Origin of the sequence: Rhodoferax sp. BLA1 (assembly GCF_013416775.1) — a bacterium.
Taxonomy (GTDB): Bacteria; Pseudomonadota; Gammaproteobacteria; order Burkholderiales; family Burkholderiaceae_C; genus Rhodoferax.
In genome coordinates this window covers 56,930-112,885 of the sequence record NZ_SZVI01000003.1, presented here as the reverse complement: position 1 = coordinate 112,885, position 55,956 = coordinate 56,930, and the positions used below count along the sequence as shown (strand labels likewise).

Here is a 55,956-nt window from a genome sequence, read left to right as displayed (position 1 = left end):
CGATGAACTGGCCGCGGTCAACGCGGTTTTAAAAGAGAAGTTGTCGAGCCGCAGCCGTGCGCCTGGTGTGAACAAGGCCCTTGAAAAAAGTGAAGCGGTCGAGAGCAAAGTGCAAGAGGCCTCAGTCAAATTGTCTCGGGTGAACCAAAGCCTGGAAAAAGAGGTTCGGCAACGACAGCTCATGGAGCAGGAACTGGCCAAGGTCACGGACCAGCAAAAGCAGAGCCTGCATGCCTCTTTGCACGACGCTTTGACCGGTTTGCCCAACCGTGTGCTTTTTAATGACCGGCTGGAACATGGCATGGAGCAGGCCGTACGCCACGGCTGGACGCTGGCCGTGATGTTTCTGGACCTGGACAAATTCAAAATCATCAATGACATGTATGGCCACGCCGCAGGTGACACCGTTTTGCTGACCATTGCCAATCGGCTGACCGAGACCACCCGCACCGACGACACCATCAGCCGCCATGGGGGTGACGAGTTTTTGTACCTGTTGATGGAGATCAGCGAAGAGCGTGATGCCGCCATCGTCGCCAAAAAAATCATCCAAGCCGTTCAACTGCCGTGTGAGATCAACGGCCAAATACTGAAAGTCGACACCAGCATTGGCATCTCCATCTTTCCAAAAGACGGCACCACCGTCGAGGCCCTGATCACGAGTGCCGACACCGCGATGTACCGGGCCAAACAAAACAAGTCCGGCTACGCATTTGCGAGTGACAACCCCAAGTCGTAGTTCGGCACAGCTGGCTGGGGTTGGGCCGATTCAAACCCTTCCCAGCACCAGGGCGTCAGCCGAAACTGGCCCGATAGGTGACCGGGTCCAGCAGACAGTGCTGATCCAGCGCACCCGGCAGGTCAAAAAGTCGGGGTGCTTTTCTGAACTCAAACAGGCGGTAGAGGTGAAATTGGTCCTTGGCGTCCTGAGACAGCGCCAGCTCTCCGCGTGACACAAAAAACGGTGTGTCACGCCCAAAAGTGGTTGTTTTCACTTCAATCAGACGCTCTTTGCCATCCGACTCAAACGACAACACGTCGTAGCCCAGACCGTCACCTTTGGATTGGGAAACGTGTTCCACCTTGTCGGCTAACCGTGGTTGGCCCAGCGCGTTGAGCCGCCAATGTTCAAACAAGACGACAAATTCTTCACCCGCCAGCCCGAGCGAGCGGTTTTGCGCTTCGCGCTCAAGGTAGTCCCGCTTGACCGCTTTGAATGACATGGGGTGCTGTGGCTCACGCAAAGCCCGCGTGTCATCGCGGGATGGCGCTGTGGTTTTGACCTTTTGGAAGTCGGCTTGAACCGGTGTGATGGCCGGCTGTTGCACCGCCGCGAGTGCGGCATCATCCAAAGATCTGGCGCCACGGACTTGTTCCTCGGCCACGATGCCCAGCAGTGTCTGGTAGTTGGATCGGGGTTGGTAACCCCGGATATACGGAAACCCAAGCGCAATCATCGCTGCACTGATGTTGCAATGTTTGAACTCGATGGATGCATCAGACCGGCTATTGAGCTTGGCCTGCAACATTTTTCGGTGTTGGGTTTTGTTGTAACTCTGGCCCGCCAGCTCTAAAGTAAGCATTTGCAGGTAGTCTGCAACGATGGCTTCAACTTCTTCGCGTGACCAATCCATGCATGCCCCAAACAACAACTGATGATGGGCGTTGAGGATAGCTCAAACCTAGGGTTTGATGCACTTGTGCAACGGCTTCGCCTCAGTCAAGTTCTGCCGTTGTGCGACTTGGGATCGTTGGTCAAGGCTTCCTCGGAAAATATAGCGGTCTGCCCTTTATTGATAAGGGCTAGAGCCATATTTGGCGATGAAAAAGGGGGGTGATGCACGGCCCAGTCTGTCTGGACCACATCAGCGGGTGTTTAGACCCGGCGTGCCCAAGGGCCGAGGGTCAGGCGTTCGGCTGCGCCGAGCTGTTGCTCAAAGCGGGCGGAATTGAGCAAAGAGTTCTTGATCAGACCCAGACGCACGGCGGCGGCATAGTTGGCACGGGCCAGGTCAAAAGGCAAGCCCAGCAGTTGGCTGGTGGTTTTGGCAAAAGTGTCAAAAGGGGACATGGTGTGTCCTCCAGAAAAGTAGGTCGGCAACATGGCTATGTTGTCGGCTGTTGTCAGGGTCAAGCCCTGTGGCAGGAAGCAACCACAGGGCCTTGGCTCGGTTATTGGGCCAGCGGCGCCATGGCAGACACCACGGCCATTTCGTGGCGGTTGGCGGCAGCGTACAGGTCGTCTGCATAACGCGGGTCGGTGCGGTACAGGCTGTCAGCGTAGGCGCGCAGCTTGTCGGCTTCTTGTTGCGCGGTGGTCATTTGGCTGGCCGGGCGAGCCCTCAGGACGGATGTGAACACGGCAGCCAGCAACCGGCGGGCAGCGGTGCCGAGCTCGCGCAGGGCATCACTCACGGTGTTGGCGTCGTGGGCCAAGCGGGACGGGTACAGAACGGTGTCGGTCATGATGATTTCCTCCTAAAAAAGCTTTGTTGCGGTGCAGTATAGGGTTTACCCTAATACCCATGGGGCTGGCTTGGGTACGTACTGGTTACGTACCGTTCAAAACCCATTCCGCCAAGGCCATTTGTAGGCTTGGTTGTGCTGGTTTGACCGATTGGCACAGAGGTGCTGTGCCGGGTGTCACAGGCGATTCATCTGGCGGCGTTAGGGTTGGCCCTTGTTTTTTTGTTGCGAAAGCTAGGGGCATGACACTGATCAAGACCGACAAGGGCAGGGAGGCGCTGCGCAGCCGCGATCCCCATTTGGCGCCGCGCGAGCGCCAGATCGTGATCCTGGCCAATGGCACCCATTCACGCGTGTCGCTGCAGCAGCTGTTGGCGCGTGACATCGGGCCGCAGTTACATCGCCTGCTGGCGTCCGGTTATCTGGAAGAGCGGGGGCCGACCCCGCCCAGCCAACCCTACCTGTCGGCCCCGGCGCCTGCCACCGCCGCTGTGGGTGTTGAGCGCTCGTCAGCTTTGCCCAAGACCGAGGATCAGTCTCAGCCACCACGTACCCGCCGTTCCTTGGCTGGTACCAAGATGTACATCGTTGACATGTTGCAGCTGTTGCGCGACATGGATGCGTCGTCAATGGCCGTCTGTGTCCACAGCAGCCAGGGCGAAGCCGAGTTCATCGAGAACGTGGTGCTGGCCGTGCGCCTGATTGTGGCCAAGTGTGGCCCGTCTTACGGCCTGCGGGTGGTCAACACACTGCTTGACACTGTGCCTGAGCTGCATGTGGCGGTGTTCCAGACCCTGGCGCGTGAGATCGAGGCCGGTGGTGCCCAGCCCTGATGGTGCAGGCAACTGGCCTGAACCGGCTTGTCACAAAACCTAAATATGACTGTCATAGCATCCATGCACACCTCACCTCACGCTTCCCCCATGTCAGACAACAACGAGTACCTGCGCGACTGTCGCCCGCGATTTCGCCAGCCCGCCGCAGGGGACCTGTGTACCCAAGTGCCGTCCATGACCACGGACGAGACCAACGAAAAGGTGCTGGACGTCTTCAGTCGGCATCGCGACCTGACCAGTCTGCCGGTGTTGGAGGGCAGTCGGCCGATTGGGCTGATTAACCGCGACATCTTCTTGTCGCAGATGAGCAAACCTTACCGCATGGAGATTTATGGCCGTAAGAGCTGTATTGCCTTCATGGACAAGGAACCCCTGGTGGTGGATGCCGCCATGGACATCGAAACCCTCACGCTGAAAGCGATTTCGTACGGCGAAAAAGCCTTGTCCGACGGCTTCATCATCACCCGGGGTGAGAAGTTCGCCGGTGTGGGGGGGGGCTTGCAGTTGATGCGTGCGGTGGCCGACATGCAAGAGGCGCGCAACCGCCAGATCATGCACAGCATTGAATACGCCAGTGTGATCCAGCAAGCCACGCTGCGCAGCTCGCGTGAGGCCTTGGCCCGCGCCTGCCCGGATGCCGATCTGGTGTGGGAGCCCCGCGATGTGGTGGGCGGCGATTTTTACCAATTCAGCACCGGCAGCCAGGGTTGGTTTGCCACCGTGGCCGACTGCACCGGCCATGGCGTTCCCGGTGCGTTCATGACCTTGATTGCGTCGACCAGCCTGAACCAGGCGATAGAACGCCACGGTGCCCACGACCCGGCCCTGTTGTTGGGCAGTGTCAATCGCAGCATCAAACAGATGCTGGGGCAGATCGACAAGCAGGGCGACAGCCTCAGCTCGGATGACGGCATGGACGCCGCCTGCTTCTGGTTTGAGCCCGAGCGTGGTCGTCTGTTGTTTGCCGGTGCCCGCCTGGCCTTGTTTGTGTTGCGCCCCGGTGCCGATGAGGTTGAGCTGATCGAGGGCCAGCGCAAAGGTGTGGGTTATGTTGACACCGAAATTGACTTCATTTGGCACAACCAGGAATTGGTGCTGCCACCGGGCAGCCTGGTGTTTGTCACCACCGATGGCCTCATCGACCAGGTGGGTAGCCCACGCGCCATTGCTTTTGGCAAACGCCGTGTGCGCGAGTTGCTGCTGGCTCAGCGTGGGTCCAGCTCGGCGCAGGTGAACGGTGCGGTGCTGGACGCCTTGCGCCTCTGGCAGGGTGAACACCACCGCCGCGATGACCTGACTTTATTTTGTTTCAGAACCTAGACCATCACCCGACATGCCCATGCCTTTGATCGCCGAAAAATACGGCAGCTTTTTCAACCTGGCGCGCCAGCACCAGGTGATTTTTTACTACGTGGGTTATTTCTCCCAGAACATCGTGGCCGCCATGGCCGAGGCGGTCAAGTTGCAGCTGGAGGTCAGTGGTGTGGCCGGCCCCACACGCCGCAAGCTGTTTTCGTCCTTTGTGGAAATGGCGCAAAACATCATCCACTACTCGGCCGTCTCTCTGACCCCGCCAAAGCAGGACGACGGCGAACTGCGCCACGGTTCGGTCTGTATCCGCCGGGAGTGCGACGGCAGTTTTCTGCTGTTGTGCGCCAACCCGGTGGAGCAGGCGGTGGCCGACGATTTGCGCGGCAAACTGGAGGCCTTGCGCGAGATGACACTCGACGAGATCAAGCTGGCTTACCGTCAGACCCTGCGTGAGGAGACCCCTTTGGGCAGCAAAGGTGCGGGCATTGGCCTGCTCACCGTGGCCCGGGACGCACGTGAGCCGCTGGAGTTTGATTTTGACGTGACGGACAGCGCCGGACAAACCCCTGTCTTTTATTTGAAGGCGGCGATCTGAGCCGCCCAACCCAGTCAAGGAACCGAGACCCAGGATGGACAACCTCTACATTGCACCCACACCCAGTACGCCGGAAGTGGACTTCCAATTCGACACCCACGTGCTGAGCTTGCGTGGTGAGTCTTACCCCGAAAACGCCGCCGCTTTTTATGGCGGGATCATCGGGCAGCTCAAGGCCTACCTGGCCCGGCTCCATGGCGGAAAAATTGAAGTCAACATTGCCCTGGCCTACTTCAACAGCTCCAGCACCAAAATGTTGTTCAACCTGATCGAGGCGTTACATGCGGCGGTAGAGGCCGGCAACCAGGTCAGCCTGCATTGGTTCCACGACGAAGAGGATGACACCATCCTGGAGTTCGGGCAGGAGCTCAGCGAAGACTTTCCTGCCATTGCGTTCTCGAGTCATGCGGTGAGGTCGGCCTGAATGGACACCTGTACCGCGCCGCCTGATCTGTTTGAAGCCGAGCACCGCGCGCTGCTGGCCGCCCAAGCCGTCTACGACAGCTGCTCTGCGGCGGCGCCGGAGTCCTGCCACCAGGCATTCGGACAACTGCTCACGGCCTATGAGCGGTTGCTGCGCGAAACCCGCCGCCTGGTGCGCCGCAGTGACCGGGCCGAGCTGGAGATGACGCAGCTCAACCACCAGTTGCAGGAGTTGACCAACCAGCTTGAATACCGCGCTACCCACGACTCACTCACCGGCATCTTCAACCGCTCGGCCATCATCGACCTGGTCAACCGGCACTTTGTGAGGCAGGACCTGGCGCTCATTGTGTTGGACATCGACCATTTCAAACGTGTCAACGACAGCTTTGGCCATCCGGTGGGGGATCGGGTGATTGTGGGGGTGGTCGACTGCCTGCAACGTGTGGTGCCAGCCACCGCCTCGATTGGCCGGGTGGGGGGAGAGGAGTTCACCGTGTTGCTGCCCGGGCTCAGCGCTGAGGCGGCTGAACAAGTGGCGCAAGCCGTGCGCCAGGCGATTGAGGTGCATGCCTTTGGCCTGCCCGATGGCAGTCGCATCACCGCCAGTTTTGGTGTGAGCTGGGCCCCTGCGGGCGGCCAGTTTGACGATGCCTATAACCTGGCCGACGAAGCGTTGTACCAGGCCAAGCGCGGTGGGCGCAACCAAGTGGCGCGTGCCGCTGAGCCAACCGCCGCCTCCGCTACCGCTTGACACGGTACTGGTACTAACTCCAGGCGTCCATCAAGGCGCCGCCTTGTTCGATCAGAAACTCCTTGAAGGAGCGGGCTGCCGGGGACAGTTTTTTGTGGCGCAGATGCGTCACATACCAGTGGTTGATCTGCGGCAGGCCCTGCACATCAAGCAGGGCGATGTGGCCGCTGGCCAGTTCGTGGCGAATCGTGCGCATCGACAAAAAGCTCAGGCCCATGCCGGCCATCACCGCCTGTTTGATGGTTTCGTTACTGGGCAGGCCCATGAAGATGTTGAGTGGTGTGTTGTGCTCTTCAAACAGCCGCTCCATCGCGGCACGCGTGCCTGAACCGTCTTCGCGCACCACAAAGCTGTACTCGGCCAGGTCGCCGAAGCTCAGGTTTTTGCGGCGTGACAGCGGGTGGTCCGGCGCCGCCACCACCCCCAGTGGGTTGGTGGCAAACGGGATCGCCTCGCAGTCGATGTGGCTGGGTGCACGGCCCATCACCACCAGGTCGGCCTCGCTGCGCGACAACATGCCCAGGATGTTTTCGCGGTTGTCGATGTTGAGCTGCACGTCAATGCCAGGGTGCAAGCGGTTAAAACGTACCAGCAGCATCGGGATGAAATATTTGGAGGTGGTCACCACCGCCAGGTCGAGTCGGCCTTTTTTCAGGCCCACATGCTCGGCCATCAGCGCCTCCAGGTCCTTGAACTGGCTCATGGCGTTGGTGGCATAGGTCAGAAACGCTTCGCCTGCTGCGGTGAGCTGGATGTTGCGGCCCTGAGGCTCGACCAGCGCCAGGCCAAACGCGTCTTCGAGTTGGCGGATTTGCATCGACACCGCAGGCTGGGTCACAAACAGGCGTTCGGCCGCCTTGGATACCGAACGCTGGCGCGCCACCTCCATGAACGTCTGGATTTGTTTGAAGGTGTAGGGGCGCATGACTTGCTTCGGCGTTCTCATCAGTTGTTACTGATGATTTTTCAATAAAACGTGATTAGAGTTTATGAGTCAAGGCGATTAAAGTAAATGCTCACGGCGCGGTATTCGGCTGTAACACCCTTGGAAAAAGGACATTCCCATGGTCACTGGCTCACTCAAGGCACTGATTTTTGATGTGGACGGCACGCTGGCTGACACCGAGAGTGTGCACATGGCCGCGTTCAACCATGCTTTTGCCGAGATGGGCATGGACTGGGTCTGGACCGAAGCCATGTACATCGAGCTGCTGGAGATTTCGGGTGGCAAGGAGCGCATCCTGCACTACTGGCGCCAGGTCAACCCCGACATCAAAGAGATGGATGCCCACGCGCTGCAAGACCGCATCAGCCACATCCACGATATCAAGACCGCCGCCTACGAACATGCCATCAACACGGGGGTGGTGAAGTTGCGCCCCGGCGTGCTGGAGCTGATGGACCAGGCGCTGGCTGCCGGTCTGCAGCTCGCGATTGCCACCACCACCTCGCCGGTCAACATCGCAGCCCTGTTGCGCCGTGCCGTGGGTGACAACTGGCGCAAACATTTCAGCGCCATTGGCGACGCCTCCACCGCACCCCTCAAAAAGCCGCACCCGCAGGTGTATCTGCAGATGCTCGACGCCCTGCAGCTGCCCGCCAGCCAGTGCCTGGCGTTTGAGGACTCTGCCAACGGCCTGCGTGCCGCCACGGCTGCCGGTCTGGCCACCGTGATCACCCCCAACCCGTTCACCGCGCACCACAATTTTGAGGGGGCGCTGCGGGTGGTGCCGGACTTGAGCCAGGTCACGCTGGCGCAGTTGGTCGGCTGGCAGAATGACCAGCCGGTCTGACAACAGCCCGCATCCTCTTTTTTAACTTCCCGAAAGCCTGTTCATGAGCTCCAGCCCCATCCTGCGTTTGGCACCGTCCATCCTGTCCGCCGATTTTTCCCGCTTGGGGGAAGAGGTTCGTGCCATCGAGGCCGCAGGCTGTGACCTGGTGCACTTTGACGTGATGGACAACCACTATGTGCCCAACCTGACGATTGGCCCGCTGGTGTGTGAAGCGATCCGCCCGCATGTGAGCATCCCGATCGACGTGCACCTGATGGTTGAGCCGGTCGACGCGATCATCCCGCTGTTTGCCAAGGCCGGTGCCAACATCATCACCTTCCATCCCGAAGCGTCCAAACATGTGGACCGCAGTCTGTCAATGATCCGCGAGCTGGGCTGCAAGGCCGGTCTGGTGCTCAACCCGGCCACACCGCTGAGTGTGCTCGACCACGTCATGGACAAGCTCGACATGGTGCTGCTCATGAGTGTCAACCCAGGTTTTGGCGGCCAGAAATTCATTCCCAGTACGCTGGACAAACTGCGCCTGGTGCGCGCGCGCATCGATGCCCATGTGGCCGCCGGTGGCCAGCCGATCTGGCTCGAGGTGGATGGCGGCGTCAAGACCGACAACATCCGCGAGATTGCACAAGCCGGGGCCGACACCTTTGTCGCGGGCAGCGCTGTGTTTGGCGCCCCCGATGCCGACGGCGGCTACAAAACGGTCATGCAGGCCTTGCGCACTGCAGCCCTTGCCGCATAAGCCTCTGGCACTACAAAATTTAAACAATCGGGAGTTTCGCCATGCCTATGACCCTTCGTTCCAACCGTTCGACCTTGACGCAATTCCTGATCGAGGAGCGCCGTCGTTTTCCCAGTGCCAGCGGGGACTTCAATTCGCTGATTCTGGATGTGTCTCTGGCCTGCAAAGGCATCGCCAAGGCTGTCGCTTTTGGCGAACTGGCCGGTGTCATGGGCAACCATGCCGCCGACGAGGGTGGTTCTGTCAATGTGCAGGGTGAAACCCAGAAAAAGCTCGATGTCTTGTCCAACGAGGTCTTCATGCAGCGCACCGAATGGTCGGGCAGCCTGGCGGGCATGGCCTCAGAGGAGATGGACGCACCCTACCAGATCCCCAAGCAGTACCCGCGTGGCAATTACCTGATTGTGTTTGACCCGCTGGACGGCTCCAGCAACATCGACGTGAACGTGTCCGTGGGCAGCATTTTCAGCATCCTGCGCGCGCCGCAAGAGGTCATCGACTCGGGCCGCGACGTGCTGGAGGCCGATTTCCTGCAGCCTGGTTGCAAACAGGTGGCCGCAGGTTACGCGCTGTATGGGCCCACCACCATGCTGGTGCTGACCGTGGGTGACGGTGTCAACGGCTTCACGCTGGATCCCAACATTGGTGAGTTCATGCTGACCCACCCCAAGCTGCGTATCCCTGAGGACACCCAGGAATTTGCCATCAACGCCTCCAACGCCCGCTTCTGGGAGGTGCCTGTCAAACGTTATGTGGACGAGTGTCTGGCAGGTAAGACGGGTGTGCGTGGCAAGGACTTCAACATGCGCTGGATCGCCTCGATGGTGGCCGAGGCGCATCGCATCCTGATGCGTGGGGGGGTGTTCATGTACCCGCGTGACACCAAGGACCTCAGCAAACCCGGGCGCCTGCGCCTGCTGTACGAGGCCAACCCGATGGGCATGATCATGGAGCAGGCCGGTGGCCGCGCCTCCACCGGCGAGATGCCAATGTTGCAGGTGAAGCCCACCAGCCTGCACCAGCGCATCGGATTTGTGTTTGGCTCCAAGAACGAGGTCGAGCGCATCGAGCGTTACCACCACGAACCCACGGCTAAGGCCGAGCTGACCAACCCCCTGTTTGCCGAACGTAGCCTGTTCCGTGACTGATTGGGTCGGTTTACTGCAAATTAAATAGCTGCTGGCCCAGCATTGATGAGGGCTAGAGGGCTAAATCACCGAATTTATTATCCTCAGGAGACGTTTGCCATGTCCATTTGTCACCCCATCATTGCCATCACCGGCTCCAGCGGTGCGGGCACCACCTCGGTGACCCGCACCTTCGACAACATCTTCCGCCGCGAAAAGGTCAAGGCCGCCGTGATTGAAGGCGACAGCTTTCACCGTTACGACCGCAAGGAGATGAAGCAAAAAGCCGCCGAGGCCGAGGCCGCTGGCAACAAACACTTCAGCCATTTCGGCCCTGAAAACAACCTGTTCGCCGAACTCGAATCGCTGTTTGCCAACTACGCCGCCAGCGGCACCGGCAAGCGCCGCAAGTACCTGCACGACGCCGAAGAAGCCGCGCCTTACCAGCAAGAGCCAGGCACCTTCACACCCTGGGAAGACGTGCCACCCGACACCGACCTGCTGTTCTACGAAGGCCTGCACGGCGCCGTGGTCACCGACACAGTGGACATCGCCAAACACCCCGACCTGCTGGTGGGTGTGGTGCCCGTCATCAACCTGGAATGGATCCAGAAGCTCTACCGTGACAAGAAGATGCGCGGCTACAGCACCGAGGCCGTCACCGACACCATCCTGCGCCGCATGCCCGACTACGTGCACTACATCTGCCCGCAGTTTGAACACACCCATGTCAACTTCCAGCGGGTGCCGATGGTCGATACCAGCAACCCGTTCATCGCGCGCGACATCCCCAGCCCCGACGAGAGCATGGTGGTGATCCGTTTTGCCAACCCCAAGGGCATCGACTTTCCCTACCTGCGCAGCATGATCGACGGCAGTTTCATGAGCCGCGCCAACACCATCGTGGTGCCCGGCGGCAAGATGGAGCTGGCCATGCAGATGATCTTCACACCCTTTGTCTGGCGCATGCTCGAGCGCAAAAAGAAAGCCGCGTAAACCCCGAAACCTGGCCGCGTGCCGACGCTGACCTGCCGCCAACAGCCCGCCTGAAAGGGGCCGCGTTGGCGCGCCGGGCCGTGGCCACCCGCGTTGCCAGACTTTTTGAACATTTGAGTGGCCGTCCACAACAATGTCAAAATCTACTCCTCAGTTTTTTGGAAACACCATGACTACACCCACTCCCGAATTCGCGAAGCAGATGGCCAACGCCATCCGTATGTTGGCAGTTGACGCCGTCGAAAAAGCCAAATCCGGCCACCCCGGTGCCCCCATGGGCATGGCTGACATTGCTGAAGTGTTGTGGAATCGCCACCTCAAACACAGCCCGGCCAACCCCCATTGGCCTGATCGCGACCGGTTTGTGTTGTCCAACGGCCATGGGTCGATGCTGATTTATGCCTTGTTGCACCTCACCGGCTACGACCTGCCGATGAGTGAGCTCAAAAACTTCCGCCAACTGCACAGCAAAACTGCGGGTCACCCCGAAGTCGGTGTGACCCCCGGTGTCGAAACCACCACCGGCCCGCTCGGCCAGGGCCTGTCCAACGCGGTGGGCATGGCGTTGACTGAAAAGCTGCTGGCTGCCGAGTTCAACAAAGACAGCCATGCCATCGTGGACCATTTCACCTATGTGTTCATGGGTGACGGTTGCCTGATGGAAGGCATCAGCCACGAAGTCTGTTCGCTGGCAGGCACGCTGCGTCTGTCCAAGCTGATTGGGTTTTATGACGACAACGGCATCTCGATCGACGGCCATGTGGAAGGCTGGTTCACCGACGACACCCCCAAACGCTTCGATGCCTACGGCTGGAACGTGATTGCCGGTGTGGACGGCCACAACCCGGCTGCGGTGGACGCCGCCGTCAAAGCCGCCAAGGCCCAGGCCGTGTTGGCCGATGGCAAACCGACCCTGATCTGCTGCAAGACCGTGATTGGCCTGGGTTCCCCCAACAAGGCTGGCACCCACGATGTGCACGGTGCCGCTCTGGGCGCCGCCGAAGTGGCCGCCACTCGCGAAGCACTGGGCTGGCCTTATGCACCGTTTGAAATCCCCGCCGACATTGCGACCGCCTGGAACGCCGTGGCGCGTGGTGTTGCCGCTGAACATGCCTGGGACGCCAAGTTTGCCGCCTACAGCGCCGCTTTCCCGGCAGAGGCCGCCGAGTTCAAACGCCGCATGGCCGGTGATTTGTCGACGGACTACGCCGACAAGTTGCCCGGTCTGTTGGAGGCCATTGCCGCCAACCCGGCTTCGATTGCCACCCGCAAATCCAGCCAAAACGCGCTCGACGCGATTGCACCGCTGTTGCCCGAATTTTTTGGCGGCAGTGCCGACCTGACCGGCTCCAACCTGACCAACTTCAAGGGTTGTGTCAAGGCCGGGCGCGACAAGTGGGGCAACCACATGAGCTACGGCGTGCGTGAGTTCGGCATGGCCGGGATCATGAATGGCATCTGCCTGCACGGCGGCTACATCCCCTACGGTGGCACTTTCCTGACCTTCAGCGACTACAGCCGCAACGCCATCCGTATGGCCGCGTTGATGAAGATCCGCGTCATCCATGTGTTCACCCACGACAGCATTGGCCTGGGTGAAGACGGCCCGACGCACCAGAGTGTTGAGCACATCCCCAGCATGCGCATCATCCCCGGTCTGGACGTGTGGCGCCCGGCCGATGGCCTGGAAACCGCCGTGGCCTGGGCTTGTGCGGTGGAGCGCAAGGACGGCCCCAGCGCCCTGTGCCTGTCGCGCCAGAATCTGCCGCGCCTGACCGATGTCAGCATGGTGGACAACATCCGCAAGGGTGGCTACATCCTGTCAGACATGGAAGGTGCGCAGGCGGTGATCGTCTCCACCGGCTCTGAGCTGGAGATCGCCATGAAGGCGCAGGCCGAGCTGGCCGCCCTGGGTATTGCCACCCGTGTGGTGTCCATGCCTTGCACCAACGTGTTTGACCGCCAAACCGATGCTTACCAAGAGATGGTGATCCCGTTCAACACCCCGTCGCTGGCGATTGAAGCGGCGCACCCGGACTTCTGGCGCAAATACGTCGGCCGCCACGGTGTGGTGATTGGCATGCCCACCTTTGGTGAGTCGGCCCCGGCGCCGCAGCTGTACCAGCACTTTGGCATCACCGTGGAGCGTGTCGTGACCACCGTGCGCACCATCGTGCACCGGGCCGCCAACAAACACGCCGAGGCTTTGCCCGACACGGTGGTTCCGTCCTACAACTGAAGGCTGGGCCATGGCTGGTTTTGATCTGGTCATGTTTGACCTGGATGGCACCTTGGTGGAGACCGCGCCCGAGATCCTGGACGCGGTCAACGACGCCTTGCGGCGTTTTGGTTTGCCCGAGGTCAGCCAGCAGCAGGTGGACGACTGGATCGGCCACGGCACGCTGGCGCTGCTGGTGAAAGCGCTGGCGCAGGTCACAGGTGTTGAGGCCGCCGTGGTGCGCAGCAGTGCGCTGCTGGCTCAGATCCTGCCGGTCTACAACCTGGCCTACAACGCGCGCTGCGGCACCCGCAGCCACCTGTACCCGAAGGTGCTGGAGACCCTGGTGGCCCTGCGTGAGCGGGGTGTCAAGCTGGCCGTGGTCACAAACAAGGAGGGGCGCTACACCCAGGTGGTGCTGGACGTGCATGGCCTGACCAGCCTGTTTGACCTGGTCATCAGCGGTGACACCTTCTCCACCAAAAAGCCCGACCCGGCCGGGGTGGCCCATGCCTTGGCCCAGTTTGGCGTGGCACCCGGGCGCGCCCTGTTTGTGGGCGACTCCAGCATCGACGCCGCCACCGCACGGGCCGCTGGTGTGCCGGTGTGGCTGTTGCCCTATGGTTACAACATGGGGCAAAACGTGCAAAGTTGTGCGCCAGACCGTGTGATTGCCGATATTTCTGTGCTATTGGATGCATAGCTGCTAGTCCTTTTGGATAAAGGGTTGTAGGCTAATTTGACCCTGCATCCAGAGGGTGTTGCCACGCCCCCCTGGATGGTAGGGGGGTGCATGTTATGGCCTTGTTATTTTGTTGGGCGAGTCGCGCGACAATCAGCAAGATGACGCGAGCACATCACGCCGTAGACAGGGCGTATGTCATCCCATTTTTTCAAGGAGCCTAGAGTATGAAAGTTGTACGTTTTGCCGATGTGATTTCCAGTGGCGCAGCCAAGGGTAAACGTGTGTTTATCCGTGCCGATTTGAACGTGCCGCAAGACGATGCCGGCAACATCACCGAAGACACCCGCATCCGCGCCAGCGTGCCGTGTATCCAGATGGCGCTTGACGCCGGTGCTGCCGTGATGGTCACCAGCCACCTGGGCCGCCCGACCGAAGGTGAATTCAAGCCCGAAGACTCCCTCGCACCTGTGGCCAAGCGCCTCGGTGAATTGATGGGCCGCGAGATTCCCGTGGTTGCCAACTGGGTTGATGGCGTGGACGTCAAACCCGGTCAACTGGTGATGCTGGAAAACTGCCGCGTCAACAAGGGTGAGAAGAAAAACAACGAAGAGCTGGCCAAAAAAATGGCCGCCCTGTGCGACGTGTTTGTGCATGACGCGTTTGGCACCGCGCACCGCGCCGAAGGCACCACCTACGGTATCGCCCAGTTTGCCCCGATCGCCTGCGCCGGCCCCTTGTTGTCGGCTGAAATCGACGCCATCAACCTGGCCTTGGCCAACCCGAAACGCCCACTGGTGGCGATTGTGGCGGGCTCCAAGGTGTCGACCAAACTCAGCATCTTGCAAGCGCTGGCCAAGAATGTGGACAACCTGATCGTCGGCGGTGGCATTGCCAACACCTTCATGCTGGCCGCTGGCATGAAGATCGGCAAGAGCCTGGCCGAACCCAGCCTGGTGGGTGAAGCCACCGCCGTGATCGCCGCCATGAAGGCGCGCGGTGCTGACGTGCCGATCCCGACCGACGTGGTCTGCGCCAAGAGTTTTGCCGCCGACGCCGTGGCCACCGTCAAGGCCGCTACCGATGTGGCCGACGACGACATGATCCTGGACATCGGCCCGGTCACCGCTGCCAAGCTGGCTGCGCAACTCAAGGCCGCTGGCACCATCGTCTGGAACGGCCCGGTGGGTGTGTTCGAGTTTCCCGCGTTTGAAAACGGCACCAAAACCATCGCCATGGCGATTGCGGAATCGTCGGCTTTCTCGCTGGCTGGTGGTGGCGACACCCTGGCGGCCATTGCCAAATACGGCATTGAAAAAGACATGGGCTACATCTCTACCGGCGGCGGCGCTTTCCTCGAAGTGCTGGAAGGCAAAACCCTGCCCGCGTTCGAGATCCTGCAAAAACGCGCTGAGGGTTAAGACCCCACACCCAGCCTGGCTGGGTGGCGTCAACCAAAAAGGGCCGGGAGGCCCTTTTTTAGTTTTAAGCATGAAAGTTGGCTCTAGCCCTTATGTCATAAGGGCAGGTAGCTCTCTTTTTGATACCTGTGGCAGGCCCATGCCGTTGGCAAGTGTCGGCCCCAAAAGCGGGCATGCCAAATGTATCGGACCAAAACCAGGTGGGTGGCCTCAACCACAAGCTGGGGCCTGCTCTGAGACGTGGCTGTGGGCTCGGCTGTCTCTATGGCGTCTGTCATTTGTCAATCTCGCTCAGTCGTTGCACCCCTACACTTCAACGCGTTTGAGGCCCTGTCGTTGGGGACTCTGGCCCCAGTACCCACACCAAAAGGCGGATAGCGGATCATGAACCTGAATGGCATTACTCTGAGCGAGTCCGATGGGCGGGTGTTTCTGCACCACGAGCCTGCAGCCGACCGCCCACCCGTGGATGCGGCCATGCTCCACAGCTTGTTGCAAGATGGCGGGTTTAGCCAATGCCAGCTCTACAAAGAAGTTATTGCATCCAGCGCCGCCGATTGCAACACCCTGAAAACACCGTTTGTGGTGCAGGTGGCCGAGCGGCGTGATGCCTGTCTGGAATTGGAGATTGCGCCCGACGAGATGGTGGTGCAGGTCAGCCTGAGCCCAGCCCAGGGTGGCAAACCCATCACCCTGGAAGACATTCAAGAGGCGCTGAAAGCGGCCGGTGTGGTGTTTGGCATCAACGAGGCGGCGCTGATCCACGCCTGTCGGGTGGGGCAGATTGCGCACTGGCCGGTGGCCAGTGGCGAGCCCGCCCAAGACGGCCAGGATGCCGCGTTTGATGCGCTGCTTGACCTGACGGCAGACCGCGCCCCCAAGCTCAACGACAGCGGGCTGATCGACTACCGCGAACACAGCGGCATTGTGGTGGTGCGCCCCGGTGAGGCGCTGATGCGGCGCACACCCGCCACCGACGGTGTGCCCGGCCACACCGTCAAGGGCCGGGAGTTGTCCCCGCGTCCGGGTCTGGATCTGTCGTTCTCTTCGCAGCTGGCGGGTGCCCAACCCGCCAGTGGCGACCCCAACCTGCTGGAAGCTGCTGTGGCAGGGCAGCCGGTGCTGGTGGAGCACGGTGTCATGGTTGAACCCGTGCTGCGTGTCGCTGAGGTCAACATGGCCAGCGGCAACATCCATTTTGAAGGCACGGTGCAGGTGGAAGGTGATGTCACCCACGGCATGACGGTGCAAGCCAGCGGCGACATTGTGGTCAATGGTGCGGTGGACGGCGCCCAGCTAGAGGCCGGGGGCGACATCCATGTGGCGGGCGGCATCATTGCCAAGTCACAGGTGCGGGCGCAGGGGGCGGTATCGGCACGGTTTGCCGAGGCCAGCAGCATCCACGCTGGCACCGTGATTTCGATCGACGACATGGCACTGGGCTGTGAGCTGGAGTCGCTCAACCAGATCGTCATTGGGGACAAACTGCCCCAGCGCGGCTGCCTGATGGGCGGCAGCGCCACCGCCATGATGCTGCTGCGGGTGCCCTTGCTGGGCTCCAACAAGGCCGGCATCACCGTGGTCAAACTCGGCGCCAATGCCAAATTACAAGCGCAGCTGCAGGCGCTGGACGAGCGCCTGCTCAAGGAAAAAGCCACCGAAGAAAACCTGCAAAAACTCGGCAAACATCTGGCCACCATCGGCGACCCCAAAGGCATGCTCGAACGCGTCAAGGCCACCTGGCGCCAGGCGGTGCAGGCCTGGTCCAAGTCGCTCAACGAGCGCCGAGAGTTGGAGGAGCAGACGGCGGTGATGCTCAAGGCCCGAGTGGAGGTTGTGCAGGGTGTTGACGGCGCGGTGGATCTGTCGATTGGCAGCAAACTGGCGCGCCTGCGCAAGGAATTCCCAGACGGCGCGTTCCTGATCGACCCGGCAGAGGGACTGTTGTTCACCGACGCAGCGGGGCGGGCACAGGTGCTGGTGCCGGTTTGAGGGTTGCGTGTTTTGACCGCTCAGCGCGGTTGCATGGGTGGCGTGGCGCGCGCTTGGGGGCAAGTAGTTTGGCTTATCGGGAGGGTGAGTGGCCTGTTAAGCTGCTTGCGTGGTTGTCTGCGGTCATTCATGGCGCTCCACAGCAGCCGCTCAAAATGCAGTTTTAACGGACAAGGTAAGCTGCCCGCAGTAGGCGGGTCGGCTTGACCGTATGGTAGGCATAAAACGGAACTTATGCTTATTCCAAATCTGCTTCAAGATTTTTAAATCCTAGTGGATTATCGTGCGAGGCAATTTCAATAATTGATGCAATAAGCCCATGTCGAAGAAAGATGTTCTTTGCTTTTCCACCAGAGTAGTCCTTAGCTAGGCATGAGAGAAACTGGCCGCTCATGTCTAAATCTCTACAAAAAATAGATTTCCATCCCTGCTCATTACGAGATCCTGGATGAATAAAACGATGAAGGTGAGACCACTGAGGATCCTCGACTTCATCTAATAGATATATCAGGTGATATGTTTTTGACATGTATGGCCTCAATATGGGGGGCAGAATCTTTCTCCCGAAAACGGTAGCTGTCGTCATAATATCTCCAAGCGACATACGCGCAAACCCGCTTGCAATAAGGCTTGCTGCCGATATGCAGTATGAGTGGATAGTAATAACAACCCCAGAAAAACCAGCATGCCGGTTTTCAAGTCCACCCGGCTGCTGGATCAGTTACGTGAGCAGATTCGATACTTGAACTATAGCGTCCGAACCGAAGAGGCTTACGTGTATTGGGTCAAAAACTTCAACCGGTTTCACGGTCTTAAGCACCCTCGCGATATGGGGTAAGTTGAAATTGAAGCGTTCTTGACGATCTGGCGACCCTGCTCAAGGTATCTGTTTCGACCCACCGGCGGTTCGGTCCAAACCTACCACTGGTGCTGTCATATTCCCCGCGTCCTGACCTTCTTAGCTGGACGACTGTGATGCCCAGATGGGTGAGGATGTTAAATTCGAGGCAGACGGTGACCGGGTGGCGCAACTTGTGCCAGGACAAAAGCTTGGCCGCCGAGTCAACTATTGACTGAGCCAAGGTGTGAATCAGACCTGCTGCAGAGCGGGTCTGGCTCAGCGTAGCCCATCGTCAATGTTTGGGATTTGACCTGATGCGGTTGAATTTCTCAGCGTTTTAACCCTTACTGGAAATTCCTTCATGCAACTTTACTTCTCGGCCGGACTGATTCTGGCCATTGTCTTATGGGGCATTGTTGCTCCCAACTCGCTTGGCGGTGTGTTTGACACGCTGCTGGCGGTGATCACACGTGACTTCGGCTGGCTCTACCTCTGGGTGGTGCTGGGCTTGGTGGTGCTGGCCATGGTGCTGGCCTTCAGTCGTTATGGTGACCTGAAGCTCGGTGCCGAAGATGACGAACCTGAGTTTTCCATCGGGTCCTGGTTTGCCATGCTGTTTGCCGCCGGCATGGGTATCGGCCTCGTGTTCTGGGGCGTGGCAGAGCCGATCTCTCACTACGGCGCACCGCCGCCTGGCATCGTGGCCAACACACCTGAGGCAGCCAACGCTGCCATGCGCTACAGCTTCTTTCATTGGGGTCTGCATCCCTGGGCGGTCTACAGTATCGTGGCGCTGGCCATCGCCTTCTTTCAGTTTCGAAAGGGTGGCTCTGCCCTGGTGAGCACGGCGATTGAATCTCTGCCCTGGGCACCCATGAGAAAGCTCGGGCCAGTGGTCAACGTGCTGGCCGTGATCGCCACGGCCTTCGGCGTGGCGGCATCCCTTGGCATGGGTGCGCTGCAGATCAACAGCGGTCTCAATACGCTGATGGGCCTGCCGGTGAGCAACACCTCGCAGGTGGCCATCATCCTGATCACCACCGTGTTGTTTCTCGCGTCGGCCATCACAGGTGTGACCAAGGGCATCAAGTGGCTCTCCAATATCAACCTCACGCTGGCCACGCTGCTCACACTGGGCGTGTTTCTGATGGGGCCGACGGTGGCCATCATCGACACCTTCACCAGCACGCTGGGCAGTTACGTGAGCGAGTTTGTGCGCATGAGCTTGCGCATGACACCGTTCCGCGATAGCGGCTGGATCAGTGGCTGGACGGTTTTTTACTGGGCCTGGTGGGTGAGCTGGTCACCTTTCGTTGGCCTGTTCATCGCGCGCGTCTCGCGTGGTCGCACCATCCGTGAATTCATCTTGGGCACGGTGCTTGCACCAACGCTGGCGGCCTTCATTTGGTTTTCTGTGTTTGGCGGCACAGCCCTCAACATGGAGATCATTCAGGGCCTGCCCATGGCCGAGGCGGTGGGTGCTGACGTGTCCACGGCCATGTTCGTTTTGTTCGATGCCTTGCCCATGAGCGGGCTGCTCTCAGGGTTGGCCACCGTGCTGGTCTTGTTGTTCTTCGTGACCTCAGGCGACTCCGCCACCCTGGTGTTGGGCATGATGAGCACGGGTGGCCATGCCAACCCGAGCGCACGCGTGAAAGTCATCTGGGGCCTGCTGGTCTCGGGCATTGCCATCAGTCTGCTGCTGGCTGGCGGGGTGAAGGCGGTGCAGACCGCCACCATTGTGTTTGCGTTGCCGTTCACGCTGGTGATCGTGCTCATGGCAGTGGCGCTGTGGCGCGGTGTGCGTGAAGATTGGGATGCTGAGCAAAAGCGCGATAAGGCACTTCGCCGGCGTATACGGGAGGTATTGAAATGACCCCTCGCTGCATCTTGCGCACTCCTGCTGGGGTGATTTTTGAGTGGTGCCCATGAGCTATGAACTCGCACTGGCTTTTGGCAAGAGTTTCTTGTTTGTGTTTGCCGCCATCCTACCCATCCTGAATCCGGCCGCCACGGCGCCAATTTTTCTGGGTCTGACCGAAGGTGCCTCGCCCAGCACACGGGCGTTGCTGGCGCGGCGCATCGCGCGCAACATGTTTGCGCTGATGGTGGGTTCGATGTTGGTGGGCTCTTATGTACTGGAGTTCTTCGGCATCTCGCTGCCCATCGTGCGCGTGGGTGGCGGGCTGATCGTGGCTGCTTCGGCATGGCGCCTGCTCAATGCCAACCATGTCAGCGACGACAGCCGCTCGGCTTTGGCTGAGTCGTACACGCCTGAGCAGGCACGGCGCCAGGCGTTTTACCCGCTCACCTTTCCTATCAGCTGCGGGCCGGGCTCAATCGCCGCAGCCATCACCGTGGGCGTGGCGCTCAACGACACACGCCTGTCGTTGTCCTTGGTGCGCATGGGCGGCGGTGTGCTGGCGTTGCTGACGATTGGTCTGCTGCTTTACCTGGCGTTCCGTTATGCCCAGCAGTTGCTCAAGCCGTTGGGCGAGGCTGGCAGCGTGATTTTCTTGCGCCTGTCTGCTTTCATCCTGCTGTGCCTGGGCGTGCAGATTGTGTGGGACGGGTTGAGCGAGTTGCTGCGCAGCCTGCTGTTGTAAGCACCGAATCCGGTCAACTCCGCAATCCAGGGGGCAATGCGATGGGGCTTGCTTCTACAAAGCCTGAGTCTTTGTCGACTCAGGCTTTTTGGCGGACTGGTTTGGAAGCGGAATTAATCTTGCACGGTACGAATGGTGTCGCGCCCGTTGCGGTCCTTGACACGACCCAGGTCGGTGTCCAGGGCGCGCGCCAGTTTTTCAACCGCAGAAATGAACGCGCTGGCCATCTTGTCCGCGTCAGCCGTGACGGTGACTGGCTGTCGACTGACCACGCGGGCCTCCAGTCGGCAGCGTTTGTCATCTGCACCGGACTTGGCACCGTCGAGATCGGTCAAAAAAACTTCCAGACGGGTGATGTTTTCTCTGAAGCGGGCCAAGCGTGCGCCAGCCTCGTCCTGAATCCATTGGGCCAAAGACTCACCACCTTGGATGTGGTCGTCCGTGTTGACTTGTACTTGCATGGTTTGTTTCCTGGGTTGTGTCCGACCTATTGGTCGGCACTTTGGGTGAATGGCGAGATGTCACTCTAACTTAGCCCGCCCCGTTGGGCGCAGCCAGTAGACCTGTTCACACACCCGACACAAGGCATCAAGGCCCTTGAGCAAGCCTGATGCTGGCCGTACCCAGTCACACTGACACACCACGAGATCGCAGGCCGTGTTGCCTGGCAGGTTGGCGTTGGTCTGACGTTGGCGCAGCTGTGCGAGACCAGCCCCGTTCGAGGCTCAGAACGACTCCCAATCTCCCTCCCCGCTGCCGCTGGATGGTTTTGCTGCGGGTTTGGGTGTTGGTGCAGGCAAGGGAGCCGGTTTGCCCTGTGTGCGTGCCGCGGCACCTTGGGGAACACCTCCGGCGCGTTTTTCCGGGCCTTTGAAGGAGCTGGTTTTGGGGGGATGGGCGCGCACGGCCGCAGGGGCGGGGGCGCCCAGGCGCAGTCCATCTTGGGGGGTGAGTTTGAACACCGCCACGGTTTCGACCAGCTCCTGCGCCTGAGACTGCAGGCTGCTGGCGGCAGCTGCCATTTCTTCCACCAAGGCGGCGTTTTGCTGGGTGGCTTGGTCCATTTGTGTGACGGCTTCACCCACCTGGCTCACACCCTGGCTCTGTTCGGTGCTGGCGGCACTGATTTCACCCATCAGGTCGGTCACCCGCTTGATCGAGTTCACCACTTCGGTCATGGTGGTGCCCGCCTGGTCGACCAGGGCTGAGCCTTGTTCCACCCGCTCAACGCTGGCGCTGATCAAGCTCTTGATTTCTTTGGCGGCTTCGGCGCTGCGCCCGGCCAGGCTGCGCACTTCACTGGCCACCACCGCAAAACCTCGACCTTGTTCACCGGCACGGGCCGCTTCCACGGCGGCGTTGAGCGCCAGGATGTTGGTCTGGAAGGCAATGCCGTCAATCACGCTGATGATGTCGCTGATCTTGCGGCTCGATTCATTGATGCCCTTCATGGTTTCCACCACCTGGGCCACCACCTCGCCACCTTGCACCGCCACGGTGCTGGCGCTCATTGCCAACTGGTTGGCCTGGCGTGCGCTGTCGGCGTTTTGTTTGACGGTGGAGCTCAACTCTTCCATGGAGGCGGCGGTTTCTTCCAGAGCGCTGGCTTGAGACTCGGTGCGTGCCGACAGGTCATGGTTACCCGATGAAATTTCGGCCGAGGCGGTGGACACCCGTTCCGCACCCTGGCGCACCGAGGACACCACCCGTGTCAGGGAGGTTTGCATCTGCGACAAGGACTGCAACAAGGGGCTGAATTCATCACGCGCCGGGTCGTCCACCGTCACGGTGAAGTCACCCTGGCTCACTCGGTCGGCCACAAGTTGGGACAAACTCACCCGACTGCGCAAAGTGCGGGCGATGTACCAGGAAAAAACCAGCAGACCCACGGCAATGGCGGCCACCAGAACCGCCATGTAGATACGGATGTTGCTGGTGGCTGTGCCAATGGTGTCCACTTCCTTGGCCAACTCCTTGCCCTGTGCGCGGCGTGATTCACCCAGCCAGTCCTGCATCTTGGCGTAGGCTGGAATGGTTTTGTCGAGCAACATGGCTTGTGCTTCTTCGGCCTTGCCGTCTTTGAGCAACTGCATGTTGGCCTCAGCCACCGGCCAGGTCACCGCCTGCAATTGCAGCCAGTCGCGTTGGAAGGCGTCCTTGCCCTCTTGGGTGGTGATTTCTTTCAGATAGTCGGCATCGTTCTTGGAGATTTGGGCCCGCTTGGCCTGGATGTCCTGGATCGCCAGGTCGGTGTCTTGGGGGGTTTTCATCAACAGCGCGTGGCGCATGGAGGACATCACCTGCGTCACCCTCAGCTCTGTGCTGGCAATCAGTTCCAGCTGCAACACCTTCACGCCGCCAGCATTTTTGGCCATGTCGTGCACATTGGCCAGTTGAACCCAGGTGCTGACGGCCAGCGCCGTCAGTGCAGTGATGAGTGCGAGCGACACCAGGTAAAGGCGGCCGCTGATGCTGAAGCTGCGAAGTAAGTTCATGCGAAATTCCTGCTGTGGTGGTATTTGCTAGCTGATTGCTGAGATTTTCAATCTAATTTAATCAAATTTGGTATTTAATTAATGAATTTTCTTGATCTTTATTTTTGAAGTTTTGTTGCAAAAAGGTCATTTCAATACCCTCTCAAGTGACCACTGCATTGATGGGATGCCATGTTGGCGGTACCGCCCGGCATCGTATCTTGTGCTTTGGGAGACGCACCCGACAGGGTCTTTCACTGCGGGAGGATCTGCTGGCTCGTGCTCCTTGGAGGAAGCTGCGTTTGTGGTGCTGGGGCTGAGCCGAAGTTGGGCGCTGCCGATGGGTGTGTTTTGCTCTGCAAATGAGAGTGAAAACCCCAATAGATAAAAGGGCCAGAGGCCTTTTTTATTAGATGGTCCCGCCAGCAGGAATCGAACCTGCATCTAGCACTTAGGAGGCACTCGTTCTATCCATTGAACTATGGCGAGGGACGGGGGATTGTAAAGGCCGCTGGTGGGGCAATTGGCGGGCGCTGGCTCAGTCGTAACTGCGCGTCCAGATCAGGTCAACCGCACTTTGCTCCCCGGTCTGGGCACGCAGCGTCAGGTAGCGGCTCAGGTCGTAGAAGATGTAGAACACCCCCATGGCGCCACCCAGACTGCTCTCGTAGGCCACATAAAAGTCCTGCGACAGGCGTTTGCCCAGGGTGATTGACGCGGCACTGGCCGTGTTGCTGCTGTCGCTGCCTTCGCTGGCGCCGCGAAAACTCAGCTCATCCAGGCCCAGCGCCTGGGTCAGTTGGTCAGAAATGCCTTTGCCGTTGCCACCCAGCAGCGCCATCGCGGCCTGTTGCATCAACGCGGCCTCGGCGCCACCGGCGCTGCCGGAGCGGCCCAGCACCAGCCAGGTCAGGGTTTCCACATCGGACAGGCTGGGGTCGGAATACAGCGACACCACCGGCGACAGTGCGGTGCCACTGATCTGCACGCCCACACGCTGGCTGAGTTTGGGGCGGATCGCCAGGATGGCGAGCGCCGGGTTGTCGATCGGGCCATAAAAGTGGATCAGGCCGCGCTCGATCTGCAGGCGCTGGCCATAGGCCTGGTAGGTGCCGTTCACCGTGCGGATCTGCCCGGTGAGCCCTGGGGTGGCCGAACCAACCGCGGTGAGCACCAGTTTGCCCGCCAGGCGTGCCTGCAGCCCACGCCCGCGCAGCTGGAAGTCCGGCCCCAGGTCGAGGTTGACCAACACATCGGGTGTGATCTGCAGCCCGGCTGGGCTGCTGCTGGCGGGGGCCGTCGGGGTGCTGCCGGGTGTGGGCGGGCGGCGCACCTTCACATCCTCGTCCAGCGTGGGGGTACTGTCGTCGGGCAGGGTGATCAGCGCGCTGTCGGCGCTCAGACTGCCACGCAGGGAGAGCTTGGCGTCTTTGAGTTCGGCCTGCAGCTGGCCCGAGGCCACCAGCCGCCGGTCCGGGCGGCTGCTCAGGCGCAGCGCGTTGAGCTGGCCCTGCAGCGCCATCTGGACGCGCTGGCGAATATTGGCCTGGCCCGCCTCAGGCAACCAGATCACCGAGCCGGTGACGCTCAATTGCCCACCCGCTGCCGCGTTCTGCGGTGTGCCCGCACCCCGCAGGGTGAAGTTCTGGATATCCAGCTGCTGGCCGTGTAGACGTGCGTCGAGGGTGCCCTGGCTGAAGTCGATGCCGTCCACCGCCGAGCGCACGGCCAGGTCACGCGCACGCAGGCTGCCTTCCCACTGCGGTTTGGCTCGGGTGCCGTTCAGATTGATGTTGCTGTCCACCGTGCCACGCAAGCGCCAGCCCGGCGGCGCCAGGGCCGACCAGGCGTCCACCGGTGGCAGCTGCAGCTGCACACTGCCACCCAGCGGCGCGTCCAGTGGCCAACTCAGGCCGCTGCTGTCCGTTTTGAGCCGGGTGCTGAAGGCGGCCAGGGCCTTGCCCGCACGCTGGCTGTCCCAGCGCAAGGAGCCTGACAGTGCTTCACCATCCAGATTGACCTGAAGCCAGGCTTCCTGCATGCCCGCAGGCAACGGCGTCGAGCGCCCGGCATCGGCCTGCAGGCGCACATCCCCCGCGCTGCGCTCCAGCGTGGCACGCAGGTGCAGGCTATCTGTTTGTGCGGCGTCCCAGCTGCCTGAGAGCAGCAGGTCGCTGCTGATGCCCAGCTCGGCCATCGGCTGGGCCGTGAAGGCGTCCAGCCAGGCCAGTGGCAGGCCGTCGATGCGACCCTGGCTGCGCCACTGCGCCAGGCGTTTACCGCCTTTGCCCGGGTTCACAGGTTGGGACCATTGGAGCGGCTGCCAGCTGATGCCACCTGTGCCGGGCACGGGCCCGAGCAGGCGCACTGTGCCCGCTGACACCGTGAGGGTGTTGGTGTTGGCGCCGGGTACCCAGCGTAGCGTGACCGCTTGTGCGGGACTGCGGCTGCTGGCCGCGCCGTTGCCAGTCCCCAGCTGCAAGCGCCAGGGTTGGGATTGCCCGGACTGCTGCAGGCTCAGCGCCAGCTGTTGCAGGCTGGCCTGCCAGCTGGCGTCTTTGGCGCGTCCGCCGCTGGCTTGTAGCTGCCAGTGGGCCTGTTGGGTGCCTCGTGTGAGCTGGCCCTGGCTGCTGAGTTGTAAATTGCTGACCGGGCCGGACAGGTCCAGCTGGCCGTCGCGCAGCTGCAATGGCAGCCCGGCGGTGGCCGCAGGGGGGATCCAGTCGAGTTCGGGCGCACGCAGGCTGGTAGTGATCACCATCGCTTGGGCACCTTGCTGCCAGCCGCCTTGCCAGCGGGTGGACAGCGCTCCGGTGCCACGCAGCTGGTTGCCGTTCAGCAGTGTCCTGATTTGCGGGACATGCGCCAGCCACTGGCTGGCCTGGGCAGCGTCCTGCACCTGAATTGATAGTGTTCCAAGCCCGTCTGATGAGGACACATGGCCATTTACCTCTGCTTTTAAGCCCGGCAGCTGCAGGCTCAGCTGGCCCTGGCTGGCCAGGGTGCTGGTGTTGAGCTTGAGCTGGCCCTGCAACTTGGCCGCCTGGGCGTCGAGCTGCAGGCTGCTCAGGTTCAGCAGCGGCGCCGCCCAGCTGCCCTGGGCCGTGAGCTGGCGCAACTGCAAGCTGCTCAGCAGGTCGGTGTTGGTTTTGGCAGCGGTGGCGGTGCGCCGGGCGCTGGATTGCAAGGCCAGCTCAAACACAAACGGTGTGTCTGGGGTTGGGCTACCCGCGCTGCCCGATGCTGCACCACTGGCTGCGGTGGAGGGTAGCGGCACAGGTGATGGGTTGGCGGCGGTCTGGTGGACGCTCACCGTGCCGCTGATCAAATCCGGCGCCAGGCGGGTGTCGATGGCCGCCGGGTTGATGCCTTGCACCTGGACCTGGCCACGCCACAGGCCGGTGCTGTCACCCACCTTGGCATCAATGTCACCCTGGCCCTGGATGTGACCACCTGCGCCCTGCGCCAGCAAGGACTGCAGCAGCCAATGGCCACCGCTGTAGGCCAGCTCGGCCTGGAGCGCTTGCAGCGGCAGGCGTTGCTGGTCCCATGGGCCGCTGAGGCTGTTTTTCAGTGTCACACCGGCCAGCCAGCCAGAACCCTGGGGCTGCACCTGGGCCTGACCGCTGAGGCCGGTTTGGGGGGCTTGTGGCCACAGGCTGGCCAGGTTCAAAGCCTGCCACTGGCCTTGTGCCCGGACGATGGCTTGCGCCTGCCAGGGTGCAATCTGTGCCGACAGGCTGGCTTGCATCTCGGGTGTTTTGGTCGTTTTGCCGGGGAGCGGGGAACTGCTGGCGGGTTTTAGGTCGGCTTGTAATGTCAGCTCGGCCTGCGCCCCGGCCAAGTTGCCTGCCAAGGTGGCCTGGGCCCGCAGTGGCAGCGGCTCGGCCCGGCCCGGCACGGTCGCTGCCACCGTGGCCCCGGCCTGCACGTCCAGTGCCATCGGGCCGCTGGCTTGTAACTGGCCTGAAAACTGGACATTGTTCGATAAAAATTGCCCCTGGCCCTTGTCCAGTCTGTGTAGTTTGTTATCAAAAACATAGTGTGCTGCGAGTTTGTCCACCCGCTGGGTGCTGACACCCACCCACTCCAGCACATCCACCCGCAGCTGGGCATCCACCTGGAACGGCAGGCCCAGATCGGTCGGTGGGGTGCTGGGCGCGGCGGGTGTGGGTGCGCGCTGGTCCTGAATGCTCAGGTGCCCGATGCGCAACTGGCTCAGGCGCAACTCACGCTGCAGCAGTGCAATCGGCTCCCAGGCCAGGTCCACATCCTGCGCCACCACACTCAGATCACCCTGTTGCCAGCGCAACCAGCCTATGTGCCCGCCAAAACGCACCGACCCACGCACGTCCCGGGTCTCCAGCGTTTGCCCGGCGGGCAACAGCCGCTGCACCTGCTGCAGCGTCGCTGCCAGTGAGGCATCTGACCCCGACCAGAACCATAACCCGGCCAGCAGACCCAGCGTGGCCAACAACAGGCCAGCCAGTGTCCACACACTGCGGCGCAACGCGCGCTTCAAAACACAAACCCCACGTTGAGGTGCAGCCGCCATTTTTGCAGCGCCACACCGTAAGCCAGATCAATCTGCAGCGGGCCCACCGGTGTTTTCCAGCGCACACCACCCCCCACACCGACCTGGGCATCCAGGCGGGCCGCTTTGTTGGCCACCGAACCGGCGTCGACAAACAACGCGCCCTCCCAGTCGGTCAAACGCCCGTTGTGGGTGATGGGCCGCTGCCACTCCACCGTGCCGGTGGCCAGGTAGCGCCCGGCATTCACCGTGCCATCGGCCTCGGTGATGCCAATGCTGCGCAGCGCGTAACCGCGCACACTGCTGGCGCCTCCAGCCAGGAACAACAGGGTCGAGGGCAGGCTGGTGCCGTCCTTGACCACCACCGCACCGAGCTGGGCGCGCAGCGCAAGCCGCCCGGCACGCAGGTCGGTGAGGCCGCTGTCGTCGGCGCGTGCCAGCGGCAGATAGGCCTGCCAGCGCGCCAACACCCTGCCAAAAGGAATGTGTTCGTTGCCCAGGGTGGTGCCACCACCCACCTCCAGCCCCAGCGCCCAGCCGCTGGTCGGGAACGGCAGGGCATCGAATTCACGCAGGGTGAAGGCGTAGTTGGCACTGATCGACTCGGCCTGACTCGATGGGGTGTTGTCCGTGCTGATGCTGTCGGCGCGGTTGTATTCGAGGTAGTAGCTGCGGTCGATGCGCTCCTGCTCTTTGCTGGAACCGCCGCGCCAGCGCTGGCTGCTTACCTCGGTGCTGCCGCTGAGCTCGTTCTGCAGCAGCACCGAGGTGTTCCAGCGCCAACCCGCTTCGTCGGGCGGGGCGGTCAGCTCGGTGCTGATGGACTGGGTGTCCTGATCAAGCGAGAGTTTGCTGAGTGCGCGCCAGCCCAGGCCGGGCACCATCTGGTGCAGGTGTTCGGCGCTGATGCGTGCGCCGCTGTCGCTGCTGGCACCGACACCGACCGTGATTTTTTGCATCCGCGCTTCGCGCAACGTCACCAGCACGGGGGCGGCTTGTGGGTCGGCTCCGCTGGTGTCCAGCCGAATAAAAGCGGTGTTGAAGTAACCACTGCGGGTCAGGCGCTGCTGGGCTGCCACGAGCTCTTTGAGGTCGTAATCGCTGCCCTCGGGCAGACGCGCCAGGCGGCGCACCAGATCGGCCTCATAACGCTCCAGCCCGGTGCTCACCATCGCGCCCAGGCGAAAAGCGGGGCCGGAGTCGAGTGTGAGTGTCAATGTGGCGCTGTGTGTTTCGGGGTCCACATCGGCCTCAGACACACTGACGGTGCCGGTCGGGTAACGCTGGCTGGTGAGCTGGCTCAGCGCCTGCTGTTTGGCCGCACTCCAGGCGGCCTGTGTGAATCGGTTGCCTGCGGGCAGCAGCCAAGTGCCGGTGATCAGCGCCCGCTGCGCGGCGTCTTGCGGGTCGGTGGTGATGGGCCCGGCAAACTGCACCCGAACCTGGCTGACCTGCACCGGCTCACCGGGCACCACCACCATCTGCACTTCACGGGTGGCGCTGGTTTGTGCCTCAGCGCTTCGGCTGACGGTGATCAGCGGCGAGAAGTAACCCTGGGTGGCCAGCAGCTTTTGTGCGTCGATCCGGGCCATGTCGAGCAGGCGGTCCAGCTCGTCGTTGCTGAGGTCGCTCAGGCTGCGGTAGCGTTGTAACTCCAGATGCCGCTCCAGCAGGGTTTTGATGTCATCCGGGGCGCTGATGACCAGTGTGAAGGCGGGTGTTGCACTGCTGTCGTCCATGGCAGCCGGGCTGCTGGCCGCGCTGTCAGGTGGGGTGACCACGGCCAGGGCCGGTGTGGCTGCGTCCATCCCATCAGGCTCGGGCAGGGTTTGTGCGGCCACCAGCAGCGGGGCCAGCCACAGCGCTGTCACATACCAGAGGGCTCTCATTGGCTGAGCAATCGCATGGCCTCTTCCAGACCTTTGAGGGTCATCGGGAACATGCGACCACCCATCAGTTGCTGCACGATGCTGATGCTTTGACGGTACTGCCAGACACCTTGCGGCTCGGGGTTGATCCAGGCGAACTGCGGGTAGGCGTGGGTCAGCCGACCCAACCACTCGGCGCCAGCCTCTTCGTTGCCGTATTCGACGCTGCCGCCGGGCTGCAAAATCTCATACGGGCTCATGGTGGCGTCACCGATGAAGATCAATTTGTAGTCCTTGTTGTACTTGCGCACGATGTCCCAGGTCGGGAACTTCTCGGCAAAACGGCGGCGGTTGTTTTTCCAGACAAAGTCGTAGACGCAGTTGTGGAAGTAATAAAACTCCAGGTGTTTGAATTCGGTCTTGGCGGCGCTGAAAAGCTCCTCGACCCGCGCGATGTGCTCGTCCATGGTGCCGCCCACGTCCATCAGCAGCAGCACCTTGACGTTGTTGTGGCGCTCCGGGCGCATCTTGATGTCGAGGTAACCCGCGTTGGCGGCGGTGCTGCGGATGGTGTCGTCCAGATCCAGCTCTTCCGCATGGCCCTCACGCGCAAACTTGCGCAGGCGGCGTAACGCGACCTTGATGTTGCGGGTGCCGAGCTCCTGGGTATCGTCGTAGTCACGGTAGGCGCGCTGCTCCCACACCTTGACCGCACTTTTGTTCTGACCCGGCCCGCCAATACGAATGCCCTTGGGGTTGTAACCACCGTGTCCAAACGGGCTGGTGCCACCGGTGCCAATCCACTTGCTGCCCCCTTCGTGACGCTCTTTTTGTTCTTCGAGGCGCTTTTTGAGCGTCTCCATCAGCTCGTCCCAGCCCATGGCCTCGATGGCAGCTTTTTGCTCGGGCGTCAGGTTGAGCTCCAGCGTTTTTTTGAGCCAGTCCAGCGGGATGTCTTGGGTGATGTCGGTGATCAGCTCGACGCCGTGGAAGTAGGCCGCAAACGCCTTGTCGAACTTGTCGTAGTGTTTTTCGTCCTTGACCAGGGTGGCGCGGCTCAAGAAATAGAAATCCTCGATCTTGTAGCCTTGCGGTGCGTCACCAGTCTCTCCATCCTCAGTCTGCGGCGTCTTGGGCCCGACCACCCCGAGTTTGAGCGCCTCCAGCAGGGTCAGGAATTCCTTGACCGAGACCGGCAACTTGGCGGCGCGCAGGGTGTAGAAGAAGTCGATCAGCATGGTGGTGAGAGATATCTGGGGGCTGTCAGGCCCTGGGTTTTCCCAGCAAATACAGCAAGTGCGTCTTGACCTCTGGCCACTCGCCGCTGCGCAGGCTGTACATCACGGTGTCGCGGATGCTGCCGTCGCGGCGCAGGGCGTGGCCACGGATCACACCATCTTTTTTGGCGCCCAGGCGCTCGATCGCAGCTTGGCTGGCAAAGTTGAAGTTGTCGGTGCGCCAGCCCACCACATGGCAGCCCAGCACCTCGAAGGCGTGGGTCAACAGCAGCAGTTTGGCGGTGGTGTTGACGTGGGTGCGCTGCACACTTTTGGCGTACCAGGTCCAACCAATTTCTACGCGTTTCACGGCGGGCAGGATGTCGTGGTAGCTGCTTGTACCCAGCACTTTGCCGGTGGCGGTGTCGGTGACGCAGAAGGCAAAGCGGTTGCCAGTTTCACGCATGGCCAACGCGTCTTCGATGTATTTGCGGGTGTTCTCGGGTTCGGGCACCGAGGTGACGCGGATGTTCCAGAGTTCACCATCGGCGGCGGCGGCACGCAGGCCGTCTTCGTGCTCCAGACTCAGGGGCAGCAGGGTGATGCCGCGCGCACTCAGGGAAACGGGTTCAACAAATGCCATTCAACTCTCCAAATAAGACAGGTATTCACAAAAACAAAGTCCGCCTGACCAGAATCTCCGCGCGGGAGTCAGTGGGGGTAGCCCCCGATTTCTGGTACCCCAGTATGAGGGGGATGCCCCCACTGGCTCTCGCGCAGCGAAAACCTCTCATGCCTGAGTCCAGGATGTCAAACCTGACTCTTCGTCAACACAGGCATGTTTCAAATCACCTCACCGATTGCGCTGCTGCATAAACACCAGCTTCTCAAACAGCGTCACATCCTGCTCATTCTTCAACAATGCACCCACCAGCGGCGGCACCGCGACCTTGTCGCCTTCGGTGTGCAGCACAGACGCCGGAATGTCCTGCGCCATCAGCAGTTTGAGCCAGTCCAGCAGTTCGCTGGTGGAGGGTTTCTTCTTCAGGCCAGGCAGGTTGCGGATGTCAAAAAAGGTCTTCATCGCGGCCTGCAACAACTCGGTTTTGAGGCCGGGAAAGTGCACGTCCACAATCTGTTGCATCGTGGCCGCATCAGGGAACTTGATGTAGTGGAAGAAACAGCGGCGCAGGAACGCATCGGGCAACTCTTTTTCGTTGTTGGAGGTGATGAACACCAGCGGCCGGTGTTTGGCGCGGATCAACTCGCGGGTCTCGTAGCAGTAGAACTCCATGCGGTCGATCTCGCGTAACAAATCGTTCGGGAATTCGATGTCGGCCTTGTCGATCTCGTCGATCAGCAGCGCCACTGGCTGGTCTGCGGTGAAGGCCTGCCACAACACCCCTTTGACGATGTAGTTGTGGATGTTTTTGACGCGTTCGCCGCCTTCCACATCGGCGAGCTGGCTGTCACGCAGACGGCTCACCGCATCGTACTCGTACAAGCCTTGTTGCGCCTTGGTGGTGCTTTTGATGTGCCACTGCAGCAGCGGCAGGTTCAGCGCGCTCGCCACCTCCTCGGCCAGCATGGTTTTACCGGTGCCGGGTTCACCCTTGACCAGCAGCGGGCGCTGCAGGGTGATGGCGGCATTCACCGACAGCATCAGGTCGGCCGTGGCGACGTAATTGGGGGTGCCTTGAAATTTCATGGTGGTGTGGTCTGTGAACAGAGGTGTTGAAGCTTAGCGTGGGTTTTAGTCTTGCGTGGCGCGCCGCTGCACATTGGCAATGTAGGCATTGCCGTCGGGCGGGCGCCCGGCGCGCTGGCTCTCCCACAACATCTGGCCCAGGCACTCCATCACCTCGTGGTGGGCGTCGTGTAAGGAGTCGCGCTTGTGGGTGAGCAACTCCACCGCCTGGCGGATGCCCCGTGGCTGGTCGATGCTGCACTGCTCGGTGATTGACAAGTGCATGGACAGGTGCAAAAACGGGTTGCTTTTGCCGTCCTCTGGCTGCGCCATGCTGGCCAATGCGGCGGCCTCGTCGGCCAGCTCGGCGTGGTATTCGGGGTGTTCGTTGATCCATAACGATGCTATGGTCTCAATAGCTTCCAGCGCTTGCCCTGTATGGGCTTTGGCGTAAACAGAGCAAAAAAAACGGCGGACATCGGCTTGTGAGGGATTAAACATAAACAGCTTGGAAAAATAGGAAAAAACGTCCAGGTCAACCCAGCCAGACCGGAAGGCGCCACTGGCGCCACAGGGACAGGCCGCGCAGGCCAGCGGTGACCAGCAGGCAGGTGAGCAAGGCCAGCCAGCCTGGCGCCCCCAGTTCCCACACGCCCAGGTAGGCCCAGCCACCGACAAAAGCACACACCGCATAAGGCTGGTGGTCGCGAAAGGTCGTCGGGATTTCGTTGCACACAATGTCGCGCAGCACCCCACCAAACACGCCGGTGATCACCCCCATCAGCACCACCACCAGGGCGGGCATATGGGCACCCAGCGCCTGGTCCACACCGGTGGCGGCGAACAGGCCCAGGCCCAGCGCATCGGGGATGGCGATGGTTTTCTGGGTGACTTCCAGGTGTTGGCTGCGCATAAAAAGCATAGACAACAAACAGATCAGCATCACCCCCCACAGCATTTCGACGTGCCGTACCCAGAAAAACGGGCGCTGGTCGAGCAACAGATCGCGCAGTGTGCCGCCACCAAACGCGGCCAGAAAACCGACCACAAAGATGCCCACAGCGTCGAGTTTTTTGCGGGCGCCTTCCAAAACCCCGGACAATGCGAACGCGGCGGTTCCCGCCAGTTCGACCAGCAGTCGGAGTGTTTCGCCCCATTGTTGAATGTGTTGCATGCCTGAATTGTCGCGTTATGCCTTTGTTAGATGTTTTTCCCCTGATCACTGAACCCTATTTCTACCTGGTGGCCGTCCCGGCGGTGTTGCTGATGGGCCTGAGCAAAAGCGGTTTTGGCGCCGGTTTTGGTTCGCTGGCGGTGCCGATGATGGCACTGGCAGTCACGGTGCCACAGGCCGCAGCCATTTTGATGCCAGTGCTGCTGGTGATGGACATCCTGGGCATGGCGGCTTTTCGCAAAGACTTTGACCTGAAGCTGCTGCGTTTTCTGCTGCCCTGGGGGCTGGTCGGCATTGTGGTGGGCACGCTGCTGTTCAAGTTACTCAACGCCCATGTGGTGGCAGGCCTGGTGGGCGCTTTCACGCTGCTGTTTCTGGCGCAACGCCTGCTGTTTCCCCCCAAGCCCAACAGCCCGCCGCCGCCCAAATGGCTGGGTGCGATATTGACGACCGCCTCGGGGTTCACCAGTTTCATCGCGCATGCGGGCGGGCCACCGATCAACGCCTATGTGATTCCGATGCGGCTCTCGCCCGTGCGTTTTACCGCGACCATGGCGTTTTTCTTTTTTGTGATCAACTTGTCCAAATGGATTCCGTACGCCTGGCTGGGCCTGCTGGACTGGCGCAACATGGCGACCTCGCTGGTGCTGTTGCCGATTGCGCCGATTGGGGTCTGGGTGGGTGTCTGGCTGGCGCGGCGCATCAGCCAGCGCCTGTTTTACGGCTGTCTGTACGCGGGCATGCTGCTGACCGGGCTTAAGTTGCTGTGGGATGCGTTTGCTTGAGGTGTTTGGGAAAGCGTTTTGCAGCAGCCATATATGCTGCTTAAAAGATAGCTATCAGCCCTTTATAAATAAGGGCTAGAGGCCAATTTCTTGTATAAGACCGCTCAGTGGCCTTCGGCCAGCAAATCGTCTGAGCCTGGCTGGGCAGGCACCGCAAACTGCTCGCTGGCCCAGGCGCCCAGGTCAATCTGTTTGCAGCGTTCACTGCAAAACGGCCGGAACCGGTTGCTTGCGGCATACAGGCTGGGGCCACCACATTGCGGGCAGTCGACCCATTTTTCCGGGATCTCAGGGGGGGTGCTGGCGGCGCTCATGAACACAGCGCCAGTTCAAACGACACTTCCTCGTTGACCAGATGCGGGCGCTGGTCGTCACCGAGCTGCATCAGCCGCACCGACACCATCAGGCGGTTGCCGCTGATCTCTGGTGTCAGGTCTTGTGTTGCATCCAGCGCCAAGCGCAGCAGCAGGAAGGTGCGGCCCTGCGGCAGGTTTTGCTGGAACTGGCCACCGTTGGCCATGACTTTTTGCGGGGTACCCGAGTCGCGCAGCAGCTTGAGCAGCAGCTGCACCGCGTTGGACAAAGCGGTGAGTGTGCCAATCCACTGCAGCAGGTCGGCCTGGCGGATGGCACCACTCTTGTGCTGCCAGGCGTAATACGAGGGCAAATCAAACTCACAGGTGCCACCGGGAATGCTGATGCGGCTGCGGATGCTCATCAGCCAGTCGTTTTCGGTGAGTGGCTGGCCGGACTTGCCTTGCTGGTTGTTCAGCGCGGCGTAACACAACTCGATGTCGGCAATGACCTTGTCCAGCACCGACTCGGCAATGGCCGGGTTGCCCCGGTAGGCCTCGAGCAGGTGTTTTTGTTTGTCCAGGTCCTTGAGCAAATCGGTCTTGAGGTCGGCGCGGGCCGCCACGTCCATGATCTCGAACAGGGTGACCAGCGCAAAGTGGTGGTCCAGCGCGTCCACCCGTGTCACCAGCTGTTGCAGGCGCAAGAAGAGGTGTTCCAGCCGCAGATAGGTGCGGATGCGTTCGTGCAGGGGGTATTCGTAAAGGATCACGCTAATGGGGGCCTACAGTGGTGTTTGCCAATGATAGCCCGAAGGTAGCCGCCAATGCCGCCACTTGGGTGCGCAAATCCGTCAGGCTGATGCCGTCATTCCAGATCACCGCGTCGGCCGCCTGCAGCCGCCGCAGCCGGGGTGACTGGGCTTGCATGATGGCTCGCACTGCCTCCGGGTCAAGCTGGTTGCGTGCTACCACACGGCTGATCTGGGTCGGCTCGCTGCAGTCCACCACCAGCACCTGGTCGACCCGGCTGCGCCAGTGGAGCGACTCCACCAGCAAGGGCACATCAAACACCAGGCAGCGGTGGCCTGCGGCCACGGCGTCGTCGGCCTGGCGCTGGGTCTCCAAACCCACCAGCGGGTGCACGATGGCCTCCAGCCGCTGCCGTGCGCTGGCATCGGCAAAGACCAGGCTGCGCATCTCTTGGCGGTTCAGCGCGCCCTCTGGCGTGATCATCTTGTTACCAAAAGTTGCACGAATGGGCGCAATGGCCGGGCCGCCCGCTGCGGTGACCGAGCGCGCAATGGCATCCGCGTCGATGACCGCCGCCCCCAAGTCCGCCAGACAACTGGCCACCGTGCTTTTGCCGCTGCCAATGCCACCGGTGAGACCCAAACGGACCACACGCGCCATGGGTCAGAAACCCACTGCGTTCAATATCGCCTGCGGGCCAAACACCAGGGCGGTCAGACCAGCGCCCGCCAGAAACGGGCCAAATGGGATGTAGCCACCCTCGCGCAGCCCGCTGGTGAACTTCATGGCGATGCCGATGACCGCGCCAATGACCGAGGCCATCAGGATGATCGGAATCAACGCCTGCCAGCCAAACCAGGCGCCCAGCGCGGCAAATAACTTGAAGTCGCCATAACCCATGCCCTCCTTGCCGGTGGCCAGTTTAAAAGCCTGGTAGACGAGCCACAACGACAAATAACCCGCCACCGCACCCCACAGCGACTCAGTCAGGGGGATGGCTGTCCAGCCCAGCGTGGTGGCGATCAGCCCGGCCCAGACCAGGGGCAGGGTGATGTTGTCAGGCAGCAAGGTGGTGTCCCAGTCGATCATGCCTAGGCAGACCAGGGCCGCCGCAAAGCCGCTCCAGGCCAGCGCGGTGGCGGTCAGGCCCCAGCGCCAGGCGCAATAGAAAAACAGCGCACCGGTCACCAGCTCCACCAGCGGGTAACGCACACTGATGGCGGTGCCGCAATGCCGGCACTTGCCACGTAGCACCAGGTAACTCAGCACCGGGATGTTCTCAAACCAGGACAGGGTGTGGCTGCACTTCTGGCAGCGCGAGCGCGGCAGCATCAGGTTAAAGGGCTCGGTGGCGGGTTGTGCCTGGCCGCTCAGGTCGGCACACTCGGCCTTCCATTGCGCCTCCAGCATCAGCGGCAGGCGGTAGATCACCACATTGAGAAAACTGCCCAGCAGCAGCCCCATCAGGCCCATCAGGCTGGCGTCCAGTCCTTGAGACACATGGAGGAAATCGCCCATCATTGCGTTACACCCGATAAATTCATAAAGCCCTGTTTTTTTTGATCAAAAGACGGCGGTTGAACCCGCCACATGTGTCTGTCTTGTCACCAAGGACTTTGCCAAGCGGCCCCCGGTCAACGCTTGACCGCGATCTTACGATGCTGACAAGCCACTGCGCTCACAGCCGTTTCGGAAAAGACAGGCATGGGTGAGCCGCAGGCGCTGAAAAACCGGGTGAATGCCAACTTGTTGGTGTTTCTGTGCTGCCCTTTGCTTCACAACAAGCCCAGGTCGCGCGCTGTGGCACCCGGAAACACCTGGGCCAGCTGGGTATGGTTCAGCCCGAACTGACGTTGAAACAAGCCACCCAGGGTGTCCCGGTAGTTATTGAGCACCGGCAGATCACGGTCCTGGAACAGGGTGGCGCGCTCCACCGCCACTTGTTCGCCTGCCACCTGGCCGCCACGCACGCTGCCACCCATGACCCACAACACACTGCCGTGCCCGTGGTCGGTGCCGCGGTTGCCGTTCTGGCGCAGGGTGCGGCCAAACTCGCTCACCACCACCACCACGGTGTCTTTCCAGGCACGGCCCAGCTCCTGGGGCAGCGCCGCCAGGCCCTGGCCCAACTCGTTCAGACGGTTGGCCAGGTAGCCGGTGGCGCCACCCTGACCCACGTGGGTGTCCCAGCCCCCCACATCCACAAAACCCAGCCGGTAGCTGTCTTTCATGAGTTTGCCGATGCGCCGGGCCTCCAGCTCGAAGCCTTTGGCACTGACTGACTGGCGGCTGGCCGCATCCATCTCGGCTGCCAGCTCCCTCATCAGCTCCTGGCGCATCACAAACCCTTCCTGCACCGCCGAGGCCAGCCGGGTGCCGCTGTACATGCTGGCAATGATGTCGCTTTGGCGCACATCAATGGCGGGTCTGGCCAGTGTGCTCAGGGCGGTGTTGGGCACCTGGGCCGGGCCTTTGAAGATGGTGGGCAGCTGGTTGGTGAACGCCATCGGTGCCGAGCCCGTCAGCACAGTGCTGAGCCGGTTCAGAAAACCGGAGCTGTAGTCCTTGTGGCCCACCAGCGGCTGGCCCAGCTCGATGCTTTCCTGGGTCTCAAAGTGGCTGCGGCTGATGTCGTCGGTGCCGAAAAACGGCACAAAAGCCAGCTCACCGCGCTGGTACAGCGGGTAGAGGCTGTCGCGCAGGGCCGGGTGCAAACCCCAGTCGGTCGTGATCGGCAGACTGGACGCGAGGTCGTCCGAGGGGCGTGCCAGCGCGATGTCGGGTCGCGACTCGTAGTAGAAATTGCTCGAGATCGGCACCAGCAGGCTGGCCGCGTCATACGCCCCCCGCAAAAAAACAAAGAGCAAACGTGCGGGGCTGTTGGCTGCCGCAGACAAACGGGTTGATCCCAACACGAGGGGCCAGGCCAAGGCAGAGCTGAGGAAGTGGCGACGGTGCATGGTGGTCTTTCAGAGGCGGGGCCGTGGTTCAGCGGACCATCATCTCGGGGGATGACAGCAGGAAGGTGTTCCACTCCTGGGCAGAACTCGCCTGCTCCAGCGCCCGCAGGGTGGCAGGAGACAGCGTGGCCGCCATGGACTGGAAATACAAGGCATTGGCCAGTTGCGGAAAGGCCGCACGTTCCTGTGGCTGAGGGCCATCGCTCTTGAACAGGCCGGCACTGCCGGAGCCAATGGCTTTGGCAATTTCAAAGCGGGTGCTCATCTGGCCCGGGCTGTCCCAGGCGGTGGCGGACAAGGGGTAACCGTCCGGAGTCACCCGCCCGTAAAGCGGCTCGCCCATGCGGTCGAGCCAATTCAGAATCGGGCCGGTATTAAGGATGGGCTTCTGGTCGTAGGCCAGCCGCACGGCAGACACCACATAACGCATCGGGTCCTTGAACTTGCGGCCACTGGCCTGTGCAAATTCCGGCGCGTTCAGCAGCACCGCCAGGGTGGCTGCGATGTCACCCTGGTTCTTCTGAAAGGCCTCGGCCATGCGCTTGACGACAGCCGCCGGAGGTTCGTCGGCCAGCCAGTACACCGCCAGCTTGTGGCTGATGAAGCGCGCCGTGGCGGGGTGGGCTGCCAGGCGGTCCAAGGCTTCATTCAACTCGGCCAGGCCCTTGCCTTGCATCGGCTGGCCGAGCAGGGACTTGTTGCCAAAATCATGCCGGTTTGGGCTAAATTCAAACGCTCCCCGTCGTACATAAAGGGCTTGCAGCTCTTTCTTTTGTAGCGAATTGCTGGCGTTTGAATTGATACCTGCGCCGGTGAGCACCCGGGCGAGTTCCTGCACATCGTGTTGGGAATAACCACCATCCACACCCAGGGTGTGCAACTCCATCAGTTCACGAGCAAAGTTCTCGTTGATTTTTCCTGCGGCGTTCTGTTCGTTGTCCAGATAACGCAGCATGGCCGGGTGGGTGGTCACCGCGCCCAGAAGCTCCCGGAACTTGCCCAGGGCATGGGGGCGAATGGCGTTCTCCTCGTAGTCACCCAGCATCGCGCGCAGGTTGCCCTTGCCCTGGTGCACACTGAAGTGGTTGAGCCAGAACCAGGTCATTTGTTCCTGCACCTGACACGGTGAGTACAGAGCCCGCAGGATGTGCCGCGTGGCGGATTCGCGCCGCAGGCGGTTGAGCTCCTGCTGGTAGGCTTGTTGGGCGGCCTTTTTGGCTTCGTCATTGCCCAGCGCGTCGGCTTCCTTGCGTTGCTGTTCCATCTGCTGGACCAGTTCGAGCAGTGGTGTGGTGGTGATACGCATGCCGTCAATCTGCTGCTGCAGTTCGGGCGCCAGCGCGCAGAGGGTTGGGTGCAACTGCTCTTGAAGGTAGTTGTGGGCACCTTGTTGCCTGAAGTGCTCCACTGAGCTAGTGCTCGCGCCCCAGGTCAGGTGGTTGACCTGCTGGTAAGCCGTGTCTGCCGCACTGAGCTGCTGGCTTGGCCCGGTCTGGGGTGCCGCACAACTGGCCAGCAACAGCGACAGAGTTGCTGCACCCAGCAGGGGCACATGGGTCATCCGCCAGTGTTCAACAAACATCACAGATCCTGAAGGAGAGGGGTAGGGTGTTGTATCACCAAACACCCCGTCTTCGCGCCAGCCGCTGGCAGCTGGTGCCTCAGGCTGTGCATTTTGACGCACTTGGCCAGCAGCGTACCACCCAGGCGGCCAGTGAAAACGCGGTGGCCATGGTGGTGACGGCCAGCCACCCCCCATGGGCCAGCACTGTGCTGCCCAAAGTTGCGCCAAGGGCCATGCCCATGAACATGCCCACGAACAACACCGCGTTGAGTCGGCTGCGGGCCCCGGGGTCGATGCTGTAGACGATGGTCTGGTGCGCAATCAGGGCGGTTTGAACACCCAGGTCGAAACCGACGGTGCCGATCACCAGCAAGCACAGTTGACCCGTGGTGGACAAGAATGGGCTCAAACATAACGCGGCAAAAGAAAGCGTGGTCAATCCTGCGCCTAGACGTGTCACCAGCTCGGGACCACGTCGGTCAGCCAAATGGCCAGCCAGGGGTGCGGCCAAAGCACCTACCGCACCTGCCAAACCAAAGGCACCAGCCACGGCGCTGCCCATCCCAAAAGGTTGGCCATGCAACATCACCGCGAGGGTGGACCAGAAGGCGCTGAAACCCACCGACAACAGCCCCTGAGCCAGGGCCGCTTGGCGCAGGCTGGCATGGCGTTGCAGCAACGCCCACAGTGAGCCAAGCAAAGCCCGGTACGGCAGCGTGGTAGTGGGGGCGAAGCGGGGCAGGCCACGCCACACCGCTATACCAATGATCGCCACGCCCGTTGCGGCGGCCACAAACATGCAGCGCCAGCCGAAGTGCTCCGCAACAAAGCCGCTGACAACACGTGACAGCAGAATGCCCAGCAACAGCCCGGTCATCACGGTGCCTACCACTTTGCCGCGCCGTGCCGCCGGGGCGAGGGTGGCCGCTGCTGGCACGATGTCCTGCGCCAAGGTGGCGGTCAGGCCAATGGCCAGGCTGGCGGCCAGCAGCCAGGTAAAGGAGGGTGCCCAAGCCGCCGCCAGCAAGGCGGCCACGAGCAGCAAGGCTTTGATAAGGATGATCTGGCGGCGGTCATGGCGGTCACCCAGCGGCGCCAGCAGCAGGATGCCCAAGGCGTAGCCAAGTTGCGTCAGCGTCGGGACAAAGCCGACATCCACGGTGCTGGCACCCATGTCGGTTGCCAGGATGCCGAGCATGGGCTGGCTGTAGTAGAGCGACGCCACGGCCAAACCGGCGCCGCTGGCCAGCAACAGCACCAGGGCGGCGGGGGCTGGGTCACTCCCGGGTGTGGTGGGGGCGCTTTTGTCATGCATATTTTGGATAGAAGACATGGTGTGATCCTGAACGGTTGGTGTTGGGATCGATTCTTCTCGGGGTGCGGGTGCAGTGGTAGTCCCACATACCGCAGACTTGTTATACATTGCGTGCATGAATAAGCCTGTTGCGCCCTTTCTTGCTGTAGCCACAAGCCCCGCTGTGTTGTCGGGTGCAGGTGACCGCATCGAACTGATGCAGACCTTTGTGCGGATCGTTGAGGCTGGCAACCTGTCGGCAGCGGCGACCCAGCTGCGCACCACACAACCCACCGTCAGCCGCCGTTTGCAAACCCTGGAGCGCTCCCTGGGTGTGCGCCTGCTGCAGCGCTCTACCCACGCCATGCGCTTGACCGAGGATGGGCAACGCTGTTATGAGCGCGCCAAAGATTTGCTGGCCAGTTGGGCCGCCTTCGAGTCGGACTTGCGTGGTGCCGGTGACGCGCCACAAGGTATGTTGCGGGTGGTGGTGCCGCATGCTTTTGGGCAAGATCGATTGATCCAACCACTGGCAGACTACCTGGGCCGTTATCCCCAGATGCGTGTGGAATGGTTGCTGCACGACGACAGTGTGTTGCAAGACTTCATCGCCGGGGGCGTGGACTGTGCGGTTCAGGTGGGTGCGGTCAGTGACCCGGCCTTGGTGGCGATCAAGCTGGCCGAGGTGCCGCGCATTGTGGTGGCCGCTCCTTCGGTGCTGGCTGGCGCGACCTTGCTAGAACAGGCCAGTGATCTGGCCGCGTTGCCCTGGCTGGCACTCAGAACTTTTTATCAGAACGAGGTTGTGCTGCAGCATCGGGCAACAGGCGAGGCCCAGCGTCTGACGATCTCGCCACGAATGAGTACAGACAGTTTGTACGCCTTGCGCAGTGCCGCACTAAATGGTCTGGGTGTGGCGATTGGTTCGGCCTGGGTGTTGGCCGAGGACTTGACCAGCGGGCGGCTGCTTCATCTGGCGCCCCAATGGCAAGCCGCTCCTTTGCCGGTGTACCTGGTCTACCCCTACGCGTCTTTTTATCCGGCGCGGCTGCGCCGTTTTGTGGACATCATGCGAGCGGCTGTGCCCGATGTGGTGGGCACATGACAGGAGATTGGCGCTGCCAGACGGGCAACAGGCCTTTAAACCACCTGTCCAAGCTTGAAGATCGGCAGGTACATCGCCACCACAATGCCGCCAATGACGGTACCCAGGACCACGATGATGATGGGCTCCATCAGGCTGGAAATGCCGGCCACCATGTCATCCACCTCGGACTCGTAAAAGTCGGCGGCTTTGCCCAACATGTGGTCAATCGAGCCCGACTCTTCACCAATGGCACACATCTGTAGCACCATCGACGGGAACAGGTTGGCGTTGGTCATCGCTGCCGTCAGGGCGGTGCCTGTGGACACCTCCTGCTGGATCTTGACCGTGGCCGACTCGAACACATAGTTACCTGCGGCGCCGCCCACCGAATCGAGCGCCTCCACCAGTGGCACACCAGCGGCGAACATGGTGGAAAGTGTGCGTGTCCAGCGTGCAATGCTGGACTTCTCCACCAGCACGCCAAAAATCGGCAGCTTGAGCATCAGCCGGTCCATGAAGATCTGCACCTTGATGTTGCGTCGCCAGGCCTGCATGAAAAAGTAGAAACCACCAAACAGGCCACCAAAAATCAGCCACCAGTAGGCAACAAAAAACTCGCTCATGGCAATAACCACCAGTGTGGGCGCAGGCAGGTCGGCACCAAAACTGGTGAACACCTCCTTGAACGACGGCACCACAAAAATCATGATGACCGCCGTGACCACAAAGGCCACGATCAAGACCGCAATCGGGTACATCAAGGCGGACTTGATCTTGGACTTCATCGCCTCGGTCTTTTCCATGTAGACCGCCAGGCGGTCCAGCAGCTGGTCCAGGATACCGGCGGCTTCACCCGCTTCGACCAAATTGCAGTAGAGCGCGTCAAAGTGCAGCGGGTATTTGCGAAACGCGACCGACAGCGATGTGCCAGTTTCCACATCGTTGCGGATGTCATTGAGCAGGCGCGTCACATTCGGGTTGGGGTTGCCCCGGCCCACAATGTCAAACGCCTGCAGCAGCGGCACACCGGCTTTCATCATGGTGGCGAGTTGGCGTGTGAAGATGGCAATGTCCTTGGGCTTGATGCGTTTGCCAGCGCTCATGCGGCGCTTTTTGATCTTGGTGGGCATCACCCCCTGGCGGCGCAGCGCAGCGGTGACTTGGTTTTCACCAGCGGCGCGTGTCTCTCCTCGCACTTGTTTGCCATTGCGGTCCTTGCCTTCCCACTCGAAGACAAATTCCTTGACTGTTTTGGGTTTCGTTTTGTCGGTTGCCATGTGCGCCGATTGTGGTGGTTTACTCGTTGGTAACAGCCAAAACTTCTTCAAGAGAAGTCAGCCCCATCTTCACTTTGTGCAGGCCAGACTCGCGCATGGTTTTCACACCTTCGCGCCGGGCCTGCTCGGCGATGTCCAGCGTGCTGCCGTCACGCAGGATGATGCGCTGGATCTCTTCACTGATGGGCATCACCTGGTACAGGCCGATGCGGCCTTTGTAACCGTTGTTGCAGGCGCTGCAACCCACCGGGTGGTAGGGTTTCCAGCTGCCATCGAGGTCTTCGGGATGGAAACCCGCTTCGAGCAGGGCTTTGTCGGGTATCTCTATCGCTTTTTTGCAGCTGGGGCACAAACGGCGAGCCAGACGTTGTGCCGTGATCAGCAACACACTCGACGCAATATTGAACGGCGCCACACCCATATTGCGCATCCGCGTGAGGGTCGATGGGGCGTCATTTGTGTGCAAAGTTGATAGCACTAAGTGCCCTGTCTGTGCGGCCTTGATGGCAATATCGGCCGTTTCCAAGTCGCGGATTTCCCCCACCATGATGATGTCGGGGTCTTGCCGCAGAAAGGACTTGAGCGCCACCGGAAAGGTCAGCCCGGCTTTCTCGTTGACATTGACCTGGTTGACGCCAGGCAGATTGATTTCGGACGGGTCTTCCACCGTGGCGATGTTCACGCCCGGTTTGTTGAGCAGGTTCAGGCAGGTGTAGAGCGACACGGTTTTGCCCGAGCCAGTCGGGCCGGTGGCCAGGATCATGCCGTAGGGCCGACCGATGGCCTGCATGAGCCGCTCTTTTTCTGTTGGCTCGTAACCCAGCGCGTCAATGCCCATCTTGGCGGTGCTGGGGTCAAGAATCCGGATCACGATCTTCTCGCCAAACAGGGTGGGCAAGGTGCTGATACGGAAGTCGATCACGCGATCCGGCCCGACCTTGAGCTTCATCTTGCCGTCTTGCGGCACCCGCTTCTCGGAGATGTCCATTTTGGAGATCACCTTGATGCGCGATGCCAGTTTCTCCTTGATGGCAATCGGTGGTGAGGCAATTTCGCGCAACTCACCGTCGATGCGAAAACGCACGCGGTAGTTGTGCTCGTAAGGTTCAAAGTGCAAGTCCGAGGCGCGCATGGAAAACGCGTCGAGCATCATCTTGTGCAAAAACTTGACAACCGGTGCGTCATCTACCTCGGAGGAGGCCGCCGCCGCGCTGTCGCTCACCTGCTCGGACATCAGCTCGTCGAACTCGAAATTGTCACCAATGATGTTGTCGATCGACTCCGTGGCCGACAGTGAATTGGTGGACACCAGTTTGAGCAGCTTGTCGTACTCGGCCACCACCCAGTCGACACTGAGCTGGGTTGAGAACTTGATCTTCTCGGCCGACTGCTGGTCAGACGGGTCGGCCGTGGCGACGATCAGGCGGTTTTGCCGTTTTCCGAGCACCACCAGACGGTAGTCTTGGCAGATTTTGCTATCAAGCAGGCCACGCGGCAGCAGCAGCGGGTTGACCGCGTCCAGGTCAATCATGGGCACCGCAAACGCCAGTGACAAGGTGTGCGCCAGGTCTGTGGCCGACACCGCGCCCGATCCGGTGATCTCCGCAATGAAGCTGGACCGTTTGGCCAGGGCTTTGCGGAAAATGTCTTCGGCGGACTTCTGATCGAGCTTGCCGGCCATCACCAACGTGCGCCCCAGGCCAGGCAGGTTGCTGGCGGGCATGCTGAGCGGCATAAGTTCGGTGATGGACATAAGGTGAGAATGTACTACCTGGATGGCGGGTTTTAACTTATCAGGGTGACTTGCTCGTGTCTGAGTTGGCAAATACGCGACTTATTGAAGTTGTCGGTGGCATCGTTCACGGTATGAGCGCTTAAGACAGCAAGGCCTGGGCAAACTCCTGGGCGTTGAAGGTTTCCAGGTCTTCAAGCTTTTCACCGACACCGATGAAGTAGACCGGAATCGGCCGCTCGCGGGCAATCGCCGCCAGCACGCCGCCCTTGGCCGTGCCATCCAGCTTGGTCACGATCAGGCCGGTCAGCCCCAGGGTGTCGTCAAAGGCCTTGACCTGGTTGAGTGCGTTCTGGCCGGTGTTGCCATCAATGACCAGCAACACCTCGTGCGGCGGGATGCTGCTGGCGCTGTCATCGCTGGCCAGATTCACCAGCGGGCCGGTTTTCTGGATCACCCGTTTGATCTTTTTCAACTCTTCCATCAGGTGCAGCTGGGTCGGCAGGCGCCCAGCGGTGTCGACCAGCACCACATCGCGCCCGCGTGCTTTGCCGGCGCTGACCGCGTCAAAGGACACCGCCGCCGGGTCACCGCCGTCCTGGCTGATGATGTCGACCGTGTTGCGGTCGGCCCAGACACCCAACTGTTCGCGCGCCGCCGCCCGAAAGGTGTCGGCCGCTGCCAGCAGCACACTGGCACCGTCGCTGGCCAGATGCCGGGTGAGTTTGCCAATCGAGGTGGTTTTGCCCGCGCCATTGACACCAGCCACCATGATCACCGTGGGTTTGAACTGGCCAATCAACAGCGGCTTTTGCAGCGGCAGCAACAGGTCGGTGAGGGACTGCACCAGCAGCCCCTTGACCGCTGCCGGGTCGGTGGTTTTACTGTCTTTGACCCGGCGCTTGAGGTCTTCCAGCAGATGCTCAGTGGCTTTGACGCCGGTGTCAGCCATCAGCAGCGCTGACTCCAGGTCTTCGTAGAGCGCGTCGTCAATCTGGGTGCCGGTGAACACCGTGGCGATGCTGGCCCCGGTTTTGCGCAGGCCATTCGTGAGTTTGGCCAGCCAGGAGCTGCGCGCCGGTGTTTCGGCGGCGGTGCTTGCTGTGACGGGTGCAGATACCGGTGGCAGCGGGTCTGGCGATGGGGATACCGGAGTCTGCACCAATGGGGCTGCGACTTCGGCGGCTGGCAGACCCGCCTCAGGGGCAGGTGATGCAGGGGGAGGCGCTACGGACTTTTTTTTGAAGAAGCTGAACATTTTGGGGTTTCGTGGTATCACAGCATTCTATGAAACGTCCAACCTCTCTTGCTACGCTTTTTTATGTTGCCACCCATTGCCTGGTGCCCCTGTGGATGGCGATGGTCTTCAGCCACGCCGCCACAGCGCAAGTCGCTCCACCACCCGGCGCCCCACCAGCCACCGCCGAGGCCAGCCGCGCCCGGCAGTTCACCCTGGCCAACGGGCTGACCTTGATCGTCAAACCCGACCGACGTGCACCTACCGCTGTCCACATGTTGTGGGTACGTGTGGGCTCGATGGACGAGGTGGACGGCAGCTCCGGTGTCGCCCATGTGCTGGAGCACATGATGTTCAAAGGCACCCCCAGCGTGCCCGAGGGCGAGTTCTCTCGCCGGGTCGCGGCTCTGGGCGGGCGCGACAACGCGTTCACCAGTCGTGACTACACCGGGTATTACCAGATGATCCCGGCACAACGCCTGGAAGACGTGATGCGGCTGGAGTCGGACCGTTTCGCCCACATGCAGTGGTCAGACGAGGCCTTCAAAAAAGAACTTGAGGTGGTCAAGGAAGAACGCCGCCTTCGCACAGAAGATAACCCTCTGGCCCTGATAAATGAAGCGCTCACTGCTGCCGTATTTGTAGCGTCTCCGTACCGCCGCCCGATTGTGGGCTGGATGAGTGATCTCGATGCCTTGACCCCCGCTGACGCCCGCTCCTTTTACCAGCGCTGGTATGTGCCCGCCAACGCTGCCGTGGTGGTGGCCGGTGATGTGGACGTGGCGCAGGTGCGCGCCTTGGCCGACAAGTATTACGGCCGCTTGCCGACCCGCGCTGTGCCCGAGCGCAAACCACGCACCGAGCCGTTGCAAAGTGGCATCAAACGCCTGAGCTTCAAGGCCCCGGCCGAGCAGGCCCAGGTGACGTTGGCCTTCAAGGTGCCCAGCCTGCAATGGTCAGCCGATGTGCAGGCGCAGGACGATGCCCTGGGCTTGACCGTTTTGGCTGCCGTGCTGGACGGCTACCAGGGCGCCCGGCTGGAGCGTGCGCTGACCCAGGGGCCGGACAAGGTGGCCGACAGCGTGGGTGCTTACAACGGCCTGTGGGGGCGCGGGCCGCAGCTGTTTGTGTTGATGGGTGTGCCCACCCAAGGCAAAACCACCGAGCAGGTGGAACAGGCCCTACGCGCCCAGGTGCAGCGGGTGGCCACCGAAGGTATCACCGAGGCCGAGCTGGCGCGTGTCAAAACCCAGTGGGTCGCTAGTGAGGTCTACAAACTCGACTCCTTGTTCAACCAGGCCCGTGAACTGGGCAGCCAGTGGGCGCAAGGCCTGCCGGTGGACGCAGGTGAGGTGCTGGTGCAGCGCCTGCGTGCCGTCACCGCAGAGCAGGTCAAGGCCGTGGCGGCGCGGTATTTTGGGGATGATCAGCTCACCGTGGCGCAGCTGCTGCCCCAGACGCCTGACAAAACCCGCAAAACTCGCACGCCGCCGACCGGCGCCAGACACTGAGACAGATGGCTTATCACCTTATGAACACTCTAAAAAAAATAGCTACTTGCGCTTTATGGACGGGGGCTACAAGCCTATTTCTTATCAACTCCGCGTGGGCCGCCCTTCCCATCGAACACTGGACCCAAACCAGCGGCGCCCAGGTCTACCTGGTGCAAAGCCCGGCCATCCCGATGGTGGATGTGCAGATCGACTTTGACGCCGGTGAGCGCCGTGATCCGGCCACCCAAGCGGGGCTGGCCAGTGTGGCCGCCAGCATGGTTAGCCATGGCGTGTTGGCTGGGTCTGGCCCGGACGAGCCCGCCCTGGATGAAAACGCCCTGGGTGAGGCCTGGGCCGACCTCGGCGCGAGTTTCTCGGCAGGCGCTGGCAACGACCGCATGAGCTTTTCCTTGCGCTCGCTCACCTACCCGGATCTGTTGGGCCGGGCGGTGCAGCTCGCTGCGCGGCAGCTGGCACAGCCCGCGTTCCCGGTCGACATCTGGCAACGTGAACGCAGCAGCCTGCAATCGGCCCTCAAAGAGGCCAACACCCGACCGGGTACCCTGGCAGGACGTGCTTTTGCCCAGGCCATCTATGGCAGCCACCCTTACGGGTACGAGATGACCGAGGCCACGCTGGCCAAGATCGAGGTGGCCGACATGCAGGCGCTGTACCGCCAGATGATTCGCCCCTGCCGCGCCAAAGTCACGGTGGTGGGCGCGGTCAACCAGGTGCAGGCTGACGCCTTGGTGATGCAATTGCTGAGCAAGTTGCCAGTTGATACGCAGGCAGCTTGCGCACCCTTGCCCGCCGTGGCCGAAGTGCAGCCGTTGACGGGGCCGTCCGAGCAGCGCATCGCCTTTGATTCGGCCCAGGCCCATGTGCTGATCGGCCAGCCCGGTTTCAAACGTGACGACCCGGATTACTTCGCGCTCACCGTGGGCAACTACATCCTCGGTGGCGGTGGTTTTGTCTCGCGCCTGACCCACGAGGTGCGTGAAAAGCGTGGCCTGAGCTACAGCGTGTCCAGCGGTTTTGCGCCGGGCCAACACGCCGGGGCCTTCACCATTGGGCTGCAAACCCGGCCTGACCAGGCGGATGAGGCGGTCAAGGTGGTGCGCGAGGTGTTGTCCAATTTTGTCACCAACGGGCCGACCCAGGCCGAGTTGCAGGCCGCCAAGGACAACCTGGTGGGTGGTTTTGCACTGTTGATCGACAGCAACCGCAAGCTGCTGGGCAATGTGGCCAACATCGCCTGGAACAATTTGCCCTTGAATTACCTCGATACCTGGACGCAGCAGGTCAACAAAGTGACGGTGGCCGACATCCAAGCCGCGATTGCCCGCAAGCTACAACCTGATCGCATGGTCACCGTGGTACTCGGTGGCCGCTGACAGGTCAAACGCCCGGCCACACCGGATAACATGCCCGCACTGTTTTGATTCCCCCCACCCTGACCCATGAAAAAAGACCCACCCGCCCCCTACCGCAAACCTGTGCGTCCCCGCGCCGTCCAAAGCCATGAGGTTCGCATCATTGGGGGCTTGTTCAAACGCAGCAAACTGCCGGTCGCAGATAAACCTGGACTGCGCCCGACACCAGACCGGGTGCGCGAGACCTTGTTCAACTGGCTCGGCCAGGACCTGAGCGGCTGGCGTTGCCTGGACGCGTTTGCGGGGACTGGCGCGCTGGGTTTCGAGTCGGTCTCGCGTGGTGCCAAAGAGGTGCGGCTGGTGGAAAACGACGCGGCCTTGGTGGATCAGCTCAAACGCACGGCCAGCCATTTGAAGATCGACACGGTGCACATCGAACGTGCAGACGGTGTGTCTGCGCTCAAACGTGCCAGCCCCAATAGCCTGGACGCCATTTTTCTGGACCCGCCGTTTGACTCGGATGTGTTTGAGGCAGCGGTGCTGGCCGCAGGCCAAGCCGTGACCGAGCAAGGTTTTGTGTATCTGGAAGCGCCCAAACGCTGGACCGATGAACAGCTGCAAACGGCCCAGCTGCAGGTCTACCGTTATCTCAAGGCGGGTGCGGTACACGCCCATTTGCTGCGACGCAGTGGGGTGATTGCATTTTGAAGGCGGCCAGCCCGGGGCAGTGCGGCACGATAATCGGCCTCATCCCTTGGCAAGAAACCTGAACCATGCCCCACCTGATAGCGATTTACCCCGGCACCTTTGACCCGATCACCCTGGGGCATGAAGACATCGTGCGCCGTGCTGCCCAGCTGTTTGACCAGGTGATCGTCGCGGTGGCGGCCGGGCACCATAAAAAAACCATGTTTTCGGTGCAGGAACGGCTGGACATGGCGCACACCGCTTTGTCCGATGTGCCGGGTGTCGAGGTGGCGGAGTTTCACGGCCTGCTGCGTGACTTTGTCATCAGCCGGGGCGCCAAGGTGATGGTGCGTGGCCTGCGCGCGGTGACCGACTTTGATTACGAATTCCAGCTGGCGGGCATGAACCGCACCCTGATGCCCAAGGTTGAAACGATTTTTCTGGCACCCAGCGACAAATACCAGTTCATATCGAGCACCCTGGTGCGCGAGATCGCCACCCTGGGTGGTGAGGTGGACGCTTTTGTGTCGCCGGGTGTCAACCAGCGGCTGCTGGCCAAAGTGCGCGGCGCGTCTGCCGCCTGACCTGTTTAACTGGAGAACACCATGAAGATTCTTTTGCCTTTTGATGGTTCGGCCGCTGCGCTGGAGGCTGTGCAGTTTGCCATCCGGCTGGCCGGTGACGGGCTGAACACCTCGGTGGTGCTGGCCAATGTGCAAGAACACGCCAGCTTGTATGAGCTGATGGTGGCGCATGACCCGCAGGTGATCGAGCAGGTCAGCGCCGATGCGGGTGCCAACACCCTGAAACCCGCTCAGACGCTGCTGGAGGATGCGGGCATTGCTTTTGAGAGCGAGGTCAGCACCGGCGACCCGGCACACACCCTGGTGGACATTCTGGAAAACTACGGCTGCGACATGGTGATGATGGGGGCCAGCGGCACCAGCACCTTGCGCAGTGCTTTGCTGGGTTCGGTGTCCAACGAGCTGTTACACGCCGCCGGTGTGCCGGTGGTGATTGTGAAAGCCACGGAAGACCTCGAGGCCGAGCTGACGGCTTGAAGCGCGCGCATTTTCACGTGTACCCAGGACCCGGCACATGGCATTGCTGATCACCGACGAATGCATCAACTGTGATGTGTGTGAGCCCGAGTGCCCGAACCAGGCGATCTCCATGGGGCCGGACTTCTACCAGATTGATCCGGCCAAATGCACCGAGTGTGTCGGCCACTTTGATGAACCCCAGTGTGTGCAGGTGTGCCCGGTGAACTGCATTCCGGTCAATCCGGCGTTTGTGGAAGACCGCGAAACCTTGCTGCAAAAATACCGCCGCTTGCAAGTGCTGGCGGTTGGGGTGAGTACCGCGTCGTCTTGATCACTGGGCTGCTGGCTGTGTCGCACAGTGCACGCTGACCGGGTAGTGTCAGCGCTGCCCTAAGGTTGGGTTTTCGGCGCCGTTTTTCTTGGCAGATTTCTTTTTGACGGGCGGGCGCCGTGCCTCGGGCACCTCGGCCACAAAACCCAGTTGTTTGGCGGTTTTGTGTTTAAAACGCTTGGGTTTGATGAGCACAGGCTCTTCCCGAACCACCACCACCTGAGCAGGGGGTGAGGGCGCAAAGGGGCGTTTGGCGTCGGCCGCACGCAACGCTTTTTCGTTGGTCAGACGGTCTCTTTCCATATCCCGGGCCAGCTCGGCATCACGCTGGGTGATTTCGTCCTTGAGTTTTTTCTGTTGGGGGTCGCGACTGTCATCGACGTCCAGCAGTTTGCCGCCCGGGCACGGAGACTGGCTGTAGCTTGTGCCACATTTATAGATATTTTCGGCTCTAGCCCAGGTGGAGAAAGCGCTGGCAGCTATAACTATTAAAGCAATTGACCAGCGCTGGGTGTTCATGGTGTGGCCACTTTCATGACGGAGCTGTTGGGGTCTGCGTCTGCGGGTGGCAAGGCTACAGGCGGCGCAGGGCGGGGGATTTTTGGCCGGGGGGGCTTGCTGGTGTGGATCAAACGGGTGGCCTGTTCCATGTCACCCGCCAGCAGCTGTGGCAGGGCCTTGAGCGCGCGGTCAATGGTTTGTTCTATGGCGATGCGGTGGTCAGGCGAGGGCTTTTTCAGCACCCAGTGCACCACCTCTGCCTTGTTGCCCGGGTGGCCCACCCCCAAGCGCAGGCGCCAATACTGGTCGGTGCCGAGTTGGGCGTGGATGTCGCGCAGGCCGTTGTGGCCAGCGTGGCTGCCACCCAACTTGAGCTTGGCCTCTCCAGGCGCGATGTCCAGCTCGTCATGTGCCACCAGCATCTCCTGCGGACTGATCTTGAAAAAGTTGGCCAGCGCCGCCACCGATTTGCCACTCAGGTTCATGAAGGTCTGGGGCGCCAGCAGCCAGACGTTTTGGCCGTTGACCACGGTGCGCGCGGTCAGGCCGTGGTAACTTTTGTCAAACACCAGCGAGGTGTTAAGTGCCTTGGCAACGGCGTCGAGCCACCAAAACCCGGCGTTGTGGCGGGTGGCTGAGTAGTCCGGCCCGGGGTTGCCGAGGCCAACAAAGAGTCGAATCATGGTGTGAATTATGCAAGCGGGCCATAAAAAAAGCCCACCGAAGTGGGCTCTTGCATAGTCGCAGAGGACTTATTTCTTGGCAGCGGGTTTGGCGCCTGCTTTGCCAGCTGGCTTGGCTGCGGCGTCAGCAGCAGGTGCTGCTTCAGCGGCGGGTGCTTCGGCAGCGGCAACCACCACCACCGACACCACCACCGGGTTCTTGTCGCTACCGTGCGAGACGGCCTTGACACCCTTGGGCAGAGGCAGGTCTTGCAGGTGCAGCGAGCTGCCCTTGCGCAGGCCGCTCAGGTCCACGGTGATGAATTCAGGCAAGTCAGCGGGCAGGCACAACACGTCGAGTTCACTGATCACGTGGTTGGCGATACAACCTTCAGACTTAACCGCGACGGACTGGTCGTCACCCACGAAGTGCAATGGCACCTTCATGTGCAACTTGGTGTTGGCATCCACGCGCTGGAAGTCCACATGCAGAACCAATTGTTTGAACGGGTGCACTTGCACGTCGCGCAGCAGAACCTTTTGTTCCTTGCCACCGATGTCCATGTCCAGAACGCTGGCGTGGAAGGCTTCCTTCTTCAGGGCGTGCCACAGGGCGTTGTGGTCCACCTCGATCAGTTGGGGCTCGGTGGCACCACCGTAAACGATACCGGGTGTGCGACCAGTGATGCGCAGACGGCGGCTCGCACCCGTACCTTGCTTGGCGCGCTCAAAAGCGACTAATTTCATGTTCTAACTCCTGATGGGGCCGACCGCGACCAGTGCGACCCTGACTAAAAAAAGCCCGGCACCCCGAATGGGCGCACGAGCCACTTGAGATTCCGGTCAGAACAGGTTGTCCTGATCAGAAAACAAACTCATGACCGACTTGCCCAGGGCAATCCGGTGGATGGTTTCGGCGATGAGCGGTGCCACATTGAGCTGCCGGATCTTGTGGCAGGCCATGGCGTTGGGGCTCAGCGGGATGGTGTTGGTCACCACCACTTCGTCCAGGGCCTGGCCGTTGCTGATGCGGTCGATCGCCGGGCCGGAAAAGATCGGGTGGGTGCAATAGGCATATACCTTTTTGGCACCGCGTTGTTTGAGCACCTCTGCCGCTTTGACCAGCGTACCCGCGGTGTCGATCATGTCGTCCATGATGACGCAGTTGCGGCCTTCAATTTCACCGATCACATGCATCACTTCACTGACATTGGCCTTGGGGCGGCGTTTGTCGATGATGGCCAGGTCACAACCGAGTTGTTTGGCCAGCGCACGTGCACGCACCACACCACCCACGTCGGGGGAGACCACAATCAGGTCGTCGTAATTTTTCTGACGCAGGTCACCGAGCAACACCGGCGAGGCGTAAATGTTGTCCACCGGGATGTCAAAAAAGCCCTGAATCTGGTCGGCATGCAAGTCCATGGTCAACACCCGGGCCACACCCACGGCCTGCAGCATGTTGGCGACCACCTTGGCTGAGATCGGCACCCGGCTGGAGCGCGGGCGGCGGTCTTGCCGGGCGTAACCAAAGTAGGGGATCACCGCGCTGATCCGTTCAGCAGATGCACGCTTAAGCGCATCGACCATGATCAGCAATTCCATCAGGTTTTCGTTGGTCGGCTGGCAAGTGCTCTGCACCACGAACACATCGCGGGCACGCACGTTTTGTTTGATTTCGACGGTGACTTCACCATCCGAGAAACGACCCACTTCTGCAGCACCCACACCGGTTTTGAGGTGGCTTGCAATGTCTGCTGCCAACGCGGGGTTGGCATTGCCGGTGAAAACCATGAACTCGGGCGGTTGATCGGATTGCATGGTGTTCCCAACTGGTAGATCGCTGTTACTTCGGCATGTTGCCAAACAACATGCAAGAATATTTGGCAGGGGAAGAAGGATTCGAACCTTCGCATGCTGGAATCAAAATCCAGTGCCTTAACCAGCTTGGCGACTCCCCTACACGGGTGCATCATGCAGCATGACACACCGATAAACCTATCCTAGACAGCCCACCCTTGCAGGGGATGTGCTGGCAGGTTGTTGCACAACCTGACTTGAAACGACCCAGACGAACTGCGCGTTTCAAAATTATGCAACGTTTGCGCAAACACCGCACTTCCAGAGCCAGTCATCCGACCAGGCAGTCCTGAAGTTTTTAACCAATCCAAAGCTTGGCTGATTTCAGGGCATAACTTCTCGGCAACACTCTGCAAGTCGTTTTGACCGAAGCCAAAGGCGTCTGCAGCGAAGCCTGAAAGTATAGCGGATTTGGTGTCTCTTTTCAAATCTGGATGAGAAAAAATTCTCTGGGTTTCCAAACCTTGGTTTGGTTTGACCACCACAAACCGTGCGGGAGGCACCTCTACGGGGGTCATGATCTCGCCAATACCGGTGACCCAGGCGTTGTTACCCCCCAGGAAAAAAGGCACGTCAGCACCGAGTTTCAGGCCAATGGCCTTCAGGCTCGCCAGGCTCAGGTTCAGACCCCACAAGCGGTTCAAGGCCAGCAAGGTGCTGGCGGCATCGGACGAGCCACCACCCATGCCGGCTTGTGCTGGTATCTGTTTATCGATGCAAATATGGGCGCCGTAGCTTGTGCCACTGGCTTGTTGCAGCGCCTGCGCAGCGCGCACTATCAGGTCGTTGGGCGGCAGGGGTGTGCTCAGGTCTTCCCGGCTGATCTGACCATCCTGGCGTAACTCGACGTGCAATGTGTCGCTCCAATCGATCAGCATGAACACCGATTCGAGCAAATGGTAGCCGTCGGGGCGGCGTCCCACGATGTGCAAAAAGAGGTTGAGCTTGGCAGGCGCGCAAATATCGTAGATGGATTTCATGGTGGCAAGGGAAAAAGCCTGGAAGTCAGTCGTCGAGCAGCACCCGCAGTTCAGCAACTGGTTCGGGCGAGGTGCGGCGCGCCTGGATTTTGCCTTGCGCTCTTTGCGACAGATCAACCTGCCAGCCAGGCACCACCTGTGGCTGGCCTTCGAGCCAGGCAAACAAGGCGGCCACCGGCACATCGGTGCCCAGCAAGGAGGTGAGCAACTGCGTCAGATCGCTGAACTCACGCGTTTCGCCCCGGGCCTGCAGCAACGCCCCAGTGGGTGACCAGGACAAGGCGGCG

54 protein-coding genes, 2 tRNA genes and 1 pseudogene (2 of these 57 only partly in view) are annotated in these 55,956 nt (G+C 61.0%); 25 read left to right on the top strand and 32 right to left on the bottom strand.

Annotation, left to right across the window (positions count from 1 at the left end):
- On the top strand, window positions 1-739 hold the 3' portion of the coding sequence (locus tag FDG13_RS04085) for a GGDEF domain-containing protein (RefSeq protein WP_180125534.1). Its footprint begins 110 nt before the window's first position; the window shows 739 of its 849 coding nt (coding positions 111-849); its start codon lies beyond the left edge, outside the window; it ends in the stop codon at window positions 737-739.
- Window positions 740-794: 55 nt separating this feature from the next.
- Here FDG13_RS04085 and FDG13_RS04080 read toward each other — a convergent pair whose 3' ends face one another.
- The 3 genes from FDG13_RS04080 to FDG13_RS04070 form a co-directional block, all read right to left on the bottom strand.
- The gene (locus FDG13_RS04080) at window positions 795-1,634 is read right to left on the bottom strand and encodes a DUF3883 domain-containing protein (protein WP_180125533.1); all 840 of its coding nucleotides are present in this window, start codon (window positions 1,632-1,634) and stop codon (window positions 795-797) included.
- 242 nt (window positions 1,635-1,876) lie between these two features.
- Complete coding sequence (locus tag FDG13_RS04075; protein ID WP_180125532.1) at window positions 1,877-2,071, bottom strand: hypothetical protein; 195 nt, start codon at window positions 2,069-2,071, stop codon at window positions 1,877-1,879.
- 101 nt (window positions 2,072-2,172) lie between these two features.
- Window positions 2,173-2,466, bottom strand: a complete 294-nt coding sequence (locus FDG13_RS04070) for a hypothetical protein (RefSeq protein ID WP_180125531.1) — start codon at window positions 2,464-2,466, stop codon at window positions 2,173-2,175.
- Window positions 2,467-2,708: 242 nt separating this feature from the next.
- Between FDG13_RS04070 and FDG13_RS04065 the strand changes: the two genes are divergently transcribed.
- The 5 genes from FDG13_RS04065 (at window position 2,709) to FDG13_RS04045 (ending at window position 6,385) form a co-directional block, all read left to right on the top strand.
- Window positions 2,709-3,299, top strand: a complete 591-nt coding sequence (locus FDG13_RS04065) for a hypothetical protein (protein WP_180125530.1) — start codon at window positions 2,709-2,711, stop codon at window positions 3,297-3,299.
- 90 nt (window positions 3,300-3,389) lie between these two features.
- Complete coding sequence (locus FDG13_RS04060; protein WP_180125529.1) at window positions 3,390-4,622, top strand: SpoIIE family protein phosphatase; 1,233 nt, start codon at window positions 3,390-3,392, stop codon at window positions 4,620-4,622.
- Window positions 4,623-4,635: 13 nt separating this feature from the next.
- Window positions 4,636-5,208 (top strand): SiaB family protein kinase, encoded by a 573-nt coding sequence (locus tag FDG13_RS04055; RefSeq protein ID WP_180125528.1) that lies wholly within the window; start codon window positions 4,636-4,638, stop codon window positions 5,206-5,208.
- 34 nt (window positions 5,209-5,242) lie between these two features.
- On the top strand, window positions 5,243-5,632 hold the full coding sequence (locus FDG13_RS04050) for a DUF1987 domain-containing protein (RefSeq protein WP_180125527.1): 390 nt from the start codon (window positions 5,243-5,245) through the stop codon (window positions 5,630-5,632).
- On the top strand, window positions 5,633-6,385 hold the full coding sequence (locus FDG13_RS04045; protein ID WP_180125526.1) for a GGDEF domain-containing protein: 753 nt from the start codon (window positions 5,633-5,635) through the stop codon (window positions 6,383-6,385).
- Between the two features lie 13 nt (window positions 6,386-6,398).
- On the opposite strand, the gene FDG13_RS04040 is transcribed toward FDG13_RS04045, so the two are convergent.
- Window positions 6,399-7,331, bottom strand: coding sequence for a LysR family transcriptional regulator (locus FDG13_RS04040; protein ID WP_255435086.1), 933 nt, complete (start codon window positions 7,329-7,331; stop codon window positions 6,399-6,401).
- Window positions 7,332-7,449: 118 nt separating this feature from the next.
- Between FDG13_RS04040 and FDG13_RS04035 the strand changes: the two genes are divergently transcribed.
- The 8 genes from FDG13_RS04035 (at window position 7,450) to FDG13_RS04000 (ending at window position 17,356) form a co-directional block, all read left to right on the top strand.
- Window positions 7,450-8,178: an HAD-IA family hydrolase gene (locus FDG13_RS04035; protein WP_180125525.1), complete on the top strand. Its 729-nt coding sequence runs from the start codon at window positions 7,450-7,452 to the stop codon at window positions 8,176-8,178.
- 43 nt (window positions 8,179-8,221) lie between these two features.
- A complete protein-coding gene (gene rpe, locus FDG13_RS04030; RefSeq protein ID WP_180125524.1) occupies window positions 8,222-8,920 on the top strand; it encodes a ribulose-phosphate 3-epimerase in 699 nt (232 codons plus the stop codon).
- Window positions 8,921-8,967: 47 nt separating this feature from the next.
- Window positions 8,968-10,068: a class 1 fructose-bisphosphatase gene (locus FDG13_RS04025; RefSeq protein WP_370528165.1), complete on the top strand. Its 1,101-nt coding sequence runs from the start codon at window positions 8,968-8,970 to the stop codon at window positions 10,066-10,068.
- 99 nt (window positions 10,069-10,167) lie between these two features.
- Window positions 10,168-11,043, top strand: coding sequence for a phosphoribulokinase (locus FDG13_RS04020; protein WP_180125523.1), 876 nt, complete (start codon window positions 10,168-10,170; stop codon window positions 11,041-11,043).
- Between the two features lie 169 nt (window positions 11,044-11,212).
- Window positions 11,213-13,282, top strand: coding sequence for a transketolase (gene tkt, locus FDG13_RS04015; protein ID WP_180125522.1), 2,070 nt, complete (start codon window positions 11,213-11,215; stop codon window positions 13,280-13,282).
- A 10-nt stretch (window positions 13,283-13,292) separates the two neighbouring features.
- Window positions 13,293-13,964 carry an HAD-IA family hydrolase gene (locus FDG13_RS04010; protein WP_180125521.1) on the top strand — a complete coding sequence of 224 codons (672 nt, stop codon included), beginning with the start codon at window positions 13,293-13,295 and terminating at the stop codon, window positions 13,962-13,964.
- Window positions 13,965-14,170: 206 nt separating this feature from the next.
- Window positions 14,171-15,364: a phosphoglycerate kinase gene (locus FDG13_RS04005; RefSeq protein ID WP_180125520.1), complete on the top strand. Its 1,194-nt coding sequence runs from the start codon at window positions 14,171-14,173 to the stop codon at window positions 15,362-15,364.
- 384 nt (window positions 15,365-15,748) lie between these two features.
- Window positions 15,749-17,356 (top strand): DUF342 domain-containing protein, encoded by a 1,608-nt coding sequence (locus tag FDG13_RS04000; protein WP_180125519.1) that lies wholly within the window; start codon window positions 15,749-15,751, stop codon window positions 17,354-17,356.
- Between the two features lie 238 nt (window positions 17,357-17,594).
- On the opposite strand, the gene FDG13_RS03995 is transcribed toward FDG13_RS04000, so the two are convergent.
- Complete coding sequence (locus tag FDG13_RS03995; RefSeq protein WP_180125518.1) at window positions 17,595-17,942, bottom strand: hypothetical protein; 348 nt, start codon at window positions 17,940-17,942, stop codon at window positions 17,595-17,597.
- A gap of 99 nt (window positions 17,943-18,041) precedes the next feature.
- Here FDG13_RS03995 and FDG13_RS20850 point away from each other — a divergent pair.
- The 3 genes and pseudogenes from FDG13_RS20850 to FDG13_RS03980 form a co-directional block, all read left to right on the top strand.
- Window positions 18,042-18,262 (top strand): annotated as a pseudogene (locus FDG13_RS20850) (phage integrase N-terminal SAM-like domain-containing protein); the annotation flags it as partial.
- A gap of 296 nt (window positions 18,263-18,558) precedes the next feature.
- Entirely contained in the window at window positions 18,559-20,073 is a 1,515-nt protein-coding gene (locus FDG13_RS03985) for a BCCT family transporter (protein WP_180125517.1), read from the top strand.
- Between the two features lie 52 nt (window positions 20,074-20,125).
- Window positions 20,126-20,803: a MarC family protein gene (locus tag FDG13_RS03980; RefSeq protein WP_078366501.1), complete on the top strand. Its 678-nt coding sequence runs from the start codon at window positions 20,126-20,128 to the stop codon at window positions 20,801-20,803.
- A gap of 113 nt (window positions 20,804-20,916) precedes the next feature.
- Here the strand turns inward: FDG13_RS03980 and FDG13_RS03975 are convergent, their stop codons facing one another.
- From FDG13_RS03975 to FDG13_RS03930, 10 genes are all read right to left on the bottom strand, one after another.
- The gene (locus tag FDG13_RS03975) at window positions 20,917-21,264 is read right to left on the bottom strand and encodes an HPF/RaiA family ribosome-associated protein (RefSeq protein ID WP_078366500.1); all 348 of its coding nucleotides are present in this window, start codon (window positions 21,262-21,264) and stop codon (window positions 20,917-20,919) included.
- A 264-nt stretch (window positions 21,265-21,528) separates the two neighbouring features.
- Window positions 21,529-23,298 carry a methyl-accepting chemotaxis protein gene (locus FDG13_RS03970; RefSeq protein ID WP_180125516.1) on the bottom strand — a complete coding sequence of 590 codons (1,770 nt, stop codon included), beginning with the start codon at window positions 23,296-23,298 and terminating at the stop codon, window positions 21,529-21,531.
- Window positions 23,299-23,691: 393 nt separating this feature from the next.
- A tRNA-Arg gene (locus FDG13_RS03965) sits at window positions 23,692-23,766 on the bottom strand.
- 49 nt (window positions 23,767-23,815) lie between these two features.
- Window positions 23,816-27,799 carry a translocation/assembly module TamB domain-containing protein gene (locus tag FDG13_RS03960; protein ID WP_180125515.1) on the bottom strand — a complete coding sequence of 1,328 codons (3,984 nt, stop codon included), beginning with the start codon at window positions 27,797-27,799 and terminating at the stop codon, window positions 23,816-23,818.
- On the bottom strand, window positions 27,796-29,700 hold the full coding sequence (locus FDG13_RS03955) for an autotransporter assembly complex family protein (RefSeq protein WP_180125514.1): 1,905 nt from the start codon (window positions 29,698-29,700) through the stop codon (window positions 27,796-27,798). The genes FDG13_RS03960 and FDG13_RS03955 overlap by 4 nt, the downstream gene beginning before the upstream one ends.
- Window positions 29,697-30,917 carry a VWA domain-containing protein gene (locus FDG13_RS03950; RefSeq protein ID WP_180125513.1) on the bottom strand — a complete coding sequence of 407 codons (1,221 nt, stop codon included), beginning with the start codon at window positions 30,915-30,917 and terminating at the stop codon, window positions 29,697-29,699. Before FDG13_RS03950 ends, FDG13_RS03955 begins: the two co-directional genes overlap by 4 nt.
- A 25-nt stretch (window positions 30,918-30,942) precedes the next feature.
- Window positions 30,943-31,539: a GNAT family N-acetyltransferase gene (locus FDG13_RS03945; RefSeq protein ID WP_180125512.1), complete on the bottom strand. Its 597-nt coding sequence runs from the start codon at window positions 31,537-31,539 to the stop codon at window positions 30,943-30,945.
- A gap of 210 nt (window positions 31,540-31,749) precedes the next feature.
- Window positions 31,750-32,604: a MoxR family ATPase gene (locus FDG13_RS03940; RefSeq protein WP_180125511.1), complete on the bottom strand. Its 855-nt coding sequence runs from the start codon at window positions 32,602-32,604 to the stop codon at window positions 31,750-31,752.
- A 45-nt stretch (window positions 32,605-32,649) separates the two neighbouring features.
- Window positions 32,650-33,084 (bottom strand): DUF1841 family protein, encoded by a 435-nt coding sequence (locus FDG13_RS03935; protein WP_180125510.1) that lies wholly within the window; start codon window positions 33,082-33,084, stop codon window positions 32,650-32,652.
- 34 nt (window positions 33,085-33,118) lie between these two features.
- Window positions 33,119-33,757, bottom strand: a complete 639-nt coding sequence (locus FDG13_RS03930) for a trimeric intracellular cation channel family protein (RefSeq protein ID WP_180125509.1) — start codon at window positions 33,755-33,757, stop codon at window positions 33,119-33,121.
- A gap of 17 nt (window positions 33,758-33,774) precedes the next feature.
- Between FDG13_RS03930 and FDG13_RS03925 the strand changes: the two genes are divergently transcribed.
- Window positions 33,775-34,542: a sulfite exporter TauE/SafE family protein gene (locus tag FDG13_RS03925; protein ID WP_180125508.1), complete on the top strand. Its 768-nt coding sequence runs from the start codon at window positions 33,775-33,777 to the stop codon at window positions 34,540-34,542.
- Between the two features lie 104 nt (window positions 34,543-34,646).
- Here the strand turns inward: FDG13_RS03925 and FDG13_RS03920 are convergent, their stop codons facing one another.
- The 7 genes from FDG13_RS03920 to FDG13_RS03890 form a co-directional block, all read right to left on the bottom strand.
- Window positions 34,647-34,856, bottom strand: a complete 210-nt coding sequence (locus tag FDG13_RS03920; protein WP_180125507.1) for a DNA gyrase inhibitor YacG — start codon at window positions 34,854-34,856, stop codon at window positions 34,647-34,649.
- The gene (zapD, locus tag FDG13_RS03915) at window positions 34,853-35,608 is read right to left on the bottom strand and encodes a cell division protein ZapD (protein WP_180125506.1); all 756 of its coding nucleotides are present in this window, start codon (window positions 35,606-35,608) and stop codon (window positions 34,853-34,855) included. The genes FDG13_RS03920 and zapD overlap by 4 nt, the downstream gene beginning before the upstream one ends.
- Before the next feature lies 1 nt (window position 35,609).
- A complete protein-coding gene (coaE, locus tag FDG13_RS03910; RefSeq protein ID WP_180125505.1) occupies window positions 35,610-36,248 on the bottom strand; it encodes a dephospho-CoA kinase in 639 nt (212 codons plus the stop codon).
- Between the two features lie 3 nt (window positions 36,249-36,251).
- The gene (locus tag FDG13_RS03905; protein WP_304621507.1) at window positions 36,252-37,106 is read right to left on the bottom strand and encodes an A24 family peptidase; all 855 of its coding nucleotides are present in this window, start codon (window positions 37,104-37,106) and stop codon (window positions 36,252-36,254) included.
- Between the two features lie 257 nt (window positions 37,107-37,363).
- Window positions 37,364-38,548, bottom strand: coding sequence for a DUF1501 domain-containing protein (locus FDG13_RS03900; RefSeq protein ID WP_180125503.1), 1,185 nt, complete (start codon window positions 38,546-38,548; stop codon window positions 37,364-37,366).
- A gap of 28 nt (window positions 38,549-38,576) precedes the next feature.
- On the bottom strand, window positions 38,577-40,130 hold the full coding sequence (locus FDG13_RS03895) for a DUF1800 domain-containing protein (protein WP_255435085.1): 1,554 nt from the start codon (window positions 40,128-40,130) through the stop codon (window positions 38,577-38,579).
- 79 nt (window positions 40,131-40,209) lie between these two features.
- Window positions 40,210-41,445 (bottom strand): MFS transporter, encoded by a 1,236-nt coding sequence (locus tag FDG13_RS03890; protein ID WP_180125502.1) that lies wholly within the window; start codon window positions 41,443-41,445, stop codon window positions 40,210-40,212.
- 97 nt (window positions 41,446-41,542) lie between these two features.
- On the opposite strand from FDG13_RS03890, the gene FDG13_RS03885 reads away from it, so the two are divergent.
- The gene (locus FDG13_RS03885; protein ID WP_218942610.1) at window positions 41,543-42,511 is read left to right on the top strand and encodes a LysR family transcriptional regulator; all 969 of its coding nucleotides are present in this window, start codon (window positions 41,543-41,545) and stop codon (window positions 42,509-42,511) included.
- A gap of 35 nt (window positions 42,512-42,546) precedes the next feature.
- Here FDG13_RS03885 and FDG13_RS03880 read toward each other — a convergent pair whose 3' ends face one another.
- From FDG13_RS03880 to ftsY, 3 genes are all read right to left on the bottom strand, one after another.
- Window positions 42,547-43,770: a type II secretion system F family protein gene (locus tag FDG13_RS03880; RefSeq protein ID WP_180125501.1), complete on the bottom strand. Its 1,224-nt coding sequence runs from the start codon at window positions 43,768-43,770 to the stop codon at window positions 42,547-42,549.
- A 19-nt stretch (window positions 43,771-43,789) separates the two neighbouring features.
- Window positions 43,790-45,523, bottom strand: coding sequence for a type IV-A pilus assembly ATPase PilB (gene pilB, locus FDG13_RS03875; protein ID WP_078366473.1), 1,734 nt, complete (start codon window positions 45,521-45,523; stop codon window positions 43,790-43,792).
- A gap of 121 nt (window positions 45,524-45,644) precedes the next feature.
- Entirely contained in the window at window positions 45,645-46,760 is a 1,116-nt protein-coding gene (gene ftsY, locus FDG13_RS03870; RefSeq protein WP_180125500.1) for a signal recognition particle-docking protein FtsY, read from the bottom strand.
- Window positions 46,761-46,861: 101 nt separating this feature from the next.
- Here ftsY and FDG13_RS03865 point away from each other — a divergent pair, with 101 nt between their 5' ends.
- From FDG13_RS03865 to FDG13_RS03840, 6 genes are all read left to right on the top strand, one after another.
- Window positions 46,862-48,250 (top strand): M16 family metallopeptidase, encoded by a 1,389-nt coding sequence (locus FDG13_RS03865; RefSeq protein ID WP_370528164.1) that lies wholly within the window; start codon window positions 46,862-46,864, stop codon window positions 48,248-48,250.
- 20 nt (window positions 48,251-48,270) lie between these two features.
- Window positions 48,271-49,626 (top strand): pitrilysin family protein, encoded by a 1,356-nt coding sequence (locus FDG13_RS03860; protein ID WP_180125499.1) that lies wholly within the window; start codon window positions 48,271-48,273, stop codon window positions 49,624-49,626.
- Between the two features lie 66 nt (window positions 49,627-49,692).
- Complete coding sequence (rsmD, locus tag FDG13_RS03855) at window positions 49,693-50,313, top strand: 16S rRNA (guanine(966)-N(2))-methyltransferase RsmD (protein ID WP_180125498.1); 621 nt, start codon at window positions 49,693-49,695, stop codon at window positions 50,311-50,313.
- A 65-nt stretch (window positions 50,314-50,378) separates the two neighbouring features.
- Entirely contained in the window at window positions 50,379-50,876 is a 498-nt protein-coding gene (coaD, locus tag FDG13_RS03850) for a pantetheine-phosphate adenylyltransferase (protein WP_180125497.1), read from the top strand.
- Window positions 50,877-50,897: 21 nt separating this feature from the next.
- The gene (locus FDG13_RS03845; RefSeq protein ID WP_180125496.1) at window positions 50,898-51,353 is read left to right on the top strand and encodes a universal stress protein; all 456 of its coding nucleotides are present in this window, start codon (window positions 50,898-50,900) and stop codon (window positions 51,351-51,353) included.
- 37 nt (window positions 51,354-51,390) lie between these two features.
- Complete coding sequence (locus FDG13_RS03840; RefSeq protein WP_078366466.1) at window positions 51,391-51,666, top strand: YfhL family 4Fe-4S dicluster ferredoxin; 276 nt, start codon at window positions 51,391-51,393, stop codon at window positions 51,664-51,666.
- Window positions 51,667-51,714: 48 nt separating this feature from the next.
- Here the strand turns inward: FDG13_RS03840 and FDG13_RS03835 are convergent, their stop codons facing one another.
- The 7 genes from FDG13_RS03835 to FDG13_RS03805 form a co-directional block, all read right to left on the bottom strand.
- Window positions 51,715-52,185 (bottom strand): hypothetical protein, encoded by a 471-nt coding sequence (locus tag FDG13_RS03835; protein WP_180125495.1) that lies wholly within the window; start codon window positions 52,183-52,185, stop codon window positions 51,715-51,717.
- Complete coding sequence (pth, locus tag FDG13_RS03830; RefSeq protein WP_180125494.1) at window positions 52,182-52,850, bottom strand: aminoacyl-tRNA hydrolase; 669 nt, start codon at window positions 52,848-52,850, stop codon at window positions 52,182-52,184. The genes FDG13_RS03835 and pth overlap by 4 nt, the downstream gene beginning before the upstream one ends.
- A 69-nt stretch (window positions 52,851-52,919) precedes the next feature.
- Entirely contained in the window at window positions 52,920-53,576 is a 657-nt protein-coding gene (locus FDG13_RS03825) for a 50S ribosomal protein L25/general stress protein Ctc (protein ID WP_180125493.1), read from the bottom strand.
- A gap of 96 nt (window positions 53,577-53,672) precedes the next feature.
- Window positions 53,673-54,650, bottom strand: a complete 978-nt coding sequence (locus FDG13_RS03820) for a ribose-phosphate pyrophosphokinase (RefSeq protein WP_180125492.1) — start codon at window positions 54,648-54,650, stop codon at window positions 53,673-53,675.
- 63 nt (window positions 54,651-54,713) lie between these two features.
- Window positions 54,714-54,790: transfer RNA gene (locus FDG13_RS03815), tRNA-Gln, on the bottom strand.
- A 42-nt stretch (window positions 54,791-54,832) separates the two neighbouring features.
- On the bottom strand, window positions 54,833-55,669 hold the full coding sequence (ispE, locus tag FDG13_RS03810; protein WP_180125491.1) for a 4-(cytidine 5'-diphospho)-2-C-methyl-D-erythritol kinase: 837 nt from the start codon (window positions 55,667-55,669) through the stop codon (window positions 54,833-54,835).
- 25 nt (window positions 55,670-55,694) lie between these two features.
- Window positions 55,695-55,956, bottom strand: partial view of a lipoprotein insertase outer membrane protein LolB gene (locus FDG13_RS03805; RefSeq protein ID WP_255435083.1) — the 3' portion only. 131 nt of this gene lie beyond the right edge of the window; 262 of the gene's 393 nt are visible here — the last part of the coding sequence; its start codon lies off the right edge, out of view — the gene reads right to left on this strand; its stop codon occupies window positions 55,695-55,697.

Coding starts and splice junctions, on each gene's coding strand:
- ftsY (WP_180125500.1), bottom strand. CDS start 46,760: ATGTTCAGCTTCTTCAAAAAAAAGTCCGTAGCGCCTCCCCCTGCATCA.
- FDG13_RS03840 (WP_078366466.1), top strand. CDS start 51,391: ATGGCATTGCTGATCACCGACGAATGCATCAACTGTGATGTGTGTGAG.
- pth (WP_180125494.1), bottom strand. CDS start 52,850: ATGATTCGACTCTTTGTTGGCCTCGGCAACCCCGGGCCGGACTACTCA.
- FDG13_RS03900 (WP_180125503.1), bottom strand. CDS start 38,548: ATGCACCGTCGCCACTTCCTCAGCTCTGCCTTGGCCTGGCCCCTCGTG.
- FDG13_RS03820 (WP_180125492.1), bottom strand. CDS start 54,650: ATGCAATCCGATCAACCGCCCGAGTTCATGGTTTTCACCGGCAATGCC.
- FDG13_RS03940 (WP_180125511.1), bottom strand. CDS start 32,604: ATGAAATTTCAAGGCACCCCCAATTACGTCGCCACGGCCGACCTGATG.
- FDG13_RS03825 (WP_180125493.1), bottom strand. CDS start 53,576: ATGAAATTAGTCGCTTTTGAGCGCGCCAAGCAAGGTACGGGTGCGAGC.
- FDG13_RS03975 (WP_078366500.1), bottom strand. CDS start 21,264: ATGCAAGTACAAGTCAACACGGACGACCACATCCAAGGTGGTGAGTCT.
- FDG13_RS04075 (WP_180125532.1), bottom strand. CDS start 2,071: ATGTCCCCTTTTGACACTTTTGCCAAAACCACCAGCCAACTGCTGGGC.
- FDG13_RS03945 (WP_180125512.1), bottom strand. CDS start 31,539: ATGGCATTTGTTGAACCCGTTTCCCTGAGTGCGCGCGGCATCACCCTG.
- FDG13_RS04045 (WP_180125526.1), top strand. CDS start 5,633: ATGGACACCTGTACCGCGCCGCCTGATCTGTTTGAAGCCGAGCACCGC.
- FDG13_RS03925 (WP_180125508.1), top strand. CDS start 33,775: ATGCCTTTGTTAGATGTTTTTCCCCTGATCACTGAACCCTATTTCTAC.
- pilB (WP_078366473.1), bottom strand. CDS start 45,523: ATGTCCATCACCGAACTTATGCCGCTCAGCATGCCCGCCAGCAACCTG.
- coaD (WP_180125497.1), top strand. CDS start 50,379: ATGCCCCACCTGATAGCGATTTACCCCGGCACCTTTGACCCGATCACC.
- FDG13_RS04065 (WP_180125530.1), top strand. CDS start 2,709: ATGACACTGATCAAGACCGACAAGGGCAGGGAGGCGCTGCGCAGCCGC.
- FDG13_RS03985 (WP_180125517.1), top strand. CDS start 18,559: ATGCAACTTTACTTCTCGGCCGGACTGATTCTGGCCATTGTCTTATGG.
- FDG13_RS04055 (WP_180125528.1), top strand. CDS start 4,636: ATGCCCATGCCTTTGATCGCCGAAAAATACGGCAGCTTTTTCAACCTG.
- FDG13_RS04060 (WP_180125529.1), top strand. CDS start 3,390: ATGTCAGACAACAACGAGTACCTGCGCGACTGTCGCCCGCGATTTCGC.
- coaE (WP_180125505.1), bottom strand. CDS start 36,248: ATGGCGCGTGTGGTCCGTTTGGGTCTCACCGGTGGCATTGGCAGCGGC.
- rsmD (WP_180125498.1), top strand. CDS start 49,693: ATGAAAAAAGACCCACCCGCCCCCTACCGCAAACCTGTGCGTCCCCGC.
- FDG13_RS04050 (WP_180125527.1), top strand. CDS start 5,243: ATGGACAACCTCTACATTGCACCCACACCCAGTACGCCGGAAGTGGAC.
- FDG13_RS04040 (WP_255435086.1), bottom strand. CDS start 7,331: ATGAGAACGCCGAAGCAAGTCATGCGCCCCTACACCTTCAAACAAATC.
- FDG13_RS03890 (WP_180125502.1), bottom strand. CDS start 41,445: ATGTCTTCTATCCAAAATATGCATGACAAAAGCGCCCCCACCACACCC.
- FDG13_RS03970 (WP_180125516.1), bottom strand. CDS start 23,298: ATGAACTTACTTCGCAGCTTCAGCATCAGCGGCCGCCTTTACCTGGTG.
- FDG13_RS04025 (WP_370528165.1), top strand. CDS start 8,968: ATGACCCTTCGTTCCAACCGTTCGACCTTGACGCAATTCCTGATCGAG.
- tkt (WP_180125522.1), top strand. CDS start 11,213: ATGACTACACCCACTCCCGAATTCGCGAAGCAGATGGCCAACGCCATC.
- FDG13_RS03845 (WP_180125496.1), top strand. CDS start 50,898: ATGAAGATTCTTTTGCCTTTTGATGGTTCGGCCGCTGCGCTGGAGGCT.
- FDG13_RS04035 (WP_180125525.1), top strand. CDS start 7,450: ATGGTCACTGGCTCACTCAAGGCACTGATTTTTGATGTGGACGGCACG.
- FDG13_RS04005 (WP_180125520.1), top strand. CDS start 14,171: ATGAAAGTTGTACGTTTTGCCGATGTGATTTCCAGTGGCGCAGCCAAG.
- FDG13_RS03955 (WP_180125514.1), bottom strand. CDS start 29,700: ATGAGAGCCCTCTGGTATGTGACAGCGCTGTGGCTGGCCCCGCTGCTG.
- FDG13_RS04080 (WP_180125533.1), bottom strand. CDS start 1,634: ATGGATTGGTCACGCGAAGAAGTTGAAGCCATCGTTGCAGACTACCTG.
- FDG13_RS03865 (WP_370528164.1), top strand. CDS start 46,862: ATGGTCTTCAGCCACGCCGCCACAGCGCAAGTCGCTCCACCACCCGGC.
- FDG13_RS04010 (WP_180125521.1), top strand. CDS start 13,293: ATGGCTGGTTTTGATCTGGTCATGTTTGACCTGGATGGCACCTTGGTG.
- FDG13_RS03905 (WP_304621507.1), bottom strand. CDS start 37,106: ATGGGCGATTTCCTCCATGTGTCTCAAGGACTGGACGCCAGCCTGATG.
- ispE (WP_180125491.1), bottom strand. CDS start 55,669: ATGAAATCCATCTACGATATTTGCGCGCCTGCCAAGCTCAACCTCTTT.
- FDG13_RS03895 (WP_255435085.1), bottom strand. CDS start 40,130: ATGTTTGTTGAACACTGGCGGATGACCCATGTGCCCCTGCTGGGTGCA.
- FDG13_RS03885 (WP_218942610.1), top strand. CDS start 41,543: ATGAATAAGCCTGTTGCGCCCTTTCTTGCTGTAGCCACAAGCCCCGCT.
- FDG13_RS03880 (WP_180125501.1), bottom strand. CDS start 43,770: ATGGCAACCGACAAAACGAAACCCAAAACAGTCAAGGAATTTGTCTTC.
- FDG13_RS03980 (WP_078366501.1), top strand. CDS start 20,126: ATGAGCTATGAACTCGCACTGGCTTTTGGCAAGAGTTTCTTGTTTGTG.
- FDG13_RS03950 (WP_180125513.1), bottom strand. CDS start 30,917: ATGCTGATCGACTTCTTCTACACCCTGCGCGCCGCCAAGTTGCCGGTC.
- FDG13_RS03835 (WP_180125495.1), bottom strand. CDS start 52,185: ATGAACACCCAGCGCTGGTCAATTGCTTTAATAGTTATAGCTGCCAGC.
- FDG13_RS03860 (WP_180125499.1), top strand. CDS start 48,271: ATGAACACTCTAAAAAAAATAGCTACTTGCGCTTTATGGACGGGGGCT.
- FDG13_RS03930 (WP_180125509.1), bottom strand. CDS start 33,757: ATGCAACACATTCAACAATGGGGCGAAACACTCCGACTGCTGGTCGAA.
- FDG13_RS03920 (WP_180125507.1), bottom strand. CDS start 34,856: ATGAGCGCCGCCAGCACCCCCCCTGAGATCCCGGAAAAATGGGTCGAC.
- rpe (WP_180125524.1), top strand. CDS start 8,222: ATGAGCTCCAGCCCCATCCTGCGTTTGGCACCGTCCATCCTGTCCGCC.
- FDG13_RS03935 (WP_180125510.1), bottom strand. CDS start 33,084: ATGTTTAATCCCTCACAAGCCGATGTCCGCCGTTTTTTTTGCTCTGTT.
- FDG13_RS04070 (WP_180125531.1), bottom strand. CDS start 2,466: ATGACCGACACCGTTCTGTACCCGTCCCGCTTGGCCCACGACGCCAAC.
- FDG13_RS03995 (WP_180125518.1), bottom strand. CDS start 17,942: ATGACGACAGCTACCGTTTTCGGGAGAAAGATTCTGCCCCCCATATTG.
- FDG13_RS04000 (WP_180125519.1), top strand. CDS start 15,749: ATGAACCTGAATGGCATTACTCTGAGCGAGTCCGATGGGCGGGTGTTT.
- FDG13_RS04020 (WP_180125523.1), top strand. CDS start 10,168: ATGTCCATTTGTCACCCCATCATTGCCATCACCGGCTCCAGCGGTGCG.